The sequence below is a fragment of the Streptomyces sp. DSM 15324 genome, assembly GCF_001514285.1.
Taxonomy (GTDB): domain Bacteria; phylum Actinomycetota; class Actinomycetes; order Streptomycetales; family Streptomycetaceae; genus Streptomyces.
In genome coordinates, this window is the sequence record NZ_KQ949023.1 from 1,226,454 (window position 1) to 1,284,124 (window position 57,671).

The following is a 57,671-nucleotide window of genomic DNA, read 5'->3' on the forward strand; positions in this document are numbered from 1 at the left end:
CGCGGCGGGCGCAGGTGGGAAAACCGGACTCGGGGGAGGGCGAGTGAGCAGGAAACCCGAACTCAAGGGGCGGGCGGCCCGGCTGGCCCGGCTGTTCCCCGCGGGACCGCGCCAGGCGGCCCGCACCCCCTTCGTCCTCCTCGTCGTTCTCCTGCTCGGCGGCGGCCTGATCGGGCTGCTGGTGCTGAACTCCGCGCTCAGTGAGGGCTCGTTCCGGATGGGCGACCTCCAGCGGGACACGAAGAACCTCACCGACGAGGAGCAGGCGCTCCAGCGCGACATCGACTCCTACTCCGCCCCGGACGCCCTGCGGCGCCGCGCCGGCGAACTCGGCATGGTCCCCGGCGGCGACCCCGCCTTCCTGGAGCCCGACGGCACCGTCAAGGGCGTCCCCTCGGCCGCGGCCGGGCAGTCCGCGCAGGGCGCCGCCGACGTCGTACGGCCGCCCGAGGCGATGACGCCGTCCCAGCCGGTCGCCTCGCCCCCGGCGTCCCCCTCGGCCGCCCCGCCCGGCGGCACCCCCGCGCAGAGCGCCTCGCCGGCTCCGACCGCAGCCCTTCCCACGACCCCCGGCAGGTGACGGAAGTGTCCGACAGGGAACCGCCCCGCCGCCGCGTGCCCGGCCCCGCCCGGCCCTCCCGCCCCGCCTCCGCCCAGCGACGGCCCGGCCCCGGCGCCCGCCCGGCCCGCCGTCCGCCCGCCCCGCGCGCCCCGGCCCCGCGCGCCCTCCGGCTCGGCAGCCCCCGCCCCCGGCTGCGCATGGTCGGCCTCGCCCTCACCCTGGTGATGGCCGCCTTCGTGGTGCGCCTCCTCCAGGTCCAGGCCGTCGACGCCGGCACCTACGCCGCCAAGGCCGACCGGAACCGGTACGTCGGCCAGGTGCTGGCCGCCGAGCGCGGCGAGATCACCGACCGCAGCGGGGTCGCCCTCGCCAGCAGCGAGGACGCCTACGACATCACCGCCGACCCGACGATGTTCAACCGCGAGAACCTGCGCATCGACGACGGCCCCGAGCAGGCCGCGGCCCTCCTCGCCCCGATCCTCGGCCAGGAGCAGTCCGCGATCGTCGCCAAGCTCCGGCCCCGGAACACCAGGTCGCAGTACGCGCTGCTGGCCGTCCGGCAGACCCCGGAGGTCTGGAAGCAGATCAAGGACCTGCGCTCCGCGCTCGCCGCCAAGTCCCGGTCCGACGGCACCACGGTCAACGTCCTCGCGGGTCTCTTCGCGGTCCCCAGCAGCAAGCGCGTGTACCCCAACGGCGACCTCGCCGCCTCCGTGCTCGGCTGGGTCAACGCCGAGGGCAGGGGCGGCGGCGGTATCGAGCAGCAGCTGAACTCCGTCCTGGCCGGCAAGAACGGCAAGATCCGCTACGCCCAGTCCGGCGGCCTCCAGGTCCCCACCGCCGGCTCCACCGAGACCCCCGCCGTGCCCGGCTCCGACGTCGAGCTCACGATCGACCGGGACATCCAGTGGGCCGCCCAGAACGCCATCACCGAGCAGGTCAAGGCGTCCAAGGCGGACCGCGGCTACGTCGTCGTCCAGGACACCCGCACCGGCGAGATCCTCGCCATGGCCAACTCGCCCGGCTTCGACCCCAACGACCTCACCCGGGCCGACCCGAACGCCCTCGGCAACGCGGCCCTCCAGGACGCCTACGAGCCCGGCTCCACCGCCAAGATCATGTCGATGGCGGCCGTCCTGGAGGAGAACGTCGCCACCCCGCTCACCCATGTCGTCGTACCGAACCGGCTGCACCGCGGCGACCGGCTCTTCAAGGACGACATCGACCACCCGACCTGGAACCTGACGCTCAACGGCGTGCTCGCCAAGTCCAGCAACATCGGCACGATCCTCGCCACCGGGGAACTCGGCAGGACCCAGGCCGAGGCCAACCGGGTCCTCTACTCCTACCTGCGCAAGTTCGGCCTCGGCAGCTACAGCGGACTCGGCTTCCCCGGCGAGACGAAGGGCATCCTCGCCGCGCCCGGCACCTGGTCCACCTCGCAGCAGTACACGATCCCTTTCGGACAGGGCGTCTCGCTCAACGCGCTCCAGGCCGCCTCCGTCTACTCGACCATCGCCAACGGCGGCGTACGGATCGAGCCGACCCTGGTGCGCGGCACCCAGGGCCCCGACGGCCGCTTCACCCCCGCCGCCGCACCCGAGAAGACCCGGGTGGTCAGCGCGAAGACGGCGAAGGCCCTCGCGCAGATGCTGGAGTCGGTCGTGGACGACCAGGAGGGCACCGGCACCAGGGCGCGCATCCCCGGCTACCGCGTCGCGGGCAAGACGGGCACGGCGAACCGCGTGGATCCGGCCACCGGCAAGTACAAGGGATACACCTCCTCCTTCGCCGGCTTCGCCCCCGCCGACCAGCCCCGGGTCACCGTCTACTGCGCCATCCAGAACGCCACCCAGGGCAGCTACTTCGGCGGCCAGATCTGCGGCCCCATCTTCAAGCAGGTCATGGAGTTCGCCCTGAAGACCCTCCAGATCCCGCCGACCGGGGCGAAGGCGGCCAACCTGCCCGTGACCTTCTCCCCCTGACGTCCCGTCCATCGCTGTTCAGCGCCGAACCAGCCAGGAACCAGCCCGTGACCATGATCACTCCCGACCCCGGTAACCACGCGTCCCCCTCCGCCTCGCTTCGCCCGCAGGCGGGTGCGCCCGGTACGCTCACCGCCGTGCCACACGCTGATCAGTCCCAAACCACCCAGAAGGGCGCTTCCGTGACATATCCGGGACCGCCCAGGCCTGTTCAGGTCTCCGCCACACCCCTCGCGGAGCTCGCCGACCAGCTGGGGGCCACCGCCGTGCGGAGCGAGGCGACCGTCACGGGCATCACCCACGACTCGCGCGCCGTCCGCCCCGGCGACCTGTACGCCGCGCTCCCGGGCGCCCGGCTGCACGGTGCCGACTTCGTCACCCAGGCCGCCGGCCTCGGCGCGGTCGCCGTGCTCACCGACCCGACCGGCGCCGAGCGCGCCGCCGCGACCGGACTGCCGGTCCTGGTCGCCGACGACCCGCGCGCGCGGATGGGCGAGCTGGCGGCCACGATCTACGGCCGCCCGGGCCGCGACCTGCTCCAGATCGGCATCACCGGCACCTCCGGCAAGACCACCACCGCCTACCTGGTGGAGGGCGGGCTGAAGTCGCTGAAGTCCACCGGGCTGATCGGCACGGTCGAGATGCGCATCGGCGAGGAGCGCATCAAGTCCGAGCGCACCACCCCCGAGGCCACCGATCTTCAGGCCCTGTTCGCCGTGATGCGCGAGCGCGGGGTCGAGGCGGTGGCCATGGAGGTGTCCAGCCACGCCCTCGTCCTCGGCCGGGTCGACGGCTGCGTCTTCGACATCGCCGTCTTCAACAACCTCAGCCCGGAACACATGGAGTTCCACTCCGACATGGAGGACTACTTCCGGGCCAAGGCGCAGCTGTTCACTCTTGAACGCAGCAAACTCGGCGTGGTCAACCTCGACGACGCCTACGGCCGCCGGCTGGCCGGCGAGGCCGAGGTCCCGGTCGTCACCTTCTCCGCCGAGGGGCACCCCGACGCCGACTGGCGCGCGACCGAGGTCCACATCGGCCCGATGGACTCGACGTTCACCGTCCTCGGCCCGGACGGGGTGCGGGTCGCCGCCAGGGCGCCGCTGCCCGGCGCGTTCAACGTGGCCAACACCCTCGCCGCGATCGTCGCCCTCGCCGCCGCCGGACTCGACCCGCAGACCGCCGCCGACGGCGTCGCCGCCGTACCGGGCGTGCCGGGCCGCCTGGAGCGCGTCGACGCCGGCCAGCCCTACCTCGCGGTCGTCGACTACGCCCACAAGACGGACGCCGTCGAATCGGTGCTCAAGGCGCTGCGCAAGGTCACCAAGGGCCGGCTGCACGTCGTCATCGGCTGCGGCGGCGACCGGGACCGCACCAAGCGCGCGCCGATGGGCGCCGCCGCGGCACGGCTCGCCGACACCGCCGTACTGACCTCCGACAACCCCCGCTCCGAGGACCCCCTCGCGATCCTCGCGACCATGCTCGAAGGGGCCGCGTCGGTGCCCGCGCACGAGCGCGGCGAGGTGCTCCTGTTCGAGGACCGGGCCGCCGCGATCGCCGCCGCCGTCGCCCGCGCGCACACCGGGGACACCGTGCTGGTCGCGGGCAAGGGCCATGAGCAGGGCCAGGACATCGCCGGAGTGGTCCGTCCGTTCGACGACCGCCAGGTGCTTCGCGAAGCTATCCAGCAGACCCAGGGATGAACTTGTGATCGCCCTCTCCCTCGCCGAGATCGCAGCAGTCGTCGGCGGGCAGACGTACGACATACCGGATCCGTCCGCGGAGGTCACCGGACCGGTCGTCCGGGACTCCCGCGAGGTGGAGCCCGGCAGCCTCTTCGTCGCCTTCGTCGGTGAACGCGTCGACGGCCACGACTACGCGGCCGCGGTCGTCGAGGCGGGCGCGGTGGCCGTACTGGCCTCGCGCCCGGTCGGCGTGCCCGCGATCGTCGTGGACGACGTCCAGGCCGCCCTCGGCGCCCTCGCCCGGCACGTCGTGCACACGCTCGGCACGACCCTCGTCGCACTCACCGGCTCCGCCGGCAAGACCAGCACCAAGGACCTCATCGCCCAGGTGCTCCGGCGCAAGGCGCCGACCGTCTTCACCCCCGGCTCCCTCAACAACGAGATCGGGCTGCCGCTGACCGCGCTGTCCGCGACCGAGGAAACCCGGTTCCTGGTCCTGGAGATGGGCGCCCGCGGCATCGGGCACATCCGCTACCTCACCGACCTGACGCCGCCGAAGGTCGGTCTCGTCCTGAACGTCGGCACCGCCCACATCGGCGAGTTCGGCGGCCGCGAACAGATCGCACAGGCAAAGGGCGAGCTGGTCGAGAGCCTTCCCCCGGCGAGCGACGGCGGGGTCGCGATCCTCAACGCCGACGACCCGTTGGTCCGGGCCATGGCCTCCCGTACGAAGGCGAAGGTGGTCCTTTTCGGAGAGTCCGGCGAAGCGGACGTACGGGCTGAGAACGTACGACTCACGGACAGCGGACAGCCCTCCTTCAGCCTTCACACACCCTCCGGGTGCAGCGATGTGACCATGCGCCTGTACGGTGAGCACCACGTGTCGAACGCGCTCGCCGCGGCCGCCGTCGCCCATGAGCTGGGCATGTCCGTAACAGAGATCGCCACCGCGCTCTCCGAGGCGGGCTCCCTCTCCCGCTGGCGGATGGAGGTCACCGAGCGCCCGGACGGCGTGACGATCGTCAACGACGCCTACAACGCGAACCCCGAGTCCATGCGAGCCGCTCTGCGCGCGCTGGCGGCCATGGGCAAGGGGAGGCGGACCTGGGCGGTGCTCGGCAAGATGGCCGAGCTCGGGGACGAGGCGCTCGCCGAGCACGACGCTGTCGGGCGGCTCGCCGTCCGGCTCAACGTCAGCAAGCTCGTCGCGGTCGGGGGCAGGGAAGCCGCCTGGCTGCAACTGGGCGCATATAACGAGGGTTCGTGGGGTGAGGAGTCGGTGCACGTGTCCGACGCACAGGCGGCGGTCGACCTGTTGCGCAGCGAGCTGCGCCCGGGGGACGTCGTACTCGTGAAGGCGTCCCGATCGGTGGGCCTCGAGAGCGTCGCGCAGGCGCTGCTCGCGACCGGTGCCGAGGGTGAGGTTTCCGCCCGATGATGAAGCAGATCCTGTTCGCGGGTGTCATTGGCCTCTTCCTGACGCTGATCGGCACGCCGCTGCTGATCAAGCTGCTGGCGCGCAAGGGCTACGGCCAGTACATCCGCGACGACGGCCCGCGCGAGCACGCCAGCAAGCGCGGTACGCCGACCATGGGCGGTATCGCGTTCATACTGGCGACGGTCGCGGCGTACTTCCTGTCCAAGCTGATCACGGGCAAGCCGCCGACCTACTCCGGTCTGCTGGTGCTGGGCCTGATGTGCGGCATGGGCCTCGTCGGCTTCCTCGACGACTACATCAAGATCGTCAAGCGGCGCTCGCTCGGTCTGCGGGCCAAGGCGAAGATGGCCGGCCAGCTGATCGTCGGTATCGCCTTCGCGGTGCTCTCGCTGCAGTTCGCGGACTCCCGCGGCAACACGCCGGCCTCCACGAAGCTGTCGTTCATCACGGACTTCGGCTGGACGATCGGCCCCGTGCTGTTCGTCGTCTGGGCGCTGTTCATGATCCTCGCCATGTCCAACGGCGTGAACCTCACCGACGGTCTGGACGGCCTGGCCACCGGCGCCTCGGTCCTCGTCTTCGGCGCGTACACGTTCATCGGGGTCTGGCAGTACCAGGAGTCCTGCGCCAACGGCGAGACGCTGACGAACCCCAACGCCTGCTACGAGGTGCGCGATCCGCTGGACCTCGCGGTGGTCTCCGCCGCGCTGATGGGTGCCTGCCTGGGCTTCCTGTGGTGGAACACGTCACCGGCCAAGATCTTCATGGGCGACACCGGTTCGCTGGCGCTCGGCGGCGTCCTCACGGGCCTCGCCATCTGCTCCCGCACGGAGCTGCTGGTGGCCATCATGGGCGGTCTGTTCGTCCTCATCACCATGTCGGTGGTCATCCAGGTCGGCTCGTTCCGGCTGACCGGGAAGCGGGTCTTCCGGATGGCACCGCTCCAGCACCACTTCGAACTCAAGGGCTGGTCCGAAGTCCTGGTGGTGGTCCGCTTCTGGATCATCCAGGGCATCTGTGTGATCGTCGGACTGGGCCTCTTCTACGCGGGATGGGCAGCAGACAAGTGACCGATGGGCAGGGGCTCTCCTGGGAGGGCAAGCACGTCACCGTCGCCGGACTCGGGGTCTCCGGCGTCCCGGCGGCCAAGGTGCTGCACGGGCTCGGCGCCCGGGTCACCGTCGTCAACGACGGCGACGACGCACGCGCGCGTGAGCAGGCCGCCGAACTGGAGGCGCTCGGCGTCACCGTGCGGCTCGGCGACGGAGCGACCCTGCCCGACGGCACCGACCTCATCGTCACCGCCCCCGGCTGGAAGCCGGACAAGCCGCTCTTCGCGGCGGCCGCCGAAGCCGGCGTGGACGTCTGGGGGGACGTCGAGCTGGCCTGGCGCCTCAGGGGCCCGGGCGCAGCCCCTTGGCTGTGCGTCACCGGCACCAACGGCAAGACGACCACGACCCAGATGCTGGCCTCCATCCTGAAGGCGGCCGGACTGCGCACCGCGGCCGTCGGCAACATCGGCGTCTCCCTGCTCGACGCCGTCCTCGGCGACGAGGAGTACGACGTCCTCGCCGTCGAACTGTCCAGCTACCAGCTGCACTGGGCGCCCTCCCTGCGGGCGCACTCGGCCGCCGTGCTGAACCTCGCCCCCGACCACCTCGACTGGCACGGCTCGATGGAGGCGTACGCGCGCGACAAGGGCCGCGTCTACGAGGGCAATCGCGTCGCCTGCGTCTACAACGTCGCCGACAAGGCCACCGAGGACCTGGTGCGCGAGGCGGACGTCGAGGAGGGCTGCCGCGCCATCGGCTTCACCCTCGGCACCCCGGGACCCTCCCAACTCGGCGTGATCGACGGCATCCTGGTCGACCGCGCGTTCGTCGAGAACCGGCAGAAGAACGCCCAGGAACTCGCCGAGGTCACGGACGTCACCCCGCCCGCCCCGCACAACATCGCCAACGCCCTTGCCGCGGCGGCCCTCGCCCGCGCCTTCGGCGTGCCTCCCAGGGCCGTACGGGACGGCCTGCGGGCCTTCACACCGGACGCCCACCGCATCGCCCACGTGGCCGACGTGGACGGCGTCGCGTACGTCGACGACTCCAAGGCCACCAACACGCACGCCGCGGAGGCCTCGTTGGCGGCCTACCCGTCGATCGTGTGGATCGCCGGCGGGCTCGCCAAGGGCGCGACCTTCGACGAGCTCGTCGCCAAGTCCGCCCCACGGCTGCGCGGGGCCGTCCTGATCGGCGCCGACCGCGCGCTGATCGCCGAAGCCCTCGCGCGACACGCCCCGGAGGTACCCGTCGTGGACCTCGACCGGACCGACACTGGGGCGATGCTCGCGGCTGTCCAGGAGGCCCGGCGCCTCGCCCGCGCGGGAGACACGGTCCTGCTCGCCCCGGCCTGCGCCTCCATGGACATGTTCGTCAACTACAACCAGCGCGGGGACGCGTTCGCCGAAGCGGTGCGCGGACTCGCCTGACGGCGGGTCTTTGGGAGGGCGCGTGACGGTGTCGTTCAGGTGCGGGCCGGTGGGGGCTTGTCGCGCCCGCGCCGCGGAGCCGCACATGTCAGGGTCCCACGCCCCTAGGGGGTTGTAGTCACGTGTCCAGTAGTCGTACCGGGAGGCCGCCCGCTCAGCGGGCCGTCAGGAGACCGCCGGCCGCGCGGTCTCCGCGTGACAACCCGGTCCTACGGCTCTACACGCGCGCGCGTAAAGCCTGGGACCGGCCGCTCACCGCCTACTACGTGATCCTCGGCGGCAGTCTGCTGATCACCGTGCTCGGGCTGGTGATGGTGTACTCCGCCTCGCAGATCACCGCGCTGCAGATGTCGCTGCCCGGGTCGTTCTTCTTCCGCAAGCAGTTCCTGGCCGCCTCCATCGGGGCCGTGCTGCTGCTGGTCGCCTCCCGGATGCCGGTCAAGCTGCACCGGGCGCTGGCCTACCCGATCCTCGCCGGAGCCGTCTTCACGATGGCCCTGGTGCAGGTGCCCGGGATAGGGATGGCCGTCAACGGCAACCAGAACTGGATCTCCCTCGGCGGCTCCTTCCAGATCCAGCCCAGCGAGTTCGGCAAGCTCGCCCTGGTGCTCTGGGGCGCCGACCTGCTCGCCCGCAAGCAGGACCGCAAGCTGCTCGCCCAGTGGAAGCACATGCTGGTGCCGCTGGTCCCGGTGGCCTTCATGCTGCTCGGGCTGATCATGCTCGGCGGCGACATGGGGACGGCGATCATCCTGACCGCGATCCTGTTCGGGCTGCTGTGGCTCGCGGGCGCGCCCACCCGCCTGTTCGTCGGTGTGCTGTCGATCGCGGCCGCGATCGGGTTCGTCCTGATCAAGACCAGCCCCAACCGGATGGCCCGGCTCGCCTGCATCGGCGCCACCGAGCCCAAGTCCGGGGCCGCCGACTGCTGGCAGGCCGTGCACGGGATCTACGCCCTCGCCTCCGGCGGGATCTTCGGCTCAGGACTCGGGGCGAGTGTGGAGAAATGGGGACAACTCCCTGAAGCCCACACCGACTTCATCTTCGCCGTCACCGGTGAGGAACTGGGCCTCGCGGGGACGCTGTCGGTGCTCGCCCTGTTCGCGGCTCTAGGCTATGCGGGTATCCGCGTGGCCGGACGCACGGAGGACCCCTTCGTGAGGTACGCCGCGGGAGGTGTGACCACCTGGATCACCGCGCAAGCCGTGATCAACATCGGTGCGGTGCTCGGTCTGCTGCCGATCGCCGGTGTCCCCCTCCCGCTGTTCTCCTACGGGGGCTCCGCCCTGCTGCCGACCATGTTCGCGATCGGGCTGCTGATCGCCTTCGCACGTGACGACCCGGCTGCACGGACGGCGCTTGCGATGCGGCAACCCCGCTTTGGTAGAAAGCGGGGTGCCGGGGGTTCCCCGGTGAAACGGGAACCCCGGAGATGGAACACGATGCGACGGCGTGCCTCGGCGGCGCGTCCGTCCGGAGAGCGGTGAATTTCGGTGCATGTCGTACTCGCTGGTGGGGGGACCGCCGGCCACATCGAGCCCGCGCTCGCCCTCGCGGACGCCCTGCGCAGGCAGGACCCCACCGTGGGGATCACGGCCCTGGGCACCGAGCGCGGCCTGGAGACCACGCTCGTTCCGCAGCGGGGCTACGACCTCGCGCTGATCCCGGCCGTACCGCTGCCGCGCAAGCCCACCCCCGAGCTGATCACCGTCCCGGGCCGGCTGCGCGGCACGATCAAGGCAGCCGAGCAGATCCTGGAGCGCACCAAGGCCGACGCCGTCGTCGGCTTCGGCGGTTACGTGGCCCTGCCCGGCTACCTCGCCGCCAAGCGCCTCGGCGTGCCGATCGTGGTCCACGAGGCCAACGCGCGCCCCGGCCTGGCCAACAAGATCGGCTCCCGGTACGCCGCCCGCGTCGCCGTCTCCACGCCCGACAGCAAGCTGCGTGACGCCCGCTACATCGGCATCCCGCTGCGCCGCTCCATCGCCACCCTGGACCGCGCCGCGGCCCGTCCCGAGGCGCGGCACATGTTCGGCCTCGACCCCAACCTGCCGACGCTGCTCGTCTCGGGCGGCTCGCAGGGCGCCCGCCGGCTCAACGAGGTCGTCCAGCAGGTCGCGCCCTGGCTCCAGCAGGCCGGTATCCAGATCCTGCACGCGGTCGGCCCGAAGAACGAACTGCCGCACGTCCAGCAGATGCCGGGAATGCCCCCCTACATCCCGGTACCGTACCTGGACCGGATGGACCTCGCGTACGCCGCGGCCGACATGATGCTCTGCCGCGCGGGCGCGATGACCGTCGCCGAACTCTCCGCCGTCGGACTCCCGGCCGCCTACGTCCCGCTGCCCATCGGCAACGGCGAACAGCGGCTGAACGCCCAGCCGGTGGTCAAGGCCGGCGGCGGGCTCCTCGTCGACGACGCGGAACTCACCCCCGAGTGGGTCAGGGAGTCCGTCCTGCCGGTGCTCGCCGACCCGCACCGGCTGTACGAGATGTCCCGCGCCGCCAGCGAGTTCGGCCGCAGGGACGCCGACGACCTGCTCGTCGGCATGGTGTACGAGGCGATCGCGGCGAGTCGCGCCCAGCGATAGGACGCAGCGGCGGGTCCCCCCGGGCCGAACGCCGGGGGGCCGAGCCGGGAAAGGGAGTGCGCGTGGCCGGATCCGCCACCGTCGAGCGCGGTGCACGCCAGGAGGAGCCGTCCGGCCCGCCCCTCGTCCGAAGGCTGGGCGGCCCCCGCCGATTCCGTATGATGATCATCATCGGGCTCGCCGTCCTGCTCCTCGGCGGTGGCACGGTCTGGGTGTTGTACGGCTCCCCGTGGACGAGGGTCGAGCGCGTCGCGGTGTCCGGCACGGACGTCCTGACGCCCGACCAGGTCCGCGAGGCGGCCGCCGTACCGGTCGGATCGGCGCTCGTCTCGGTCGACACCGGGGCGATCGCCGCGCGGCTGCGCGCACGGCTGCCCAGAATCGGCACGGTCGACGTGGTGCGTTCCTGGCCCCATGGAATCGGCCTGAAAGTGACGGAACGGCAGCCCGTCCTGCTCATCGGAAAAGGGTCGAACTTCGTGGAAGTGGACGACAAGGGCGTCCGTTTCGCCACGATTTCCCGGACACCGAAGAACGTACCCCTGCTCGAAATGGCCGTCTCCGCGTCGGGTTCGGGCGGGTCCGGTGCCGCGAGCCTGCGCCGCTTCGGCGAGGACCGGCTGGTGCGTGAGGCGGTGGAGGTCGCCGGCGACATTCCGGACGCCGTCGCTCAGAAGGCCCGTGCCCTCAAAGTCCGTTCCTACGACGACATCTCGCTGGAGCTGACCGACGGCCGTACGGTCGCCTGGGGAAGTGCCGACCAGGGAGCCCTGAAGGCGCGTACGCTCGGTGCTCTCATGAAAGCCTCCCCGGCCGCGCGGCACTTCGACGTCAGCGCTCCCACGGCCCCCGCGTCATCAGGGAGTTGACGCACATCAGCGCAGGCCAGCACCCTGGTTGGGCAGCGACACGGCTGATCACATAGGGTGAAAAGAAAAACGGGAGGTTCGGCGTGTTCGTTGAACGGGCGCCACTTGTCGACTTAGTGTCCTGTTCAGAAGACTCCAAGGAACAGGCACACTGGTAACCCTAAACTTCAGCGTTAGGGTTCGGGTCGGCGAAACGGACCGTCCCATTCGGCATCAGTCGTCGGATCGCACCATCTGCGAGGCGGCGACACGTAACTCGAGGCGAGAGGCCTTCGACGTGGCAGCACCGCAGAACTACCTCGCAGTCATCAAAGTCATCGGTGTCGGCGGCGGTGGTGTCAATGCCATCAACCGGATGATCGAGGTCGGTCTCAAGGGCGTCGAGTTCATCGCCATCAACACCGACGCGCAGGCGCTGTTGATGAGCGACGCCGACGTCAAGCTCGACGTCGGCCGCGAACTGACCCGCGGACTCGGCGCCGGCGCCAACCCGGCCGTCGGCCGCAAGGCCGCCGAGGACCACCGCGAGGAGATCGAGGAGGTCCTCAAGGGGGCCGACATGGTCTTCGTGACGGCCGGTGAAGGCGGCGGCACCGGCACCGGCGGCGCGCCCGTCGTGGCCAACATCGCCCGCTCCCTGGGCGCCCTGACCATCGGCGTGGTCACCCGCCCGTTCACCTTCGAGGGACGGCGCCGGGCCAACCAGGCCGAGGACGGCATCGCGGAACTCCGCGAAGAGGTGGACACCCTCATCGTCATCCCCAACGACCGGCTGCTGTCCATCTCGGACCGCCAGGTCTCGGTCCTGGACGCCTTCAAGTCGGCCGACCAGGTCCTGCTCTCGGGTGTCCAGGGCATCACCGACCTCATCACCACCCCCGGCCTGATCAACCTCGACTTCGCCGACGTCAAGTCGGTCATGTCCGAGGCCGGGTCCGCGCTCATGGGCATCGGCTCGGCCCGCGGCGACGACCGCGCGGTGGCCGCCGCGGAGATGGCGATCTCCTCGCCGCTCCTCGAGGCCTCCATCGACGGCGCCCGCGGCGTGCTGCTCTCCATCTCCGGCGGCTCCGACCTCGGCCTGTTCGAGATCAACGAGGCCGCCCAGCTGGTGAGCGAGGCCGCCCACCCGGAGGCCAACATCATCTTCGGCGCGGTCATCGACGACGCGCTCGGCGACGAGGTCCGGGTCACCGTCATCGCGGCCGGCTTCGACGGCGGCCAGCCCCCGGCCCGCCGGGACAACGTCCTCGGCTCGGCCACGCCCGCCGCCCGCCGCGAGGAGCCCGCTCCGGTGCGGCAGCCGGAGAGCCGCCCCTCCTTCGGCTCGCTCGGCAGCGTCACGCCGAAGGAGGAGCCGGAGCCGGCCCCCGAGCCGGTGGCCGAGATCCCGGTCGCCCCGCCGGTCCCGCCGTCGCGGACCTACTCGGACAGCGCGGCCGAGGAACTGGACGTGCCGGACTTCCTGAAGTGATAGGACAGCGCGAGAGCGTGAGCGGCGCGCACTTCGCCTTCACCGACCGGTGGGGCGGGGTGAGCGCCGCTCCGTATGAGGAGCTCAACCTCGGCGGGGCGGTCGGCGACGACGCCGCGGCCGTGCATGCCAACCGGGAACTGGCCGCCGGGTCGCTGGGGCTGGACCCGTCGGACGTGGTCTGGATGAACCAGGTGCACGGCGCCGACGCCGCGGTCGTCGAGGGCCCCTGGGGTGACCGGCCGGTGCCGCGGGTCGACGCGATCGTCACCGGGCGGCGCGGACTCGCCCTCGCCGTCCTCACCGCCGACTGCACTCCCGTCCTGCTGGCCGACCCGGTCGCCGGAGTCGCCGCCGCGGCCCACGCGGGCCGGCCCGGCATGGTCGCCGGGATCGTCCCCGCCGCCGTACGCGCCATGGTCGAGCTCGGCGCCGAGCCGTCCCGGATCGTCGCCCGCACCGGACCCGCCGTCTGCGGCCGGTGCTACGAGGTGCCGGAGCAGATGCGCGCCGAGGTCGCCGCCGTCGAGCCGGCGGCGCACGCCGAGACCAGCTGGGGCACGCCGGCGGTCGACGTGACCGCGGGGGTGCACGCGCAGCTCGACCGGCTCGGGGTGTGCGACCGGGAGCAGTCGCCGGTGTGCACCCGTGAGTCCGGGGACCACTTCTCCTACCGCCGCGACCGCGCCACAGGGCGACTCGCGGGATATGTCTGGCTGGACTGAGGGGCATGACGGACCGTAAGGACGAACTCGCCGTGAACCTGGCGAAGGTGGAGGAGCGCATCGCCCGTGCGTGCGCCGCCGCCGGCCGGGCGCGGGAGGAGGTGACCCTGATCGTGGTCACCAAGACCTATCCGGCCGACGACGTGCGGATCCTCGCCGACCTCGGGGTGCGGCACGTCGCCGAGAACAAGGACCAGGACGCCGCGCCCAAGGCCGCGACTTGCTCGGACCTGTCGCTTTCCTGGCACTTCGTCGGTCAGTTGCAGACCAACAAGGTGCGATCGGTCGTCGGTTACGCCGACTTCGTGCAGTCCGTGGACCGCTCCCGGCTGGTGGGCGCGTTGTCGAAGGAAGCGGTGCGCGCCGGGCGGGAGGTCGGGTGCCTGATCCAGGTCGCCCTCGACGCCGGCGAGAGCGGACGCGGGGACCGGGGCGGCGTGGCGCCCGGCGGGATCGAGGAGTTGGCCGCGCTGGTGGCCGGCGCACCGGGACTGAGACTCGCCGGACTGATGACCGTCGCACCTCTGACCGGTGAGTACGCCGGTCGTCAACGGGCCGCGTTCGAGCGGTTGATGGATTTGTCGACTGACCTGCGCCGAACCCATCCCGGTGCCACCATGGTGTCCGCGGGGATGAGTGCGGACCTCGAGGAGGCCGTGGCCGCCGGAGCGACACATGTACGCGTCGGCACTGCGGTACTCGGAGTCCGCCCCAGGCTCGGGTAACGTCGCCAAGAAGTCGGACCACAGCAGAAAATATGGTCATTACCGCCGGTAGGCGGGCACAAGGGCCACGTGGATCGCGGGACTTGGCAGTCGAAAGCCGATCCACCACAGAGCGGAGGACTCAGAGCATGGCCGGCGCGATGCGCAAGATGGCGGTCTACCTCGGCCTCGTGGAGGACGATGGGTACGACGGCCGGGGCTTCGACCCCGATGACGACTTCGAACCCGAGCTCGACCCGGAACCCGAGCGGGACCACCGGCGACACGAGCCGTCCCACCAGTCGCACGGAGCACATCAGTCCCAAAGGGACGAAGAGGTGCGCATCGCGCAGCCGCCCGCGCCGCGTGAGCCGGTGGCCCGGTCCGCCTCCCTCGCCGCGGAATCCGGGCGTCCGGCGCGCATCGCGCCCGTGGCATCCATCACACAAGAACGTCAGTCCCTGGAGAAGAACGCACCGGTGATCATGCCCAAGGTCGTGTCGGAACGAGAGCCGTACCGGATCACCACGCTTCACCCCCGGACCTACAACGAGGCCCGTACCATCGGGGAACACTTCCGTGAGGGCACCCCGGTGATCATGAATCTGACTGAGATGGATGACACAGACGCGAAGCGACTTGTCGACTTTGCGGCCGGTTTGGTGTTTGGTCTTCACGGCAGCATCGAGCGGGTGACCCAGAAGGTGTTCCTGTTGTCTCCTGCTAACGTCGATGTCACGGCGGAGGACAAGGCCCGCATCGCAGAGGGCGGGTTCTTCAACCAGAGCTGAGACACAAGACCGGACACAGGGGAGAGGGAAGCACCGAACATGAGCGTGGTTCTGCAGGTGATCTACGTCGTGCTGATGGTCTTCCTGATCGTGCTCATCTTCCGATTGGTCATGGATTACGTCTTTCAGTTCGCCCGCTCATGGCAACCCGGCAAGGCGATGGTGGTCGTTCTCGAGGCCACCTACACTGTCACCGATCCACCGCTCAAGCTTCTGCGGCGAGTCATCCCGCCGTTGCGTCTCGGGGGCGTGGCACTCGACCTGTCCTTCTTCGTATTGATGATCATCGTCTACATCCTGATCACACTCACCCAGGCCGGGATGTGAGCGATGTGAGAGATACGGTCCTGCCGAATGCCGACGACTACGTTGAGGTGAAGAGATGCCGTTGACCCCCGAGGACGTGCGGAACAAGCAGTTCACGACCGTCCGCCTCCGAGAAGGCTATGACGAGGACGAGGTCGATGCCTTCCTCGACGAGGTCGAAGCCGAACTGACCCGCCTGCTCCGCGAGAACGAGGACCTGCGCGCCAAACTGGCCGCGGCCACGCGTGCCGCTGCCCAGAACCAGCAGAACATGCGCAAGCCCCCGGAGCCGCAGGACCAGCAGGGCGGCATGCCTCAGCAGGGTGGGATGCAGCAGGGCGGCATGCCTCCGCAGGGGATGCCGCAGCAGGGCATGCCTCCGCAGGGGATGCCCCAGCAGGGAATGCCCCAGCAGGGGATGCCCCAGCAGGGCATGCGAGGTCCCGGCGCTCCGGTGCCCGCCGGCATATCGGGCCCGCCGCAGCAGCAGATGGGTGGCCCCATGGGTGGCCCGCCCCAGCTGCCGAGCGGTGCCCCGCAGCTGCCCGCCGGTCCCGGCGGTCAGGGTGGTCCGCAGGGTCCCGGCCCGATGGGTCCGGGGCCGATGGGCCAGGGCCCCATGGGTGGTCCCATGGGCGGTCAGCCCCCGATGCAGCAGCAGATGGGCGGTCCGATGGGCGGCCCCATGGGCGGTCCGATGGGCGGCCCCGGTCAGGGCCCCGGTGGCGACAGCGCCGCCCGAGTCCTCTCGCTGGCCCAGCAGACCGCCGACCAGGCGATCGCCGAGGCCCGCTCCGAAGCCAACAAGATCGTCGGCGAGGCGCGTTCGCGTGCCGAGGGTCTGGAGCGTGACGCCCGTGCCAAGGCCGACGCCCTGGAGCGGGACGCGCAGGAGAAGCACCGCGTCGCGATGGGCTCCCTGGAGTCCGCCCGCGCCACGCTGGAGCGCAAGGTCGAGGACCTGCGCGGCTTCGAGCGCGAGTACCGCACGCGTCTGAAGTCGTACCTCGAGTCCCAGCTGCGTCAGCTGGAGACCCAGGCCGACGACTCCCTCGCTCCGCCGCGCACCCCGGCTGCCGCTTCCCTGCCGCCGTCCCCCGCGCCCTCCATGGCTCCGGCCGGCGCCGGCGCGCCGTCCTACGGCTCCGGTGCTCCCGGCATGGGCTCGGGTATGGGGTCCGGCATGGGCTCGGGCATGGGTTCGGGCATGGGCGCGCCCAGCCCCGCCGCGCCGTCGTACGGCGGGCAGCAGCAGATGTCGCCGGCCATGACTCAGCCGATGGCACCGGTTCGTCCGCAGGGTCCCTCCCCGATGGGCCAGGCTCCCTCGCCGATGCGTGGCTTCCTCATCGACGAGGACGACAACTGACGGCCAGTAGTACGCCTTAGGCGTCGGCAGCGTTCAAAGGGCGGGCCCCGGATTCCGATCCGGGGTCCCGCCCTTTTTACGCGTGTTGACGATGGTGCAGGTGGTGACGGGTGTGGCGGGCGGTGAACACGAGGGGCCCGGTCTCCTGGAGACCGGGCCCCTCTCGTACGCCCTTACGCCTTGCGCAGGCGGAACGTCAGCGTCAGGCCCTCGTCGGTGAACGACGTGCCGTACGTCTCATCCGCCTCGCCCCGGGCGAAGTCCGTCGCCAGGACCTCGTCGGCGATCAGCCCGGCGTGACCGGTGAGCGCGTCGACGGTCGCCGGGTCGGTCGCGGTCCAGCGCAGCGCGATGCGGTCGGCGACGTCGAGGCCGCTGTTCTTGCGGGCCTCCTGGATCAGCCGGATCGCGTCCCGGGCGAGGCCGGCGCGGCGCAGCTCCTCGGTGATCTCCAGGTCCAGGGCGACGGTGGCGCCCGAGTCGGAGGCGACGGACCAGCCCTCGCGCGGGGTCTCGGTGATGATGACCTCGTCGGGGGCGAGGGTGATCGTCTCGCCGTCCACGTCCACCGAGGCGGTGCCCTCACGCAGGGCGAGGGACAGCGCGGCCGCGTCCGCGTTCGCGACGGCCTTGGCCACCTCCTGGACGCGCTTGCCGAACCGCTTGCCGAGGGCCCGGAAGTTGGCCTTGGCGGTGGTGTCCACCAGCGACCCGCCCACCTCGGAGAGGGAGGCGAGGGACTCGACGTTCAGCTCCTCGGTGATCTGCGTGTGCAGTTCGGGGGAGAGCGCGTCGAAGCCGGCCGCGCCGACGAGGGCACGGCTGAGCGGCTGGCGGGTCTTGACGCCCGACTCCGCGCGCGTGGCGCGACCCAGCTCCACCAGGCGGCGGACCAGGACCATCTGCTTCGACAGCTCCGGGTCGATCGCGCTCAGGTCGGCCTCGGGCCAGTCGGCGAGGTGCACGGACTCCGGGGCGCCCGGGGTGACGGGCACGACCAGGTCCTGCCAGACCCGCTCGGTGATGAACGGGGTCAGCGGGGCCATCAGCTTGGTGACCGTCTCCACGACCTCGTGCAGGGTGCGCAGCGCCGCCTTGTCGCCCTGCCAGAAGCGGCGGCGCGAGCGGCGGACGTACCAGTTGGACAGGTCGTCGACGAACGCCGAGAGCAGCTTGCCGGCGCGCTGGGTGTCGTACGCCTCCAGCGCCTGGGTCACCTGGTCGGTCAGCGCGTGCAGCTCGGAGAGCAGCCAGCGGTCGAGCAGCGGGCGCTCGGCGGGCGCCGGGTCGGCCGCGCTGGGCGCCCACGCGGACGTGCGGGCGTACAGGGCCTGGAAGGCGACCGTGTTCCAGTACGTGAGGAGCGTCTTGCGGACGACCTCCTGGATGGTGCCGTGGCCGACGCGGCGGGCCGCCCAGGGGGAGCCGCCGGCGGCCATGAACCAGCGGACGGCGTCGGCGCCGTGCTGGTCCATGAGCGGGATCGGCTGCAGGATGTTGCCGAGGTGCTTGGACATCTTGCGGCCGTCCTCGGCGAGGATGTGACCGAGGCACACGACGTTCTCGTACGAGGACTTGTCGAAGACCAGGGTGCCGACCGCCATCAGCGTGTAGAACCAGCCGCGGGTCTGGTCGATGGCCTCGGAGATGAACTGCGCCGGGTAGCGGGACTCGAACAGGTCCTTGTTCTTGTACGGGTAGCCCCACTGCGCGAACGGCATCGAACCCGAGTCGTACCAGGCGTCGATGACCTCCGGCACGCGCGTGGCGGTCCGTGCGCAGCCCTCCTGCGGGCAGGCGAAGGTGACCGCGTCGATGAACGGGCGGTGCGGGTCCAGCTCGGACTGGTCGCTGCCGGTGAGCTCGCTCAGCTCGGCGCGCGAGCCGACGACGGTGAGGTGGTCGTCCTCGCAGCGCCAGATCGGCAGCGGGGTGCCCCAGTAGCGGCTGCGGGAGAGCGCCCAGTCGATGTTGTTGTTCAGCCAGTCGCCGAAGCGGCCGTGCTTGACCGTGTCCGGGAACCAGTTGGTCTTCTCGTTCTCCTGGAGGAGACGGTCCTTGACCGCGGTGGTGCGGATGTACCAGGACGGCTGCGCGTAGTAGAGGAGCGCGGTGTGGCAGCGCCAGCAGTGCGGGTAGCTGTGCTCGTACGGGATGTGCTTGAAGAGGAGGCCGCGCTGGTTGAGGTCCTCGGTGAGCCGTTCGTCCGCCTTCTTGAAGAAGACACCGCCGACCATCGGGACGGACTCCTCGAAGGTGCCGTCCGGGCGGACCGGGTTGACCACGGGCAGCCCGTAGGAGCGGCAGACCTTGAGGTCGTCCTCACCGAACGCGGGGGACTGGTGCACCAGGCCCGTACCGTCCTCGGTCGTGACGTACTCGGCGTTGACGACGAAATGCGCCTCGGCCGGGAACTCCACGAGCTCGAACGGACGTCGATAGGTCCAGCGCTCCATCTCGGCGCCGGTGAAGCGCTGACCGGTGGTCTCCCAGCCCTCGCCGAGCGCCTTGGCCACCAGCGGCTCGGCGACGACGAGGTTCTCCTCGCCGTTCGTCGCGACGACATAGGTGACCTCGGGGTGCGCGGCCACGGCCGTGTTGGACACCAGGGTCCACGGGGTCGTCGTCCACACCAGGAGCGCGGCCCGGCCGGCCAGCGGACCGGAGGTGAGCGGGAAACGGACGTACACGGACGGGTCGACGACCGTCTCGTAGCCCTGGGCCAGCTCGTGGTCGGACAGGCCCGTGCCGCAGCGCGGGCACCAGGGGGCGACGCGGTGGTCCTGGACCAGCAGCCCCTTGTTGAAGATCTCCTTCAGCGACCACCAGACCGACTCGATGTACTCGGGGTCCATCGTGACGTACGCGTCGTCGAGGTCGACCCAGTAGCCCATGCGGGTCGTCAGCTCGGAGAAGGCGTCGGTGTGGCGCAGCACGGACTCCCGGCACCGGGCGTTGAACTCGGCGATGCCGTACGCCTCGATGTCCTTCTTGCCGGCGAAGCCCAGCTCCTTCTCGACCGCCAGCTCCACCGGCAGGCCGTGGCAGTCCCAGCCGGCCTTGCGGGCCACGTGGTAGCCGCGCATGGTGCGGAAGCGGGGGAAGACGTCCTTGAAGACGCGCGCCTCGATGTGGTGGGCGCCCGGCATGCCGTTGGCGGTGGGCGGGCCCTCGTAGAACACCCACTCGGGGCGGCCCTCGGACTGCTCCAGGCTCTTGGCAAAGATCTTCTGCTCGCGCCAGAAATCGAGCACGGCGTGCTCGAGGGCGGGCAGGTCGACCTGGGCGGGCACCTGTCGGTACTGCGTCATCGATCTTCCTCCGGCGGACGTACTGCCTTCCGTCGGAGGGACGAGAGCCTTCGTTTCCTGCTACGCCGTGTGCGGCGCGCTCCCGCGGTACCACCCTCCTTGGCCCTCCGGCGCGCCCTGCGCTCCGGTGAGCCCCCTCATTGGGGTCGCGATGCCGGTTCTACTCGCCGCTCTGTCGGGACTGCGGCTTTCTTCCGGCGGCTCCGGGGTGATCTTCACGTCGCGCTCGCCCCCGGGCTTCCACCGTCCCCGGGTCGCTCTGGGCTGCGTACGTCGCTACTCGTCCCCATCCACGCTTCTCGCTCCGCCCAGTGTACGGCGCCGCACGGACAGCGGCCGACCGGTTTTCGCCGTCTCCGGGCGCGGTGGCCGGAGCGCCGCGGGGTGACCCGATTGGTGGGCCCGCGGCGGGGTACGCGGGTTCGCGTTCCGGGGCGGCCCGCCGGGCGGATTACCCGTCGGGGAGCTGGGCACAACGCAGGCAGGCCGACCGCGTGGCGTGCGCGAGGCGGGCGATTCGGGCGGTGTGCCCCGTTGCCGCGGCTCTCAAGTCGATTTATCGTCCCAGCACGATTCGCGCACAAGATCACCATATGTGAAGGGGCCGCGGCCATGGCGGCGAAGAAGACCACTGCCGAGCAGCCGAAGGTGACTGCCGACAAGCCGGCGGCGCAGGCGAGGGCCGCGCGGTCGGCGGGCGCCGTGCAGGGCGCTGCCGAGAAGCCGGCAGGGCGCGAGAGCCCCGCCAGGAAAACCACCGGGGAGAAGTCCCCCCGCGGCAAGCCCGCCGCCGTGCGCACGGCCGGTGCCGCGGGCACGCCGAAGAAGGCGAACACCGACACGAGGGCGGCTTCGGGGGGCGCCGGTGGGAAGGCGGCGGCTGCGGCAGGCGCCGGCGGCGCGGCTCGTGGCGATACGTCCGCTGGTGGGAAGGCGGCGCATTCCGAGGTGCCGGGCAAGAAGGCGGTGGCCGCGAAGAGGGCGGGCGTCGCGCGGACGGCCGGGAGGAAGGCGGCGGTCGCCGATGCGGCCGACGGGGAAGCCGGGGCTTCCGGGACCGGGCGCGGGAAAGCCGTGGCTTCCAAGGCGGCAGGCGGGAAAGCTGCGGTTTCCGCGGCGCGGGGTGGGAAGGCTGCGGTTGCCGGGGCGGCGGGTGCTGCCGAGGAAGCGCGCCCGAAGGCGACGCCTTCCGGGACGGCCGGCGGGAAGGCTACGGCGGCCAAGGCGGCGGCTGGTGGGAAGGCGGCGGCTGCTGAGGATGCCGGCGGGAAGGCGGCTGCTTCCGAGGCGGTCGGCGGGAAGGCTACGGCGGCCAAGGCGGCCGGCGGGAAGGAGACGCTTGCCGAGGCGGCCGGCAGGAAAGGCACGGCGGCCGGGACGGCTGTTCTCGGGGAGGCGGCGGCTGCCGAGGAGGTCCGTGGGAAAGCGGTTGCTTCCGAGGCGCACAGCAGGAAGGGTGCGGCCTCCAGGGCGGCCGGTGGGAAGGCGGCGGCTGCCGCCGAGGTGGACGTGGGGAACGCGGGGCGTGGTGGGGGCGCGGGGGCTTCCCGGGTGGCTGCCGATGAGGGGGCCGTTCGGGCGGGGGCCGCCGCGGAAGGGGCGGCGGTCGGCGAGGAGGGGGGTGCTTCCGGGGCGGCCGGGAAGAAGACGGCCGGGAAGAGGGCGGGCGGCAGGAAGGCAGTCGCCCGCGGCAAGGCCGCGGACGCCGAGGGCGTGGCGACGGCGGGCGCGGGAAAGAAGAGCACGGCCAAGAAGGTGGGCGCGGCCACGGCCGCGGAGCAGACGGGAGCCACGACGGTGGTTGCGAAGAAGACTCCTGGCACGGCCACGGCGGCGAAGACCGCCGTTCCCAAGGCGCGGCCCGCCGCGGTGGAACCCGGCGAACTCGCGGTACGCCCCGGAGAGGAGCCCTGGACCCCCGGGGAGGTCGAGGAGGCCCGGGACGAGCTCCAGTCCGAGATGGAGCGGCTGCGGGCGGAGCTGGCCTCCTCCGAGACGGCCCTGGTGGGCCTGATGCGGGACTCCGGGGACGGCGCGGGCGACGACCAGGCGGACACCGGGACGAAGAACATCACGCGCGAGCACGAACTGGCGCTGGCCGCCAACGCGCGCGAGATGCTGATCCAGACCGAGCACGCCCTGGAACGGCTGGACGCCGGTACCTACGGCCTGTGCGAGAACTGCGGCAGGGCCATCGGCAAGGCCCGGATGCAGGCGTTCCCCCGGGCCACGCTCTGCGTCGAGTGCAAGCAGAAACAAGAGCGCCGGTACTGATCGCGTGCCGCTGCGGGGGCGTGTCGTACCCTCGTCCTCAGTCAGGTACCTAGGTTGAGGGACTCACGTGGCAGAGGCGGAGCGCGTCATCGGTACGCCGGACATCCCAGAGGCGGCGGGAGCCGAGCCGGAGCAGTCCTCCGGCCCGGACCTCCCGGACGGGCAGGAGAGCACCGGGGCGCGGTCCAGGGGCAAGCGCCGGATCGCCGTGCTCTTCGCCGTCGCCGCAGTCGCGTACGCCATCGACCTGGTCAGCAAGATGATCGTGGTCGCCAAGCTGGAGCACCACGCGCCGATCGAGATCATCGGGGACTGGCTGAGGTTCGAGGCGATCCGCAACGCGGGCGCGGCCTTCGGCTTCGGCGAGGCCTTCACGATCATCTTCACCGTCATCGCGACGGCGGTGATCGTGGTCATCGCGCGGCTCGCCCGCAAGCTCTACAGCCTGCCCTGGGCGATCGCGCTGGGCCTGCTGCTGGGCGGTGCGCTGGGCAACCTCACCGACCGGATCTTCCGCTCGCCGGGTGTCTTCGAGGGAGCGGTCGTCGACTTCATCGCGCCGAAGCACTTCGCGGTCTTCAACCTCGCCGACTCGGCGATCGTGTGCGGCGGCATCCTGATCGTGCTGCTGTCCTTCAAGGGGCTCGACCCGGACGGGACCGTCCACAAGGACTGACCGACCGTCCCCGAGGTTGTCCACAGGCCCGTACGGGGCGGTGGAAGCCGTCCGGCATACTCGACGGGTGAGCACGATTCCCGAGATCCGTACCCTGCCCGTGCCGGACGGCCTGGAGGGCGAGCGCGTCGACGCCGCCATCTCCCGCATGTTCGGCTTCTCCCGCACCAAGGCCGCGGAGCTCGCCGCGGCGGGGAAGGTCTCGGTCGACGGCTCGGTGGTCGGCAAGTCCGAGCGGGTGCACGGCGGGGCCTGGCTGGAGGTCGAGATGCCCCAGGCGCCGGCCCCCGTGCAGATCGTCGCGGAGCCCGTCGAGGGCATGGAGATCGTGCACGACGACGACGACGTCGTGGTGATCGTCAAGCCGGTGGGTGTGGCCGCGCACCCCTCGCCCGGCTGGAGCGGCCCCACCGTCATCGGCGGGCTGGCCGCCGCCGGCTACCGGATCTCCACCTCCGGCGCCGCCGAGCGCCAGGGCATCGTGCACCGCCTCGACGTGGGCACGTCCGGCCTGATGGCGGTCGCCAAGTCCGAGCGGGCGTACACCTCGCTCAAGCGCCAGTTCAAGGAGCGCACGGTCGACAAGCGCTACCACACGCTGGTCCAGGGGCACCCGGACCCCACCAGCGGCACCATCGACGCGCCCATCGGCCGCCATCCGAACCACGACTACAAGTGGGCGGTCACCGCCGACGGCAAGCCGTCCGTCACGCACTACGACCTGATCGAGGCCTTCCGCGCGGCCTCCCTGCTGGACGTGAAGCTGGAGACCGGCCGGACGCACCAGATCCGCGTCCACATGTCAGCCCACCGCCACCCCTGCGTCGGCGACCTGACCTACGGCGCGGACCCGACGCTCGCCAAGCGGCTGCGGCTGACCCGCCAGTGGCTGCACGCCGTGCGGCTGGGCTTCGAGCACCCCGGCGACGGGCAGTGGGTGGAGTTCGCCAGCGACTACCCGGCCGACCTCCAGAAGGCCCTGGACCAGGTCCGCGAGGAGACCTGGGGGTGAGCGGCACGCCCGCGTACACGGTGCGGGTCGCCGCGGACCCCGCCGACCTGGAGGCGTGTCTCGCCGTGCGCAAGGAGGTCTTCGTCCGCGAGCAGGGCGTCCCGGAGGACCTGGAGTACGACGAGTACGACGCCGGGGCGGTGCATGTGCTGGCGGTCCGCGCGGACGGCACCCCCCTCGGGACGGGGCGCCTGCTCACCGGCGCGGCGGCCGCGCAGCGGACCGGCGGCGACCCCGCGGTCGGGTCGCTCGGGCGGCTGGCCGTGGCGCGGGAGGCGCGCGGGCTCGGCGTCGGGGTCGCGCTGGTGCGGGCCGTCGAGGAGGCGGCACGCGCGCGGGGGCTGACGGCCGTCGACCTGCACGCGCAGACCCAGGCCCTCGGCTTCTACGAACGGCTGGGGTACACGGCGTACGGCCCGCAGGAGCTGGAGGCGGGGATTCCGCACCGGTCCATGCGGCGGTCTCTCTAGCGACCGGTGGCGCGTGCGAGGCTGGACGTCTGGATGCCCTTGATCGTCTAGCCGTCCGGAGCGCCGCCCGTGGACCAGTTGGCCCTGCTGTTCGTGCTGTTGCTCGGGGCCGTGGTGAGCGTCCCGGTCGGGGACCGGTTCGGGCTGCCGTCGCCGGTCCTCATGACCCTGCTCGGGATCGTCCTCGCGGTGCTGGACTTCGTGCCCAACGTCGACGTCCCGCCGGACCTCATCCTGCCGCTGGTGTTGCCCCCGCTGCTCTACGCGGCCGTACGGCGCACGTCCTGGCGGCAGTTCGCCGCCAACAAACGGCCCATCTTCCTGCTCGCCGTGGCGCTGGTGTTCGTCACCACGGTCTGTGTGGCCGCCGTGGCCCACTCGGTGATCCCCGGACTGCCGGTCGCCGCCGCCGTCGCTCTCGGCGCCCTGGTCGCCCCGCCCGACCCGGTGGCCGCGACCGCCGTCGCCGGACAGCTCGGGCTGCCGCGCCGGCTCGTCTCCATCCTGGAGGGCGAGGGTCTGTTCAACGACGTGACGGCCATCGTCCTCTACCACGTGGCGATCGCCGCCGCCGTCAGCGGGGACTTCGTGCCCGGCGAGGCGGCCCTGGAGCTGGTGCTGTCCGCTGTGGTCGCGGTCGCCGTGGGCGTCGGGCTCGGCTGGGGCGCCAACCGGCTGCTCGACCTGCTCGGCGACGCGACCCTCCAGATCGGGCTCACCCTGCTCGTGCCGTACGCCGCCTACGTGCTGGCCGAGGAACTGCACGGCTCCGGGGTGCTCGCCGTGCTGACCTGCGCGCTGTTCCTCGCCGAGTACGCCACCGACCCCGACGACGTGCTCACCCGGCTCGCCGGGCACGCCTTCTGGGACATCGTCGACACACTGGTGACCGGGGTGGCGTTCGGGCTGATCGGGCTCGAACTGCACAACGCGATCCGTACGGCGTCCGGCCGCTGGGGCGAGATGCTCGGCTGGGCCGGGATCGTCGCGGCCGTGGTGATCGTCGTACGGCTGGCGTGGCTGCTGCCGGCGACCTGGCTGACCAAACGGCTGCACGCGCGGCGCGACTACGACGAGGACATCCCGCTCGGCTGGCGGGAGACCGTGATCATGTGGTGGTCCGGGATGCGGGGGGTCGCGTCGGTCGCGCTGGCCCTGGCCATTCCGCTTCAGACGGAGGCGGGGGACGCCTTCCCGGACCGCGACGAGATCATCTTCGTCGCGTTCGGGGTGATCATGGCCACGCTGGTGCTCCAGGGGCTCACCCTGCCGTGGCTGGTGAAGCGGCTCGGGGTGCGGGCCGACACCGAGCGCGAGAAGGCGTTCGAGCGGGAGCTGGCGGTGCGGGCGGCGAAGGCGGCGAAGCGCCGGCTGCGGGAGATCGAGGAGGTGGAGGAGCTGCCGGAGGAGCTGAGCGAGCAGATGCTGCGGAGGGCGTACGAGATCGGGGTGCGGATCAGTCCCGAGATCGGGGAGGAGGAGCGGCGGGAGGCGCACGAGGCGCGGGTGCGGAGGCTGAAGCGGGTGCGGCGGATCCGGGGGGAACTGCTCAGCGCGGCCCGGCACGAGGTGCTGGCGGCGCGCGGTGAGGCGGGGGCGGACCCGGAGGTGGTGGACCGGGTGCTGCGCCAGCTGGACGTACGCAGCCTGCGGTGAGTCCCCGCACGCGGGTGAGGGGGCGTGTGGGGGCCGGGCGGCCTGGCTCCTCACAGCACTAGCCTCGGATCATGGCACGCAATGTGGTGATCAGCGGTGGTGGTACGGGAATCGGGCTCGCTACGGCCCGGGTCTTCGCTGCGGACGGGGAACGGGTGCTGTTGCTCGGGCGGCGGGGCGAGGTGCTGGAGAAGGCGGCCGTCGACGGGGCGCTCGTGTACGCCGCCGACCTGAGCCGGGCCGACGAGGTCAGAGGGGTCGCCCGGCTCGTCGCGGAGGAGTTCGGGACGGTCGACGTGCTGGTGCACGGCGCGGGCGGCGCCGGGCATCTGGAGCCGCCGAGCGCGAGCGAGGACCCGCTCGACCGGGTCGCCCACGACTGGACCGTGAACTTCCGGATCAACACGCTCACCGCCGCCCTCCTCACCGAGGCCCTCAAGGACCGGCTGGCCTCGCCCGGCGGACGGGTGCTGTTCATCAGCTCCATCGCGGCCTACCGAGGGTCCGGCAACGGGGCGTACGCCGGTGCCAAGGCCGCCCTGCACCCCTACGCCCGTGATCTCGCCCGGGAGCTGGGCCCGCGCGGGATCACCGCCAACACCGTCGCTCCCGGATACATCGAGGACACCGGGTTCTTCGGCGAGGCCATCGACCCCGCGCGGCGGGAGCGGCTGATCGGCGAGACCTTCGACGGGCGGGCCGGGACGCCGGGAGATGTCGCCGCCACCCTGCACTGGCTCGCCTCGCCCGGCGCCGCGCACATCACCTCCCAGGTCGTCCAGGTCAACGGCGGCGCCGAACGCGGCAGCTGAGCCCCCGCGTCACGGGTGATGTGCCGCGGCCCCGTCCGGGGAGGAGGAACGGGCACCGGGGATCCGGGCCGGGGGCGGCGTCGCGTCCGCCGTGTTGACGCGTGGCAGGGCGTACGGGTGCTCCTTGGCCAGCCAGCGGACCATCTGCTCGCGGACCGTGACCCGGACCGTCCAGATGTCGTCCGCGTCCTTCGCGGTGACCAGGGCCCGCACCTGCAGGGTGTTCGGGGTGGTGTCCGTCACGTCCAGCCCGCAGGCCCGGCCGTCCCAGGCCGGGCACTCGCGCAGGATGTCCCGCAGCTTCTCGCGCATCGCGTCCACCGGCGCCGTGTGGTCGACGTGGAAGTAGACGATCCCGGTCATCTGCGGCGTCCCGCGCGACCAGTTCTCGAACGGCTTGGAGGTGAAGTACGACACCGGCATGGTGATCCGGCGCTCGTCCCAGGTCCTCACTGTCAGGAAGGTCAGCGTGATCTCCTCGACGGTGCCCCACTCGCCGTCCACCACGACCGTGTCGCCGATGCGCACCATGTCGCCGAAGGCGATCTGGAGCCCCGCGAACATGTTGCTCAGGGTCGACTGGGCGGCCACACCGGCGACGATGCCGAGGATGCCGGCCGAGGCCAGCAGCGAGGCGCCCGCCGCCCGCATCGCCGGGAACGTCAGCAGCATCGCCGCCACCGCCATCACCCCGACGATCGCCGACACCACCCGCATGATCAGCGACACCTGGGTCCGCACCCGCCGCACCCGCGCCGGGTCGCGGTGCACGCGCGCGTAGCGGGAGTACGACGTCTCCACGACCGCCGCAGCGATCCGGATCACCAGCCAGGCCACCGAGCCGATCAGCACCAGCGTGAGCGCCCGGCCGATGCCGGTGCGATGGTCCTCCAGCAGCTTCACCTGGTCGTAGGAGCCTCTGAGCAGGGCCGCGCACAGCACCAGCTGGTACGGGATGCGGCCGCGCCGCAGCAGACCCCACAGCGGTGTCTCACTGTGCCGGGCGTCGGCCTTGCGCAGCAGTAGGTCGGTGGCCCAGCCGATGAGGACGGTCAGCAGGACCGAACCGCCGACCACGATCACGGGGCGGATCAGGTTCTCCATGTCCCCGAAAGTAACCGGGCGGGCGGGACCTTGAACATGTGACTTCCGTGCAGGGACGCACACAGGGCGTTGTCGGTGCCGGCTGGCACCATGGGCGCATGAACATCATGCTCTTTCACTCGGCCCACGGACTGCGCCCCGCCGTGCGCGCGGCGGCCGACCGGCTGCGCGCCGCCGGGCACGAGGTGTGGACCCCGGACCTCTTCGAGGGGCGCACGTTCGAGACGGTGGAGGAGGCCAGGGACTACGAGGAGGAGACCGGCAAGGACGAGCTGCTGAAGAGAGCCGTCCTGGCCGCCGCGCCCTACTCGGAGAGAGGGCTGGTGTACGCCGGGTTCTCGCTGGGCGCGGCGATCGCGCAGACCCTCGCCCTCGGCGACGACAAGGCGCGCGGCCTGCTCCTGCTGCACGGCACCTCGGACCTCGCGCCGAACGCCTCGGTGGACGAGCTGCCGGTACAGCTGCACGTGGCGGAGCCGGACCCGTTCGAGCCCGACGACTGGCTGAGCGCCTGGTACCTCCAGATGGGCCGGGCGGGCGCCGACGTGGAGGTCTACCGGTACACGGGCGCCGGGCACCTGTACACCGACCCCGAGCTCCCGGACTGGGACGCGGAGGCCGCCGAGGCCACCTGGCGGGTGGCACTCGGCTTCCTCGACAGCCTCTGACCGGATCTGGCGGATCATGGCCGGATCGGGCCGGATCGGGCCGGCTCAGACCGGGTCGTACGTCCGCTCGACCTTCTGGGTCCCGCTGCGCGTGCGGTACGAGCGGGACCAGGAGGAGGTCGCGGTGGCGCTGGTGCGGTCGGACAGCACGTAGTAGTCCATCTGCGCGCGGTCGGCGGTGATGTCCAGGATGCCGTAGCCGTGGCGGTCGGTGTCGACGAAGTGGACGTGCCGGTTGGCGGCCCGGATGAGCGGCGAGGCGAGGGCGGTCAGCGTGCCCTCCGGGACCTTGACGATGTCGTCGAGGTTGTCGGAGGTCACCGAGGTGACCACGAACTCCGTGGCGGCGGACGCCGACAGCGGGTACGTCCCGGCGTCCACCGGCACGTCGTTGGCCCACGCCATGTGGATGTCGCCGGTCAGGAAGACGGTGTTGCCGATGGCGTTCGAGCGCAGATGGGCCAGGAGTTCGCGGCGGTCGTCGGTGTAGCCGTCCCACTGGTCGGTGTTGAGGCCGATGCCCTCCTGCGGCAGACCGAGCAGCTTGGCGAGCGGCTTGAACAGGTCGGCGGAGAGGGAGCCGACGGCGAACGGCGAGATCATCACCGAGTTGCCGACCAGCCGCCAGGTGGTGTCGGACGCCTTCAGCCCGGCCTTCAGCCAGTCGAGCTGGGCCCGGCCGGTGATGGTGCGGTCGGGGTCGTCCACCGAGCCGTTGCCGACCTTGACCTGCTGCGAGCGGAAGGATCGCAGGTCGAGCAGGGAGAGGTCGGCCAGCTTGCCGAAGCGCAGTCGGCGGTAGGTGGTGCCGGCGATCGCCGGGCGGACCGGCATCCACTCGAAGTAGGCCTGCTTGGCCGCCGCCTGACGGGCCGTCCAGGCGCCCTCGGCGCCCTCGGTGTGGTTCTCGGCGCCGCCCGACCAGGAGTCGTTGGCGAACTCGTGGTCGTCCCAGATCGCGACGACCGGCGCCTTGGCGTGCAGGGCCTGGAGGTCGGGGTCGGTCTTGTACATGCCGTGCCGGGTGCGGTAGTCGGCCAGCGTGAGGATCTCGTGCGTGGGCGAGATCTGCCGGACGACCCTGCCGCGCGCGGCGTACTCACCGGTGCCGTACTCGTAGATGTAGTCGCCGAGGTGCAACCAGGCGTCCAGGTCGCCGCGGGCCGCGAGATGGCGGTACGAGGAGAAGTAGCCCGCCTCCCAGTTGGCGCAGGAGACCACGCCGAAGCGCAGACCGGCCACCGTGGCGTCCGCCGCCGGCGCGGTGCGGGTGCGCGCCACCGGGGAGTTCGTGCCACCCGCGGTGAAGCGGAACCAGTAGTCGGTGGCCGGGGCGAGGCCGCGGACGTCCGCCTTGACGGTGTGGTCGGAGGCGGCGGTCGCGGTCAGGGAGCCCCGGCTGACGACGTTCGTCAGGGCCTTGTCGGTGGCGACGACCCACCCGACCTCGGTGTCCGGGCCGAGCCCGGAGCCCGGTACCGCCTCGGCGGTGGGCGTCACCCGTGTCCACAGCAGGACGCCGTCGGGCAGTGGGTCGCCGGAGGCGAGACCGTGCAGGAAGGCCGGGGCCTCGGCGGCCGCGCGGGCGGGTATCGCCGCGGCGAGCGGTCCGGCCAGGACGGCCGTCGCCGCCGCGGCCTTGACGACCGTACGGCGGCGGGGGGACAGCGAGTCGGCGCGCTCTGACGGGGTGTCGGCGCTCTCGGCTGATCTGTGTCGACTGGTCACGGGCGATGAGATTACTGACCAGTACGACGAAAGAGCGGGCGAACATGAAAAGTTCGCCCGCTCTTCGGCTGCGCGTTCTGCGTCCGCGCCCCGGGCTAGCCCTTGAGGGCCGCCGTGATCGCCGTGGTGAAGTCGGCGACCGTCATCGGGGCGTTCTTCCCGCCCGGACCGGTCAGCGTCTTGCCGTCCATCTTCAGGGTCGGGGTGCCCGAGACGCCGCTGGCGTCGAAGGTCTTCGACATCTCCAGCGCCCAGCGGTCGTAGGTGCCGTTCTTCACCGCGTCCTGGAACGCGGTGTTGCCCTTCAGCTCCTTGACGGTGTCCGCGACCTTGATGAGGTAGGCGTCGTCCTTGAACTTGTCGGTCGTCTCGTCCGGGTGCCACTTCGCCGAGTACATCGCGGTCTTGTACTCGAGGAACGCCTCGGGGCTGACGTTCAGCGCGGCGCCCAGGGCGCTCAGCGCGTTCTTGGAGCCCTCACCGGTGAGGCTGCGGTCGAGGAAGGTGGCGCCGACGTACTGGATCTTGAACTTGCCGGCGTCGAAGTCCTTCGTCACCGTCGCGCCGACGGTCTGCTCGAACTGGGCGCAGACCGGGCAGCGCGGGTCCTCGTACATCACGAGGGTCTTCTTGGCGCTCGCCTTGCCGAGGACGACCGTCGTGCCGTTCTTGCCGCTGGTGTTGGCCGGCTCGACCAGCTTGGCGGTCTTGGCCTCCTCCCAGTAGCTGGGCTTGTTGGCCTGGACCACGGCGTAACCTATGCCGCCCGCCGCGGCCAGCACGCCGACCGCCGAGGCGGCGACGATGATCTGCCGCTTGGCCTTGGCCCGCTTGGCCTGCTTCTCGCGCTCGATGCGCAGCCGCTCCCGGGCCGCCGTCTTCGCCGCCTGGGTGTTCCGCTTGCTCATGTCGGTGTTCTCCATCGGGGACGCGCACGCTCGTGCGCGGATACGTGTGAGGGACTGCTCGTGCTCGGCGTTCTCGGGTGTCGCCGGGGCGTGCCGCTCAGGCGGCGAGGGCGAGGGCGGACGGGCGCGGTGGTCCGCGCCGGCCCAGGGAGTGCACGAGGGTGAGGTCCCGGGCGATGGCCGTACGGTGCGCGGGCCGCGGCAGGCGGCGGGCCGCCGGGGCGCGTCGTACGGTCACGGCACGGACCGCGAGGAGCAGGGGCCGGAAGGTGGTGGCCCCGGCCGCCCGCAGCAGTTGCCCCAGCGCCCGCTCGCCCCGGCGCAGCCAGGCGGCCGCGATCAGGCCGACGGTGAGGTGCGCGGCGAGCAGCAGCCAGGCGGTGACCGGGTCGGTGTGGGCCATCAGCCCCGCGAGCCGGTCGGGGTCGGCGCCGGTGACCCGGGCCAGCGGGATGCCGACCCGGCTGCCGTCCCCGCACAGCACGTCCCAGCCGACCGCGGCCAGCGGGCCGGCGACCGGGCCGCCGGCCCGGCCGTAGCAGACGTGCTGGCCGGTGGTGAAGATCGTGTCGGCCGCCAGCTCCAGCGGGATCAGCGCGGCGGCGATCCGCCCGAAGCCGCACTCGCGGCCCGCGAGGGCGTGGGCGAGGACGAACACGGCGGCCGCGACGGCGGCCACCGTGTTGAACGGCAGCGGGGCCCGGGACAGCAGGACGTGCGACGCGGTGCTGAGCGTCACGACGACCGCCGTGAACAGCGCCGCGCGTACGGCTCTGAGTCTGGTCCCGGATATGTCCATTGCGCTGGAAGTGTGTCACGCCCTCCCGTAAGGGACCCCTAAAAGGTCCCTGTGAGAACGCCGACTGTTAGAGACCTGTTGCCGACGCCCCCTCTCGGGGCCGCCGTCACAGGCCGGGGATGCGGCCGTTGCGGAACAGGTCGACGAAGATCTGGTGGTCGGCACGGGCGCGGGCGCCGTAGCTGTGCGCGAAGTCCACCAGGAGCGGAGCGAAGCCCTCCTCGTCGGCGGCGATGGCCGCGTCGATGGCCCGCTCGGTGGAGAACGGCACCAGGGACTCGCCCGAGGTGTCGTCCGCCGCGGCGTGCATGGTGGCGGTGGCCCGCCCCAGGTCGGCGACGACGCCCGCGATCTCCTCCGGGTCGTCGATGTCGCCCCAGTCCAGGTCCACGGCGTACGGCGAGACCTCGGCGACGAGCTGGCCCGCGCCGCCCAGCTCGGTCCAGCCCAGCCACGGGTCGGCGTGCTGCTGCAGGGCGCGCTGGGAGATCACCGTGCGGTGGCCCTCGTGCCGGAAGTAGTCGCGGATCGCCGGGTCGGTGATGTGCCGGGAGACCGCCGGGGTCTGGGCCTGCTTGATGTAGATCACGACGTCGTTCTCCAGGGCGTCGCTGTGGCCCTCCAGGAGGATGTTGTACGACGGCAGGCCCGCCGAGCCGATGCCGATGCCGCGGCGGCCCACGACGTCCTTCACCCGGTAGGAGTCGGGGCGGGCCAGGGAGGTCTCCGGCAGCGTCTCCAGGTAGCCGTCGAAGGCCGCGAGGACCTTGTAGCGGGTGGCCGCGTCCAGCTCTATGGAGCCGCCGCCGGGCGCGAAGCGGCGCTCGAAGTCACGGATCTCCGTCATGGAGTCCAGCAGCCCGAAACGGGTCAGGGAGCGGGCGTCGCGCAGGGCGTCCAGCAGCGGGCCCTCGGCGGTGTCCAGGGTGAACGGCGGGACCTCGTCGCTCTTGGCACCGGTGGCCAGGGCGCGCATCCGGTCGCGGTACGCGCCCGCGTACACCCGCACCAGCTCGGTGATCTGGTCGTCGCCGAGCGCCTTGGCGTACCCGATGAGGGCGATCGAGGCGGAGAAGCGCTTGAGGTCCCAGGTGAAGGGGCCGACGTAGGCCTCGTCGAAGTCGTTGACGTTGAAGATCAGCCGTCCGGTGGAGTCCATGTACGTGCCGAAGTTCTCCGCGTGCAGATCGCCGTGGATCCACACGCGCGAGGTGCGGTCGTCCAGGAACGGCCCGCCCCGCTTCTCGGCGTCCAGGTCGTGGTAGAAGAGCGCCGCCGTGCCCCGGTAGAACGCGAACGCCGAGGCCGCCATCTTGCGGAACTTCACCCGGAACGCGGCCGGGTCGGCGGCCAGCAGCTCGCCGAACGCGGTGTCGAAGACGGCGAGGATCTCCTCGCCGCGGTGCTCGTCGTTGAGCTGCGTGACCGACATCGCGGTTGCCTCCTGGTGCATACGTGTACGACAGCGTTTCTGTCGACTCCAACGGGCGGGGCCGTGCGAACGTGCCCGCGACGACCCCCGTGTGAAGGTACGCGGGGATGCCGCTTCCGTGTCAGTGGCGAGGCATAGACTTCGACGCTGACCCCCGGACTGTCCGCCCGCCAGTCGTCGAGTGTTTCCCTTGGAGGCCACGCCGTGTCGAAGCCGCCGTTCACGCACCTGCACGTCCACACCCAGTACTCGCTGCTGGACGGTGCCGCGCGGCTCAAGGACATGTTCAACGCGTGCAACGAGATGGGCATGACCCACATCGCCATGTCCGACCACGGCAACCTGCACGGCGCCTACGACTTCTTCCACACCGCGAAGAAGTCCGGGATCACCCCGATCATCGGGATCGAGGCGTACGTCGCGCCCGAGTCGCGGCGCAACAAGCGCAAGATCCAGTGGGGCCAGCCGCACCAGAAGCGCGACGACGTCTCCGGTTCCGGCGGTTACACCCACAAGACGATCTGGGCGGCGAACGCGACGGGCCTGCACAACCTCTTCCGCCTCTCCTCCGACGCCTACGCCGAGGGCTGGCTCCAGAAGTGGCCGCGCATGGACAAGGAGACCATCGCCAAGTGGTCCGAGGGGCTCATCGCCTCCACCGGCTGCCCCTCCGGCGAGCTCCAGACCCGGCTGCGCCTCGGCCAGTACGACGAGGCCCTGAAGGCGGCCGCCGACTACCAGGACATCTTCGGCAAGGACCGCTACTTCCTGGAGCTGATGGACCACGGCATCGACATCGAGCACCGGGTCCGCGACGGCCTGCTGGAGATCGGCAGGAAGCTCGGCATCCCGCCCCTGGTGACGAACGACTCGCACTACACCTACGCGCACGAGGCGACCGCGCACGACGCGCTGCTGTGCATCCAGACGGGCAAGAACCTCTCCGACCCCGACCGCTTCAAGTTCGACGGCACCGGCTACTACCTCAAGTCCACGGAGGAGATGTACGCCATCGACTCCTCGGACGCCTGGCAGGAGGGCTGCGCCAACACGCTCCTGGTGGCGGAGCAGATCGACACCGCGGGCATGTTCGAGGCCCGCAACCTCATGCCGAAGTTCGACATCCCCGAGGGCTACACCGAGGTCACCTGGTTCCGCGAGGAGACCATGCGCGGCATGCACCGCCGCTTCCCCGAGGGCATCCCGGACGACCGCATGAAGCAGGTCGAGTACGAGATGGACACCATCATCTCGATGGGCTTCCCGGGCTACTTCCTCGTCGTCGCCGACTTCATCATGTGGGCCAAGAAGCAGGGCATCGCGGTCGGCCCCGGCCGCGGCTCCGCGGCCGGCTCGATCGTCGCCTACGCCATGGGCATCACCGACCTCGACCCGATCCCGCACGGTCTGATCTTCGAGCGGTTCCTCAACCCCGAGCGCATCTCGATGCCCGACGTCGACATCGACTTCGACGAGCGTCGGCGCGTCGAGGTGATCCGGTACGTGACCGAGAAGTACGGCGCCGACAAGGTCGCCATGATCGGCACCTACGGCAAGATCAAGGCCAAGAACGCGATCAAGGACTCCGCGCGCGTGCTGGGCTACCCGTACGCGATGGGCGACCGCATCACCAAGGCCATGCCCGCCGACGTCCTCGGCAAGGGCATCGACCTCAACGGCATCACCGACCCCTCGCACCCCCGCTACAGCGAGGCGGGCGAGGTCCGCGCGATGTACGAGAACGAGCCCGACGTGAAGAAGGTCATCGACACCGCCAAGGGCGTCGAGGGCCTGGTCCGCCAGATGGGTGTGCACGCCGCCGGCGTGATCATGTCCAGCGAGACCATCACCGAGCACGTTCCCGTCTGGGTGCGGCACTCCGACGGCGTGACCATCACCCAGTGGGACTACCCGAGCTGCGAGTCGCTCGGCCTGCTGAAGATGGACTTCCTCGGCCTGCGCAACCTGACGATCATGGACGACGCCGTCAAGATGGTGAAGTCCAACAAGGGCGTCGACATCGACCTGCTCGCCCTGCCGCTCGACGACCCGACGACCTTCGAACTGCTCCAGCGCGGTGACACCCTCGGCGTCTTCCAGTTCGACGGCGGCCCCATGCGCTCCCTGCTGCGCCTGATGAAGCCCGACAACTTCGAGGACATCTCCGCCGTGTCGGCGCTCTACCGTCCCGGCCCGATGGGCATGGACTCGCACACCAACTACGCGCTGCGCAAGAACAAGCTCCAGGAGATCACCCCGATCCACAAGGAGCTGGAGGAGCCCCTGGAGGAGGTCCTCGCGGTCACCTACGGCCTGATCGTCTATCAGGAGCAGGTGCAGAAGGCCGCCCAGATCATCGCCGGCTACTCGCTGGGCGAGGCCGACATCCTCCGTCGCGTGATGGGCAAGAAGAAGCCCGAGGAACTGGCGAAGAACTTCACCATCTTCCAGGCCGGCGCCCAGAGGAACGGCTACAGCGACGAGGCGATCCAGGCCCTGTGGGACGTCCTGGTCCCGTTCGCCGGCTACGCCTTCAACAAGGCCCACTCCGCCGCGTACGGACTGGTCTCGTACTGGACCGCCTACCTGAAGGCGAACTACCCGGCCGAGTACATGGCCGCGCTGCTGACCTCCGTCAAGGACGACAAGGACAAGTCGGCGATCTACCTCAACGAGTGCCGCCGCATGGGCATCAAGGTGCTGCCGCCGAACGTCAACGAATCGGTGCACAACTTCGCCGCCCAGGGCGACGACGTGATCCTCTTCGGCCTGGAGGCCGTCCGCAACGTCGGCACCAACGTCGTCGAGTCGATCATCAAGAGCCGCAAGGCCAAGGGGAAGTACGCCTCCTTCCCCGACTACCTGGACAAGGTCGAGGCGGTCGCCTGCAACAAGCGCACCACGGAATCGCTGATCAAGGCGGGCGCGTTCGACACACTCGGGCACACCCGCAAGGGCCTCACCGCCCAGTTCGAACCGATGATCGACAACGTGGTCGCGGTCAAGCGCAAGGAGGCCGAAGGCCAGTTCGACCTCTTCGGCGGCATGGGCGAGGAGGAGAGCAACGAGCCCGGCTTCGGCCTCGACGTGCAGTTCACCGAGGACGAGTGGGACAAGACCTACCTGCTCGCCCAGGAGCGGGAGATGCTCGGCCTCTACGTCTCCGACCACCCGCTGTTCGGCCTGGAGCACGTGCTGTCCGACAAGGCGGACGCGGGCATCGCCCAGCTCACCGGCGGCGAGCACGCGGACGGCGCGGTCGTCACCATCGGCGGCATCATCTCGGGCCTCCAGCGCAAGATGACCAAGCAGGGCAACGCCTGGGCCATCGCCACCGTGGAGGACCTCGCGGGCTCCATCGAGTGCATGTTCTTCCCGGCGACCTACCAGCTCGTGTCGACCCAACTCGTCGAGGACGCCGTCGTCTTCGTCAAGGGCCGCCTCGACAAGCGCGAGGACGTGCCCCGGCTCGTCGCGATGGAGCTCCAGGTCCCCGACCTGTCCAACGCGGGCACCAACGCGCCGGTGATCCTCACCATCCCGGCCACCCGGGTCACCCCGCCGATGGTCAGCCGGCTCGACGAGATCCTCACCCACCACCGGGGCGACAGCGAGGTCCGCATCAAGCTCCAGGGCCCGACGAAGACGACCGTCCTGCGTCTGGACCGGCACCGGGTCAAGCCCGATCCGGCGCTGTTCGGCGATCTGAAGGTGCTGCTCGGCCCGTCCTGCCTGGCGGGCTGAGACCCGGGCCTGACCACGAGCGCGAGGGGCGCGTCCGGAACCGGACGCGCCCCTCGGTGTGCCTGGGCCGCAACAGCCCGCTGGGTGGGCGTCAGTTGTGCCCGAACCGCTTCTGCCGGCCCTTGCGGGCGATGTCGGCCGGGGTCACCTGGGAGATCCGCTGTTCGGCCTGCTCCTGCATCGAGGACTGCTGGGCCTGCTGCTGACCACGCTCGGACTGCGGCTGTTTACGGTCCTGCTTCTTGTTCTTGGCCATGGGGATCTGCCTCCTGCGGGGGATGTAGGGACCAGAACCGCGACCAGATTCACATAGGCTGACTTAAGGCGCATTTCGGATAATTACCGTCCGTGACAGGGGTTCTCGGAGCGCATCGCCCCGAAACGCCACGCCGAAGATCGAGTTCGGGCCGTTAACCCCCGCACGGTCGGGCAGACTCGAAGGAAGCCCGAAGCAAACCTCCCGGGAAGAGGGTGAGTCGTGTGGACCGCTGCATCGTCCTGGTGGACGCCGGGTATCTGCTGGGGGCCGCCGCGAGCCTCCTCGCCGGGGAGCCCTCACGGTCCCGCATCACCGTCGACCACTCCGCCCTCGTCCAGGGGCTGCGGGAACAGGCCGAGTCGGACACCGAACGCCCCCTGCTGCGCATCTACTGGTTCGACGGCGCCCCCGACCGCGTCCCCCAGCCCGAACACCGCAGGCTGCGCGTGATGCCCCGGGTCACCGTCCGGCTCGGCGCCCTGACCCGCAGCGACGGCCGCTGGGCCCAGAAGGGCGTCGACGCCGCGATGCACGCCGAACTGACCGAACTGGCCCGCAACCGCGCCTGCTCCGACGTGGTCCTCGTCACCGGCGACGGCGATCTGCTGCCCGGCATGATGGCCGCCAAGGAACACGGCGTCGCCGTCCACCTGTGGGCCGTCCAGGCCGCCGACGGCGACTACAACCAGTCCGAGGACCTGGTCGCCGAGGCCGACGAACGCCGCGTCCTGGACCGTACGTGGATCACCAAGGCCGTACGCGCCAAGGAGCTGGGCGGGGTGTGTGCGCCGCCGCCCGTCCCCCGGCCCGAGATCGCCGCGATCCTCTCCGCGCCACTGCCCGACACCGGGCTCGCCCCCGCCGCCGAGCGGCCCGCCGAGGAGACCGAGCACGCCGGCGCGGACGCCTCCGACCGCTCCGGCGCCCCGCAGCGCGTGCCCGCCACCAAGGGCGTCCCCACCCCCAAGGACCTGGCCGCGCTGCGCGCCCCCGGCAGCCACCCCGCCCCGCACCCCGCCACCGCCACCCTGCGCTGGTCCTCCGACAAGGGCTGGGTGGACCGGCCCGGTGCCGTCGCCGAGCCCCCCGAGGTCTCCGCCATGCCGACGCTGGCCCAGCTGACCACGGCCGAGCAGCGCTGGGCCGACCGGGAGGAGGACATCACCACCGTGGGCGGCGACCCGTTCGAGGTGGGACAGGTCTTCGCCCGGCGCTGGATGGGGCGCCTCGGCGACCAGGGCCACCTCCAGAAGCTGTCCGGCATGTACCCGCGCATCCCGCACCGCATCGACGGCGAGCTGCTCCGGTACGCGGCCCGCTTCGGACTGCTCGCGCACAAGGACGACCAGATCGACGAGCACGACCGCTACGCCATCCGGGCGGGCTTCTGGCGCGAGGTCGACGTCCGCACCGCCGCCGAGCACGCGCCCGCCGGGGACTGACGGCCCCCGGGACGTGTCCGCGGGATCCCGACGGGCCGGGCGTCGCGGGGCGGGCCGGGCGTCGCGGACACGGCCCGGGGCGGCCCCGAGGACGAGCGAAGCCCGCCGACCCCGTAGGCTCGTCCCTTGTGAGTACGCGCGCGACATCGGCCATCCGGCACCCGGACGAGGTCGTGTGTGCCGTGCGCGGACTGACCAAGACCTATCCGGCGGTACGGGGCCGGCGCGGCACCCCGGCGACCGCCGAGGTACGGGCCACCGACGGGGTGGAGCTGGACATCCACCGCGGCGAGATCTTCGGGCTGCTCGGCCCGAACGGCGCCGGCAAGTCCACCCTCGTACGGCAGCTCACCGGGCTGATGCGGCCCGACTCGGGCACCGTGGAGATCCTCGGGCACGACATCGTGCGCCACCCCGAGCGGGCCGCGCGGATCCTCGCCTACCTCGGCCAGGAGTCCACCGCCCTCGACGAGCTCACCGTCTCCCTGGCCGCCGAGACCACCGCACGGCTGCGCGGCCTCGACGTACGGCAGGCCCGGCGGGAACGGGACGCCGTCCTCGACGAACTGGGGCTCACCCCCCTCGCCGGCCGCACGCTGCGCAAGCTGTCCGGCGGACAGCGGCGGCTGGCCTGCTTCGCGTCCGTGCTAGTGGGGGAGCGGCCCCTGCTGGTGCTCGACGAGCCGACCACCGGGATGGACCCGGTCGCGCGGCGCGCCGTGTGGTCGGCCGTGGACCGGCGGCGCGCCGAGCGCGGCACGACCGTCCTGCTGGTCACCCACAACGTCATCGAGGCCGAGACCGTCCTCGACCGGGTCGCCGTTCTCGACCGGGGCCGGGTCATCGCCTGCGACACGCCGGCCGGGCTCAAGGAACAGGTGGCCGGCGAGGTCCGGGTCGAGCTGGTGTGGCGGGAGCGGGCGCCGCTGGACGTCCCCGAGGTCGCCGCGCTGCGCGAGCGGGCCGTGGAGTCCGGGCGCCGCTGGACGCTGCGGCTGGCCCCCGACGAGGCCCGCGCGATCGTCGCCACCGTCACCGGCGGCGCCGCCTTCGCCGCCCTGGACGACTTCACCCTGGCCACGCCCAGCCTGGAGGACGTGTACCTGGCCCTGGGCGGGGCCGCGCGGCAGGGGCTGGTGCGGGCATGAGCGGTCTGAGCAGCGCGGGCCCGGAGGCCGTATGGTCCCTGGGGCCCGTACGCTCCGCAGGGGGAGTGGGGGACGGTATGAGAGCCGCAGGGAAGAGGAGCAGCGCCACGTGAGTGTCGTACCCGCCGGGGTTCTGCCGGGCGGCGCCGGGGCCGTCACCGGCGCCGTCCGCGCGGCCGCCGAGCTGGGGCCGCGCGCGCGGCTGTGGCCGTCGCTCGTGGCCATGTACCGGGCGCAGCTCTCCCGCGCGCGGGTGGCGCGGATCCCGCTGCTGTTCGTGGCGACCTTCCAGTCGGTCGGCATCCTGATCATGATGCGCGGTGTCGTGGACGGGGGCAGCGAGGCGGAGGCGGTCGTCGCGGGCTCCGCGGTGCTCGTCGTCGCGTTCGTCGCGCTCAATCTGCTCGCGCAGTACTTCGGGCAGCTGCGGGCGAGCGGCGGGCTGGACCACTACGCCACCCTGCCGGTGCCGCCGGCGGCCGTGGTGCTGGGCGCGGCGGGGGCGTACGCCTCCTTCACCGTGCCGGGGACGCTGGTGACCGCGGTGTTCGGGTGCGTGCTGTTCGGGCTGCCGCTGACGCATCTGTGGGTGCTGGCGGCCGTGATCCCGCTGGCCGGGGCCGCGCTGTCCGGGCTGGGCGCCGCGTTCGGGCTGCTCGCGCCGCGGCCGGAGCTGGCGACCGTGCTGGGGCAGCTGGGGATGTCCGCCGCGCTGCTGCTGGGGGTGCTGCCGCCGGACCGGATGCCGGAGGCGGTGCGGTTCGCCCGGGACCTGCTGCCGTCGACGTACGGCGTGGAGGCCTTCGCCCGCACCTTCGGGGCGCACCCGGACTGGGCGCTGGTGCTCGGGGACCTCGCCGTGTGCGCCGGGGTGGGCGTCGTCTCCCTGGCCGTCGCCACCTGGGCCTACCGCCGGGCCGCCGTCCGGTGACGCGCGGCACGGCCGGGCCTGGCACGATGTCAGGGTGACCGCACCGCTGACTCCGCCTCCGCCACCGCACGAACCGTCCCCGCCGGGGGCCGCCTGGCCGCCTCCGCCCGGAGGGCCGCTGGGTGTGGCGGCCGTGCCGCAGGACGCCGCGTACGGACAGGACGGGCCCGGGATGAAGACCGAACTGCGGGAGGCCGCCGTGGTGACGGTGGCGGTCGCGGTGGCCGGGGCGCTGCTCGGGGTGCTGTGGAAGTACCTGGCGCCCTCCGTTCCGCTGGTGGGGGACGTCGTGAACGGCGGGTGGGTCGTCTACCTCAAGGACACCGAGGGGGAGCAGGCGATCGGGGTCGACGGGACGTTCACCCTGCTCGCGCTGGCGTTCGGGGCCGTGAGCGCGGCCGTCGTGTTCGCCTGGCGGCGGCGCGGGGGCGTGCCGCTGGTGGTGGCCCTGGTGCTCGGGGGGCTGCTCGGGTCGGTGCTGGCATGGCGGCTGGGGGTGTGGCTGGGGCCGGGGTCGGACGTGATCGCGCAGGCCAAGGCCGCCGGCAAGAACGTGACGTTCTCGGCGCCGCTGAAGCTGGGCGCTCACGGTGCCCTGCTGGCCTGGCCGTTCGCGGCCCTGGTGGTCCACCTGGGCCTCACGGCGCTGTTCGGCCCCCGTGACCCGGACCCGTACGGCCAGGGGCCCACCCCGCCGGGGGGCTCCGCCGCCTGGACCCCCGACCGGCCCTGACTCAGGGGCTGTGATCGGGGCCCGGAGCGGGCCTCGTCCTTCGAACGCCGTACGGGCTCGATGAAGCCCGTACGGCGGCGGACAGCCCCCGGGGGGCTCTCTCAGCCGCGGCCGATCGGGGCCAGGACGGCCCCGGTCAGGGTGGCCAGGTCGGCCGGGGCGAGTTCCACCTCCAGGCCCCGGCGGCCCGCCGAGACGCAGATCGTGGAGTGGGCGGTGGCGGAGGCGTCGAGGACCGTGGGCAGCCTCTTGCGCTGGCCGAGGGGGGAGATGCCGCCCCGGACGTAGCCCGTGGTGCGTTCGGCCAGGGCGGGGTCGGCCATCGCGGCGCGTTTGCCGCCCACCGCCGAGGCCAGGGCCTTCAGATCGAGGGACCCGGCCACCGGGACCACCGCGACCGTGAGCGCGCCGTCCACGTCGGCCACCAGCGTCTTGAAGACCCGGTCGGGGGAGACGCCCATCGCCTCCGCGGCCTCCTCGCCGTAGGAGGGGTGGCCCGGGTCGTGGTCGTAGGCGTGGACCGTGAAGTCCACGCCCGCCGAGGTGAGGGCCACCGTGGCGGGGGTGCCGCCGGACTGCTGCTGCTTCTTCGGCTTCTTCGCCATGGGTTCGCGCGCCTTCGGGAATGCGGTTCGGCTGTTCAGTTGAGACTCGTCGGGCCGCGCGTCAGGTCCGACGCGGGCAGCGAGGGCAGGCTACGGATGATCGACGTCTCGGTGCGAAGGAGTCTCAGTTCGTCACGGAGCCGGGAGGCGGTGTCGGGGGCCTGGAGCAGGCGCTGCTTCGTGGGCGTGTCGAGCATCATCGCCGCGGCCACCAGGTAGGACACCACCCCGGGGTCGTCGGGCAGGTCGGCGCCGGTGGTCAGGGAGCGTTCCCGGGCGCCCGCCAGGCGTTTCTGGTACTGGCGGAAGGCCCGCAGCACCCCTTCGGCGAGCGCGCCGGCCTCGTCGCCCGGTGCCTCGGGCAGTTCCTCCAGTTCCGCCGTGAGGAACGGGCCCGAGGCGTCCACCGACACCAGGCGCACCCGCCTCGTGCCCGTCGCCAGGACCTCGAAGGTGCCGTCGGCGCGCTCACGGATCGTCGCGGCGTCGGCGACGCAGCCGGTGCCGTGGAAGGCCTTGAGGGGGTCCCCGCCGAAGCCGGCCGACGGGCCGCGCTCGGGCAGCGCGGTCTGGTCGGGCAGTCCCGGCGCGCTGGGCGCGACCTCGTGGCCGTCGCGGATGGCGACGACGGCGAACCGGCGCGGTTCGTCCTCGGAGGTCTTGAGCAGCTCGCGCATCATGGCGCGATAGCGCTCCTCGAAGACGTTCAACGGGAGCACCAGACCCGGGAACAGCACCGAGTTCAGGGGGAAGAGCGGCAGACGGACGGTGGTCACGGCGCAAAAGCCTAATGGTCGTCCGGGTGGGCGCGGTCGCCGTGCCCCTTTCGTGGCTGCCAGGGTTCGGGCACGGCCCGTCCGGTGTACACGGCCTCGCGCACCGCCAGGAAGTGGCCGAGGGGGTCGTCGGAGAGCCGGTTCCAGGGGAAGGAGGTGGCGTACGGGCCGATCAGAAGCAGCTGGACGAGGGCGTCGTCGAGGCGGCCGAGGCGGACCAGGACGTACACCAGCAGGTTGCGTATCTCGGCCGGCCAGGGGTCCAGGGACGGGAAGCGCGCCGACAGGGCCATCGCGCGGTCGGCCGCCGAGTCGAGTCGCTCGCGCGGCACCTCGGGGCCGCAGCCGTCGGTGAGATAGGCGAAGGCCGCCCGGGCCGGGAGCGCCTGGACCAGCGAGCCCGCCGGGGCGTCCTGGGCGGCCCGGTCGGCGAAGTCGAAGCACTCGCGGTGCGAACCGTGCCAGGACTCGGCGAGGTAGCGCTTGGCGGCGACGTGGCAGCCGTAGTGGTGCGGGGCGCGGCGCACCGCCGCCTCCCACAGTTCGCCGAAGTACTTGTGCCCGGCCCGCGCGCCGCGGGCGTGGTCCAGGGCGATCCGCCACGGGACCGGGTCGCCGTGGTCGCTCTGCGCGGCCGCCGTGATCAGCGGGCTCACCTCGCGCAGCAGTTCGGCCCGCGCCGGTGACAGCCACGCCCGGTCCACCGCGAGCTGGGCCGAGACCAGCAGCAGGTCGGGGTCGCGGGGGGCCGCGGCGCGCCACTCCTCGAACCACTCCGTACGGGAGTGCGCGAAGGAGGCCAGGCGGGTCACGTAGCGGTCCCGGTACTCCCACTCGGCCCGTTCCCGGGTGCGGGTGAGCAGGGCGGCGGCCGGTTCGTACGAGCCCCGTCCGGCCGCGACCAGGGCCGGCCCGAGCCGGTCGTCGGGCACATCGAGGAGCACCTCGTCGTCGGCGGGGAGCCCGGCGCCGGGGTGGGGGGCGGCGGTCGTCCGCGCCGCCCGCGAGGTGCGGGGGGCACGGATGAAGGGGGGCAGCAGAGCCATGGTGCCGCCCATTGAAAAGCCGCAGGTCGGCTTGCGCCAGAGGGTGCGGGCAAGCCCGGGAAAGTTGTACGCCGCCAGGTCAAGGAACCGCAAAAAGTGAGCCCTGTTCAGGGATTGTTCGTGCAGGGACGAGGGGGTTGTGTGGAGATTCGGCCATACGGGTTTCGGCCTGCCCGGACCGGCTCGGTCCCGCCCGCCGCAGCGGTCCCACGGCCCCGTCGGGGCTGTCGGAGTCACGCGGGCCTCACCGGTCCCGCAGCCCCGTCTTGGCCTGTCGCGTCACCCTGGCTGAAGCGGTCCCGCGGCCGTCGTCGGGGCTTGTCGTGTCACCCTGGCTGAAGCGGTCCCGCGGCCGTCGTCGGGGCTTGTCGTGTCACCCTGGCTGAAGCGGTCCCGCAGCCCCCGTCGGGGCTTGTCCCGTCACCCCCGCCGCACGGTCCCGCAGCCCCCGGTCGGGGCCGACCGCGGCACCTCCGTCGCACCGGTCCCGCAGTCCCCTCGGGGTCTGTAGTGTCACCCCGGCCGCACCGGACCCACAGCCCCCGTCGGGGCTTGTCCCGTCACCCCCGCCGCACGGTCCCGCAGCCCCCGGTCGGGGCCGACCGCGGCACCTCCGTTGCAACGGTCCCACAGCGCCGTCTCGGCATGTCCCGTCACCCTGGCCGCAGCGGTCCCGCAGCCCCGTCGAGGTCCGTCGTGTCGCTCCCGCCGCAGCGGTCCCGCAGGACCCGGTAGGGGCCGACCGCCGTCACCCCGCCGCGCCGGTCCCCGCAGCCCCGTCTCGGGCCGACCGCGTCACCCCCGTCGCAGCAGCCTCGTCGCCCCCGCCGCCACCGTCGTCGCCAGGACCCAGCCCAGCAGGATCAGCGCCGTCGACAGCCACTGCCAGCCCCCGGTGAGCTGCCACTGGCCGACCTGGCCCAGGTCGATCACCGGCAGCAGCAGGTCCAGGCTGAACAGGGCCGGGTTCCAGGGCGGGTGCCCGCCCGGGTTCACCGGGGGATGCGGGGCGTTCGCGAAGGCCAGGGTGCTCGCCGCCCACAGCACCGCCATCCACACCGCCGCCCGGCCCGGCCGGTACCCGTAGGCGACCGTCCAGTCCTGCGCGTAGCCCACGAGCTTCGCGGCCGGCGGCAGGGTCTCGCGGCGCCGGCGCTGCTTGGCGAGCAGCACCTCACGGGCGTCCTCGTCCTCGCCGCCCTCCCGTAACACCGTCGCCAGCCGTTCGTACGGCTCCGGCGCGTACTCCGCGGTCGCCGCCGCGATCCACTCCAGCCGCGCGGCCAGCGGGAACGGGCCCTGCGGCACCAGGTTCTCGTACGCGAAGCCGCCCATGTGCAGACTGCCCGGGCCCGGCCAGGCGCTCGCCCGGTCCACCAGGTTGATCACCCGGGCACCGGACAGCACCACCTTGCCGCGCCGCGGCCGTTCCCCGAGGAACCGCAGCTCGGGCGTCTGGACCCGGACCAGCGACAGCTCCTGGTCGTCCGTGAAGGTGAACCGCGCCCGCTCCAGGTCGACCGCGTCCCCGAACCGCCCGTCGTCCAGCCGCACCCCGCCCCGGCACTCGAAGCGCTGGATGCGGGTCCCGCGCGCGGGCGTCGTCCCGCTCAGCGCCTGCCGGCCCACGCCCGCCGGGGTCAGGTACAGCGAGCGCTCCACCGTCAGCTGCGGCGCGTTCAGCGCGAGCCGGGTGTACGGGTTGACCAGCCGGGCGCCCCGCAGACTCAGCGACACGCCGATCTTGGCGCTGCGCAGGCTCAGCTCGCCGTGCGACTCCAGCAGCTCCGCCTGGAAGTCCTGGCCGACCGTCATCCCGTCGGCGGCGATCGAGCGGCCCGTGCGGTCGCGGTACACGATCGCCTGGTTCAGCATCAGGTCCGTGCCGATGTGCGCGTCGGTGAGCCGTACCCCCTGCTGGAACCGGCAGCGGGGCAGATGCAGATCACCCTCGGTGTGCAGCCGGGCCGCCTCCAGCCGCGGCACCGCGCAGTCCACCATCCGCAGGGTCGTGAACCGTGCCTCCGGCAGCAGCACGTCCCGCTCGAACCGGCAGCGCCGCAGCTCGACGTACGGCACCACGGCGCCGCCCGCCAGGTCGAGGCTGCCGCTGATCCGCACCCCCACCAGCTTGAGGCTGGACACCCGGCCCGCCAGCGCGGGCGGGCCGGCCAGCAGCAGCCAGGCCACGATCCTGGCCCGCACGGTCCGCTCGCCGCCCCACGGATGCCCGCCGTGCGGATCGTCCACGACGGTGTCCCCGCTGCTCAGGTCGTACACGCTGCCGTTGCGGAAGGCCTGCCACATACCGGCCTCGGCGGCGGTCAGATCATCCGGGATGTCGCCCGAAGCCGCTCCGTCCCCTTCGGTCACCATCTGTCACCCCCCTTGGTCGTCCACGGCCCTTTGATGCCCTTGCGTGACCCCCCGGAAGCAAGACGTGAAGGTGATCTTCCGGGTTCCGGCCACGCTCCGTATCAGCCACTGATACGCGCGGACGGGGCCGGAAGCCGGTCTGAGAGAATTGCGGTGTGATCTCTCGAATCGATCTGCGCGGCGACGCCCTTCCCGAGGGCCCCGCCCTGCGTGACCTGCTGCCCCGAGCCGAGTTCGACGTTCAGGCCGCCCTGGAGAAGGTGCGTCCGATCTGCGAGGCCGTGCATCATCGGGGCGACGCGGCGCTGATCGACTTCGCCGAGAAGTTCGACGGGGTTCGGCTGGAATCCGTACGGGTCCCCGCGCGCGCGATCGCCGACGCGCTCGGGGCGCTCGACCCGGCCGTGCGCGCCGCCCTGGAGGAGTCCATCCGCCGCGCCCGGCTCGTCCACCGCGCGCAGCGCCGGACCACCCACACGACCCAGGTCGTGCCGGGCGGGTCCGTGACCGAGAAGTGGGTGCCCGTCGAGCGCGTCGGGCTGTACGCGCCCGGCGGCCGGTCGGTCTACCCCTCCTCCGTCGTGATGAACGTCGTGCCCGCGCAGGAGGCCGGCGTCCCCTCCGTCGCGCTCGCCTCGCCCGCCCAGGCCGAGTTCGGGGGCCTGCCGCACCCGACGATCCTCGCCGCCTGCGCCCTCCTCGGCGTCGACGAGGTCTACGCCGTCGGCGGCGCGACGGCCGTCGCGATGTTCGCGTACGGCACCGAGTCCTGCGCGCCCGCCAACATGGTCACCGGGCCCGGCAACATCTGGGTCGCCGCGGCCAAGCGCTACTTCACCGGCAAGATCGGCATCGACGCCGAGGCCGGCCCGACCGAGATCGCGGTCCTGGCCGACGCGAGCGCCGACCCGGTGCACGTCGCCGCCGACCTGATCAGCCAGGCCGAGCACGACCCGCTGGCCGCCGCCGTCCTGGTCACCGACTCCGTCGAGCTCGCGGACGCGGTCGAGAAGGAGCTGGAACCGCAGGTCGCCGCCAGCAAGCACATCGACGACCGGATCGTCCCGGCCCTCAAGGGCCGGCAGTCCGCGATCGTCCTCGTCGACGGCATCGACGAGGGCCTCAGGGTCGTCGACGCGTACGGCGCCGAGCACCTGGAGATCCAGACGGCGGACGCGGCGGCCGTGGCCGACCGGGTGAGGAACGCCGGCGCGATCTTCATCGGGCCCTGGGCGCCGGTCTCCCTCGGCGACTACGCCGCCGGCTCCAACCACGTGCTCCCCACCGGCGGCTGCGCCTGCCACTCCTCGGGCCTGTCGGTCCAGTCCTTCCTGCGCGGCATCCACATCGTCGACTACACGAAGGAGGCGCTGGCCGAGGTCGCGCACCACGTGGTCACACTGGCGGAGGCGGAGGACCTGCCCGCGCACGGCGCGGCGATCAAGGCACGTTTTGCCGGAGACGAACAGATCTCGCGTGGCTGGAAGGTACCGACGAGCAAGTGAACCTCGGAATCGACGATCTCCCCGTACGGGACGAGCTGCGCGGCAAGTCCCCCTACGGCGCGCCCCAGCTGGACGTCCCCGTACGGCTGAACACCAACGAGAACCCCTACCCGCTGCCCGAGCCGCTGGTCGAGCGGATCGCGGAGCGGGTCCGCGAGGCGGCCCGCGACCTCAACCGCTACCCCGACCGGGACGCCGTCGAGCTGCGCACCCGGCTCGCCCGGTACCTGACGGACACCTCCGGATACGCCGTCGGGCTCGCGAACGTGTGGGCCGCCAACGGCTCCAACGAGGTGCTCCAGCAGCTGCTGCAGACCTTCGGCGGACCGGGCCGTACGGCGATCGGCTTCGAGCCGTCGTACTCGATGCACGGACTCATCGCGCGCGGCACCGGCACCGGCTGGATCTCCGGGCCCCGGCGCGAGGACTTCACCATCGACCTCGCGGCCGCCGAGAAGGCGATCGCCGAGCACCGCCCCGACGTCGTCTTCGTCACCACCCCCAACAACCCCACCGGCACCGCGGTCCCGGCCGAGACCGTCCTCGCGCTGTACGACGCCGCACAGGCGGCCAAGCCGTCGATCGTGGTGGTCGACGAGGCGTACATCGAGTTCAGCCACGGCGACTCGCTGCTGCCGCTGATCGAGGGCCGGCCGCACCTGGTCGTCTCGCGGACGATGTCCAAGGCCTTCGGCGCCGCCGGGCTGCGCCTCGGCTACCTCGCCGCGCACCCGGCCGTCGTGGACGCCGTCCAGCTGGTACGGCTGCCGTACCACCTGTCGGCCGTCACCCAGGCGACCGCGCTGGCCGCCCTGGAGCACACCGACACGCTGCTCAAGTACGTCGAGCAGCTGAAGTCGGAGCGGGACCGGCTGGTGAGCGAGCTGCTGGCGATCGGCTACGAGGTCACGGCGTCCGACGCCAACTTCGTGCAGTTCGGCCGGTTCGCCGACGCCCACGAGGTCTGGCAGAAGATCCTCGACCGGGGCGTCCTGGTCCGCGACAACGGCGTACCGGGCTGGCTGCGGGTCACCGCCGGAACCCCCGAAGAGAACGACGCGTTCCTCGACGCGGTCCGTGAAGTCAAGAAGGAGCAGAGCGCATGAGCCGCGTAGGACGTGTGGAGCGCACGACGAAGGAGACCTCGGTCCTCGTCGAGATCAACCTCGACGGCACCGGCAAGGTCGATGTGTCGACCGGCGTCGGTTTCTACGACCACATGCTCGACCAGCTCGGGCGGCACGGTCTGTTCGACCTGACCGTGAAGACCGACGGCGACCTGCACATCGACTCCCACCACACCATCGAGGACACCGCCCTCGCCCTCGGCGCCGCCTTCAAGCAGGCCCTCGGCGACAAGGTCGGCATCTACCGCTTCGGCAACTGCACGGTCCCGCTGGACGAGTCCCTCGCCCAGGTGACGGTGGACCTGTCCGGCCGGCCGTACCTCGTGCACACCGAGCCCGAGAAGATGGCGCCGATGATCGGCGAGTACGACACCACGATGACCCGGCACATCCTGGAGTCCTTCGTCGCCCAGGCCCAGATCGCGCTGCACGTGCACGTGCCCTACGGGCGCAACGCGCACCACATCGTCGAGTGCCAGTTCAAGGCCCTGGCCCGGGCCCTGCGGTACGCCTCCGAGCGCGACCCGCGCGCGGCCGGCATCCTCCCCTCCACGAAGGGTGCGCTGTAACACGATGACCGGTCTGTCGACCCTTCTGATCGTCGTCGGCCTGTTCCTGGTCGGCGGCATCTACTCCTTCGTCAAGCAGGACATGCCGAGGAGCCTGATCGTGCTGCTGTCGATCGGCGCGGGGATGTGCCTGGTCGCCGGTGTGATGCGGCTGGAGGTGTGGAATTGAGCGCGGTGAGCAAGAAGGTCGTCGTTTTCGACTACGGCTTCGGCAACGTCCGCTCCGCCGAGCGCGCCCTCGCGCGCACCGGGGCCGAGGTCGAGATCACCCGTGACTTCGACCGGGCCATGAACGCCGACGGGCTGCTGGTGCCGGGCGTCGGCGCCTTCGCCGCCTGCATGACCGGCCTGCGCGCGGCGCGCGGCGACTGGATCATCGACCGCCGGCTGTCCGGCGGCCGCCCGGTGATGGGCATCTGCGTCGGCATGCAGATCCTGTTCGCCCGGGGCATCGAGCACGGCGTCGAGACCGAGGGCCTCGACGAGTGGCCCGGCTCGGTCGAGCCGCTCCAGGCCGAGATCGTCCCGCACATGGGCTGGAACACCGTGGACGCCCCCGCGGGCTCCGAACTGTTCGCCGGCCTCGACGCGGACGCCCGGTTCTACTTCGTGCACTCCTACGCCGTCCACGACTGGACGCTGGAGACCCACAACGCGGCCATGCACGCGCCCAGGGTGACCTGGTCGACGCACGGCAAGCCGTTCGTGGCCGCCGTGGAGAACGGCGCCCTGTGGGCCACGCAGTTCCACCCCGAGAAGTCCGGCGACGCCGGAGCCCAGCTCCTCACCAACTGGATCGGAACCCTGTGAGCAAGCTCGAACTCCTCCCCGCCGTCGACGTCCGCGACGGCCAGGCCGTCCGTCTCGTCCACGGCGAGTCCGGCACGGAGACCTCCTACGGCTCCCCGCTGGAGGCCGCCCTCGCCTGGCAGCGGGCGGGCGCCGAGTGGCTGCACCTGGTCGACCTGGACGCCGCGTTCGGCACCGGCGACAACCGGGACCTGGTCCGTGAGGTCACCGGGGCCATGGACATCAAGGTGGAGCTGTCCGGCGGCATCCGCGACGACGCCTCCCTCGCCGCCGCGCTGGCCACCGGCTGCACCCGCGTCAACCTCGGCACGGCCGCCCTGGAGACCCCCGAGTGGGTCGCCGAGGTCATCGCCGAGCACGGCGACAGGATCGCGGTGGGCCTGGACGTCCGCGGCACGACCCTCAAGGGCCGCGGCTGGACCCGCGACGGCGGCGACCTCTACGAGACGCTGGAGCGGCTCGACAAGGAGGGCTGCGCCCGGTACGTCGTCACCGACATCGCCAAGGACGGCACCCTCCAGGGCCCCAACCTGGAGCTGCTGAGGAACGTCTGCGCGGTCACCGACCGGCCGGTCGTGGCATCGGGCGGCGTGTCGTCCCTGGACGACCTGCGTGCCATCGCCGAGCTGGTACCCCTCGGTGTCGAGGGCTCCATCGTCGGGAAGGCGCTCTACGCGAAGGCGTTCACCCTGGAAGAGGCCTTGGAGGCTGTGTCGCGATGACGTCCGAAGCCGTACGGCGGGTGCAGAGCGGAAGTCCCTGGGAGGAGAGTTTCGGGTTCGCACGCGCCGTCGCGGCGGGGGACCGCGTGCTGGTGGCGGGCACCACGTCCTTCAAGGGCAGCGTGCTCTACGGGGAGGGCGACCCCTACGAGCAGGCCAAGGTGGCGCTCACCGGCGCGGTCGAGGCGCTCGGCGCGTTCGGGCTCGGTGTGGAGTCCGTGATCCGTACCAGGTTGTATCTGACACACCAGCGGGACGTCGACGAGGTGGGCCGGGCCCACAAGGAGATCTTCGACGCCGTGCGCCCGGTCTCGACCCTGCTGGTCGTGGAGGGCTTCGTCGACCCGCGCATCCTGGTCGAAGTGGAACTAGAGGCATTCAGAGGAGCCGTGAACTCATGACCCTGGCGGTCCGAGTCATCCCCTGCCTGGACGTGGACAACGGCCGGGTCGTCAAGGGCGTCAACTTCCAGAACCTGCGCGACGCGGGCGACCCTGTCGAGATGGCCAAGGTCTACGACGCCGAGGGCGCCGACGAGCTGACCTTCCTGGACATCACCGCCTCGTCCGGCAACCGCGAGACCACCTACGACGTGGTGCGCCGCACCGCGGAACAGGTGTTCATCCCGCTGACCGTGGGCGGCGGCGTACGCACCGCCGAGGATGTCGACAAGCTGCTGCGGGCGGGCGCCGACAAGGTGGGCGTCAACACGGCGGCCATCGCCCGTCCCGAGCTCATCCAGGAGATCGCCGAGCGGTTCGGCAGCCAGGTGCTGGTGCTGTCCGTGGACGCGCGGCGCACCCCCTCGGGCACCTTCGAGGTGACCACCCACGGCGGCCGCAAGGGCACCGGCATCGACGCGATCGAGTGGGCCCACCGGGCGGCCGAGCTGGGCGCCGGCGAGATCCTGCTGAACTCGATGGACGCGGACGGCACCAAGGACGGCTACGACCTGGAGATGATCGCCGCCGTCCGGGGGCACGTCACGGTCCCGGTCATCGCCTCCGGCGGCGCCGGCCGACTCGGCGACTTCGCACCGGCCGTCGAGTCGGGCGCGGACGCGGTGCTGGCCGCGTCGGTGTTCCACTTCGGCGACCTGCGGATCGGAGAGGTGAAACAGGCCCTGAAGAAGGCGGGCCACCCGGTGCGGTGACCGCCCTGCCCGCACGGACGCCTTGACCACGCGGACGCCCCACCCCTGGCTCGCGCGCCGGGCCCCGGTCGCGGTCAGGGTTGGGGCTCGGCCAGTTGGATGAGGTTGCCCACCGTGTCGTCCAGGACGGCCGTGATCACCGGGCCCTGTTCGGTCGGGGCCTGGGTGAACTCGACGCCCAGGGCGCGCAGGCGGTCGTACTCCTGCTGGACGTCGTCCACGGAGAAGACGATGCACGGCAGCCCCGCCGCCTTCACGGCCGTGCGGTAGGGCTCCGCGATGGGGCCCTGCCCGGGCTCCAGCAGCAGCTGGAGGTCCTGCTGGGCGCCCTCGGCCGCGCCGACCGTGACGAACAGCGTGCCGCCGCCCAGGTCCATGTGCATCCGGGTCTCGAACCCCAGCACCTCCGTGTAGAACGCGTGGGCCTTCGCGACGTCGTCGACGTACACGCTGGTCATGGCTACTTTGATCACAGGGTGCCCTTCCGCCCGCTCAGATGCCCAGCTGCTTGCCGCTGTGCAGCTTCTCGACGGCGTCCTCGTCGCCCTCCAGCTCCACCTTCGCGGCGTTCTGCCGGCCGTACAGGAACAGCAGCAGCTCCGAGGGCTCCCCGGTGACCGTCACCACCGGCGCGCCGCGCTGAGCGACCACCGTACGGCCGTCCGCGCGGCGCAGGACCAGACCCGTCGGGGAACCTCGGCCCATCAGCCGCGCCGTGCGCTCCAGCCGGGACCACAGGGCGTCCTGGAAGACCGGGTCGAGCTCCCGGGCCGTCCAGTCGCGCTGGGCACGCCGCACGTCCTCGGTGTGGACGTAGAACTCGAGCGTGTTCGACGCCTCGTCGATCTGCTTCAGCTGGAAGGGTGAGAAGCGCGGTGGGCCGGTGCGGATGAGCTGGATCAGCTCCTCGTACGGCTTGGCGGCGAACTCCGCCATCACCTTGTCCAGCCGTGGTGCAAGCTGCTTGATCAGAATGCCCCCGGCGGCGTCCGGACGACGCTCGCGCACCACCACGTGCGCGGCCAGGTCCTGCGTCTCCCAGCCCTCGCAGAGGGTCGGGGCGCCCGGACCGGCCGTCTCCAAGAGGTCGGCGAGAAGGAGCCGTTCACGCTTGGCGAAAGTCGACATGCGGTCAGCCTACGACCGCGTACCGGGTCCGCGCAGTGGACACCGGCCCGTCACTGTCCGTCGCGCGCGGCACAATGGCACCCATGACCGTCACGCCCCCTCCCAGCAGTCTCGACCCCGAGATCGCCGCGCGCCTCAAGCGCAGCGCCGACGGGCTCGTCCCCGCCATCGCCCAGCAGTACGACACCGGTGAGGTGCTCATGCTCGGCTGGATGGACGACGAGGCGCTGCACCGCACCCTCACCACCGGCCGCTGCACCTACTGGTCGCGCAGCCGCCGGGAGTACTGGGTCAAGGGCGACACCTCCGGCCACGTCCAGTGGGTGAGGTCCGTGGCGCTGGACTGCGACGCCGACACCCTGCTGGTCAAGGTCGACCAGGTCGGCGCCGCCTGCCACACCGGCGCGCGCACCTGCTTCGACGCCGACGTACTCCTCAAGGGCGCCGATTCCGGCGCAACCGCCTCGGATCAGTAAGGTCAGCCGCCATGGACCTCGAGACGTTCCGCAAGCTGGCCACCGACCGACGGGTCATCCCGGTCACCCGCAAGCTCCTCGCCGACGGCGACACCCCGGTCGCGCTCTACCGAAAGCTCGCCGCCGAGCGCCCCGGCACCTTCCTGCTGGAGTCCGCGGAGAACGGCCGCTCCTGGTCCCGGTACTCCTTCGTGGGCGTCCGGTCCGCGGCGACCCTGACGGCCCGCGACGGACAGGCCCACTGGCTCGGCGCCCCGCCCGTCGGCGTCCCCGTCGACGGCGACCCGCTCGCCGCGCTGCGCGCCACCATCGAGACCCTGCACACCCCGCACCAGGAGGGTCTGCCGCCCTTCACCGGCGGCATGGTCGGCTACCTCGGCTACGACATCGTGCGCCGCCTGGAGAAGATCGGCCCCGGCGAGCGCGACGACCTGCGGCTGCCCGAACTGACCATGCTCCTCACCAGCGACCTCGCCGTCATGGACCACTGGGAGGGCTCGGTCCTGCTGATCGCCAACGCGATCAACCACAATGACCTCGACACCGGCGTCGACGAGGCCTACGCGGACGCGGTGGCACGCCTCGACGCCATGGAGGCCGACCTCACGCGCGCGGTGGCCCAGCCCCCGGCCGTGCTGCCGCCCTCCGAGCTGCCCGAGTACACCGCGCTGTGGGGCGGCCCCGACTTCCGCGCGGCCGTCGACGACATCAAGGAGCGCATCCGCGCAGGCGAGGCCTTCCAGGTCGTCCCCTCACAGCGCTTCGAGACGCCGTGCACGGCGAGCGCGCTGGACGTCTACCGCGTCCTGCGGGCCACCAACCCCTCGCCGTACATGTACCTGTTCCGTTTCCCCGACGGCGAAGGCGGTGCCTTCGACGTCGTCGGCTCGTCCCCCGAGGCCCTGGTCAAGGTCGAGGACGGGCGGGCGATGGTCCACCCCATCGCCGGCACCCGGCACCGCGGCGCCACCCCGCAGGAGGATCAGGCCCTCGCCGACGAGCTCCTCGCCGACCCCAAGGAGCGCGCCGAGCACCTCATGCTCGTCGACCTCGGCCGCAACGACCTGGGGCGGGTCTGCGAGCCCGGCTCCGTCGAGGTCGTCGACTTCATGTCCATCGAGCGGTACTCCCACGTCATGCACATCGTCTCGACCGTCACCGGCAAGGTCGCCCCGGGCCGCACCGCCTTCGACGTCCTCACCGCCTGCTTCCCCGCCGGCACCCTCTCCGGCGCCCCCAAGCCCCGCGCCATGCAGATCATCGACGAGCTGGAGCCGTCCCGGCGCGGCCTGTACGGCGGCTGCGTGGGCTACCTGGACTTCGCGGGCGACTCCGACACCGCCATCGCCATCCGTACCGCCCTGCTGCGCGACGGCACCGCCTACGTCCAGGCCGGTGCCGGCATCGTCGCCGACTCCGACCCCGTCGCCGAGGACCAGGAGTGCCGCAACAAGGCGGCGGCGGTCCTGCGCGCGGTCCACACCGCGAACCGGCTCGTGAAGTAGCCCTCCCGCGCGGTGGGGCGCGAATCACTGAGCCCCGGGTGACGCTTCGCCCGGGGTTCAGGCGATAGTGGACTCCGTGACTGCTGTACCTCACCCCCGTTCCGTATCCGCCGCCTCCGCCCGGGCCGGCCGGCTGAGCCTCGGTCTCGCCCTGCTGTCCGGGGCGCTGGGCGCGGCCGTGGCCCTGCTCTCCACCCGGCAGCGCTGGTCCGAGGGCACGGCGACGGTGGCCGGCGGCCCCTTCGCCCTCACCGCCAGGGGCAGCGACGTCACGGGCGTGCCCGCGGCGCTCGCCATAGTGGGCCTCGCCGCGCTCGTCGCCGTCTTCGCCGTCCGCAAGGCCGGCCGGCTCGCTGTCTCCGCACTCCTCGCGCTCTCCGGCGTCGGCATCGTCGTCGCCGCCCTGACCGGCGCCTCCGACGACTCGGCCCTCGACGAACAGGCCGCGCGGGCCTCCGGCGACACCTCCGCCTCCGTCGCCTCCTTCACCCACACCGCCTGGCCCTACGTCGCGGTCGTCGGTGGGGTCCTCATCCTGCTGGCGGGCCTGCTCGCCCTGCGTTACGGCCGTCAGTGGCCCGCCATGTCCGGCCGCTACGAACGCTCCGGTGCCCCCCGTCAGCGGCGGGCGGCCCGGCCCGTCGACCCCGAGCGGCCCGAGGAGATCTGGAAGGCCCTGGACCGCGGCGAGGACCCCACGGGCGCCGACCCCGCCTGACCGCGCGCCGCCCACCCGCCGCGGGCCTCCCGGTGTGGTGCATCAGACGCGAACGGAAGCCACCCCCGCGTCCGCCACGCGTGCGCGTACGGGACAATGGACCCGAGCCCCCGGCTCGGACGGACACACAGACAGCGACACTTAGACAGCAATGAGGAGCAAGTCATGGCGGGCAGCAGCCACGGACACACCCCGGCCGCCTGGACCGGTGTCACCATCGCCTTCATCGGTTTCTGCGTCGCGGGCGCGTTCATGGTGATGGCGCAGCCCGTGGGCTTCTGGGCCGGCATGGTGATCGTGGCCCTCGGCGGGGTCGTCGGCGCCGCCATGCGCGCCGCCGGTCTGGGCCAGCCGAAGGACGTCCACCCGGTACACAGGACCGCGGCGACGGTGAAGGCCGAGCCCGCCGCCGCCGAGGGCTGAGCGTCCGCACGACGTCCCGTGAGGGGCGGCCGGTGAGCACACCGGCCGCCCCTCACGCGCGTGTGCGTCCCGCCCGGGGCACAATGCGAGACGTGAACGCCGACAGCCAGCGGGTGACGACCACCGCCGCCGGACGCCTGGCCGTGCCCGCCGGGATCCTCGCCGCCGTCGCCGTGGCCTTCGCCTACGTCGGCGCAGTCGACCCCAACGAACCCGGCCACTACCCCGTCTGCCCCCTGCTGCGCGTCACCGGGCTGTACTGCCCGGGCTGCGGCGGACTGCGCAGCGCGCACGCCTTCGTGCACGGGGACCCGCTCACCGCCCTGCACGACAACGCGCTCGCGGTGACCGGCTATCTGCTCTTCGCCGTCCTGTGGACCGTCTGGGTGGTCCGCGCGGCCCGCGGCCGGCCGCTGCGGATCGACCTCCGCCCGGTCGCCCTGTGGTCGCTGGGCGCGTCGGTCCTGGTCTTCACGGTCGTCCGGAACCTGCCCTTCGGCGGCTGGCTGCACCCTTGATCGACGGCCGGACGTCCAGGTGGTGACACCGCGCTCCACCGGATGTGAGGCCTCACCCCTCCTGCGGATACCATCGCAGTGACCATCGTTTTCCACTGGTTGCCCGAAAGGGGGCCGCTCGCGTGA

Annotated in this window: 54 protein-coding genes (1 of these 54 only partly in view); 41 read left to right on the plus strand and 13 right to left on the minus strand. The window is 71.8% G+C overall.

Annotation, left to right across the window (positions count from 1 at the left end):
* Positions 1-43 precede the first annotated feature (43 nt).
* The 15 genes from AQJ58_RS05395 to AQJ58_RS05465 all read left to right on the plus strand — a co-directional run bounded on the left by AQJ58_RS05395 (position 44) and on the right by AQJ58_RS05465 (position 16,981).
* Entirely contained in the window at positions 44-580 is a 537-nt protein-coding gene (locus AQJ58_RS05395) for a cell division protein FtsL (protein WP_067245215.1), read from the plus strand.
* Positions 581-585: 5 nt separating this feature from the next.
* Positions 586-2,547, plus strand: coding sequence for a peptidoglycan D,D-transpeptidase FtsI family protein (locus tag AQJ58_RS05400; protein ID WP_324613734.1), 1,962 nt, complete (start codon positions 586-588; stop codon positions 2,545-2,547).
* Positions 2,548-2,594: 47 nt separating this feature from the next.
* Positions 2,595-4,250, plus strand: a complete 1,656-nt coding sequence (locus AQJ58_RS05405; RefSeq protein ID WP_420712129.1) for a UDP-N-acetylmuramoyl-L-alanyl-D-glutamate--2,6-diaminopimelate ligase — start codon at positions 2,595-2,597, stop codon at positions 4,248-4,250.
* 4 nt (positions 4,251-4,254) lie between these two features.
* Positions 4,255-5,670: a UDP-N-acetylmuramoyl-tripeptide--D-alanyl-D-alanine ligase gene (locus AQJ58_RS05410; protein WP_067245221.1), complete on the plus strand. Its 1,416-nt coding sequence runs from the start codon at positions 4,255-4,257 to the stop codon at positions 5,668-5,670.
* Complete coding sequence (gene mraY, locus AQJ58_RS05415; protein WP_067245222.1) at positions 5,667-6,740, plus strand: phospho-N-acetylmuramoyl-pentapeptide-transferase; 1,074 nt, start codon at positions 5,667-5,669, stop codon at positions 6,738-6,740. Before AQJ58_RS05410 ends, mraY begins: the two co-directional genes overlap by 4 nt.
* A complete protein-coding gene (gene murD, locus AQJ58_RS05420) occupies positions 6,722-8,152 on the plus strand; it encodes a UDP-N-acetylmuramoyl-L-alanine--D-glutamate ligase (RefSeq protein ID WP_067245224.1) in 1,431 nt (476 codons plus the stop codon). The genes mraY and murD overlap by 19 nt, the downstream gene beginning before the upstream one ends.
* A gap of 122 nt (positions 8,153-8,274) precedes the next feature.
* Complete coding sequence (gene ftsW / locus AQJ58_RS05425) at positions 8,275-9,639, plus strand: putative lipid II flippase FtsW (protein WP_067245225.1); 1,365 nt, start codon at positions 8,275-8,277, stop codon at positions 9,637-9,639.
* Between the two features lie 6 nt (positions 9,640-9,645).
* Positions 9,646-10,743, plus strand: coding sequence for an undecaprenyldiphospho-muramoylpentapeptide beta-N-acetylglucosaminyltransferase (gene murG / locus AQJ58_RS05430; protein WP_055633830.1), 1,098 nt, complete (start codon positions 9,646-9,648; stop codon positions 10,741-10,743).
* 62 nt (positions 10,744-10,805) lie between these two features.
* Positions 10,806-11,612: a cell division protein FtsQ/DivIB gene (locus tag AQJ58_RS05435; RefSeq protein WP_067245826.1), complete on the plus strand. Its 807-nt coding sequence runs from the start codon at positions 10,806-10,808 to the stop codon at positions 11,610-11,612.
* Between the two features lie 277 nt (positions 11,613-11,889).
* On the plus strand, positions 11,890-13,086 hold the full coding sequence (ftsZ, locus tag AQJ58_RS05440; protein WP_067245227.1) for a cell division protein FtsZ: 1,197 nt from the start codon (positions 11,890-11,892) through the stop codon (positions 13,084-13,086).
* Positions 13,083-13,811: a peptidoglycan editing factor PgeF gene (gene pgeF / locus AQJ58_RS05445; protein ID WP_067245229.1), complete on the plus strand. Its 729-nt coding sequence runs from the start codon at positions 13,083-13,085 to the stop codon at positions 13,809-13,811. The genes ftsZ and pgeF overlap by 4 nt, the downstream gene beginning before the upstream one ends.
* A gap of 5 nt (positions 13,812-13,816) precedes the next feature.
* The gene (locus AQJ58_RS05450; protein ID WP_067245231.1) at positions 13,817-14,536 is read left to right on the plus strand and encodes a YggS family pyridoxal phosphate-dependent enzyme; all 720 of its coding nucleotides are present in this window, start codon (positions 13,817-13,819) and stop codon (positions 14,534-14,536) included.
* Between the two features lie 128 nt (positions 14,537-14,664).
* Positions 14,665-15,306 (plus strand): cell division protein SepF, encoded by a 642-nt coding sequence (locus tag AQJ58_RS05455; protein ID WP_067245233.1) that lies wholly within the window; start codon positions 14,665-14,667, stop codon positions 15,304-15,306.
* A 39-nt stretch (positions 15,307-15,345) separates the two neighbouring features.
* Positions 15,346-15,633, plus strand: a complete 288-nt coding sequence (locus AQJ58_RS05460) for a YggT family protein (protein ID WP_067245235.1) — start codon at positions 15,346-15,348, stop codon at positions 15,631-15,633.
* 55 nt (positions 15,634-15,688) lie between these two features.
* Complete coding sequence (locus AQJ58_RS05465; protein WP_067245237.1) at positions 15,689-16,981, plus strand: DivIVA domain-containing protein; 1,293 nt, start codon at positions 15,689-15,691, stop codon at positions 16,979-16,981.
* 173 nt (positions 16,982-17,154) lie between these two features.
* On the opposite strand, the gene ileS is transcribed toward AQJ58_RS05465, so the two are convergent.
* A complete protein-coding gene (ileS, locus tag AQJ58_RS05470; protein ID WP_067245239.1) occupies positions 17,155-20,292 on the minus strand; it encodes an isoleucine--tRNA ligase in 3,138 nt (1,045 codons plus the stop codon).
* Between the two features lie 966 nt (positions 20,293-21,258).
* Between ileS and AQJ58_RS05475 the strand changes: the two genes are divergently transcribed.
* From AQJ58_RS05475 to AQJ58_RS05500, 6 genes are all read left to right on the plus strand, one after another.
* Positions 21,259-22,566: a TraR/DksA family transcriptional regulator gene (locus AQJ58_RS05475; RefSeq protein ID WP_420712136.1), complete on the plus strand. Its 1,308-nt coding sequence runs from the start codon at positions 21,259-21,261 to the stop codon at positions 22,564-22,566.
* A gap of 67 nt (positions 22,567-22,633) precedes the next feature.
* Complete coding sequence (gene lspA, locus AQJ58_RS05480) at positions 22,634-23,242, plus strand: signal peptidase II (protein ID WP_067245241.1); 609 nt, start codon at positions 22,634-22,636, stop codon at positions 23,240-23,242.
* A 67-nt stretch (positions 23,243-23,309) separates the two neighbouring features.
* Positions 23,310-24,254, plus strand: coding sequence for an RluA family pseudouridine synthase (locus tag AQJ58_RS05485; protein WP_067245243.1), 945 nt, complete (start codon positions 23,310-23,312; stop codon positions 24,252-24,254).
* Positions 24,251-24,724: a GNAT family N-acetyltransferase gene (locus AQJ58_RS05490; protein WP_067245244.1), complete on the plus strand. Its 474-nt coding sequence runs from the start codon at positions 24,251-24,253 to the stop codon at positions 24,722-24,724. Before AQJ58_RS05485 ends, AQJ58_RS05490 begins: the two co-directional genes overlap by 4 nt.
* A 69-nt stretch (positions 24,725-24,793) precedes the next feature.
* Positions 24,794-26,380 (plus strand): Na+/H+ antiporter, encoded by a 1,587-nt coding sequence (locus tag AQJ58_RS05495; RefSeq protein WP_067245246.1) that lies wholly within the window; start codon positions 24,794-24,796, stop codon positions 26,378-26,380.
* A gap of 71 nt (positions 26,381-26,451) precedes the next feature.
* Positions 26,452-27,192 (plus strand): SDR family NAD(P)-dependent oxidoreductase, encoded by a 741-nt coding sequence (locus AQJ58_RS05500; protein ID WP_067245248.1) that lies wholly within the window; start codon positions 26,452-26,454, stop codon positions 27,190-27,192.
* A 9-nt stretch (positions 27,193-27,201) separates the two neighbouring features.
* Here AQJ58_RS05500 and AQJ58_RS05505 read toward each other — a convergent pair whose 3' ends face one another.
* Complete coding sequence (locus tag AQJ58_RS05505; protein ID WP_067245250.1) at positions 27,202-28,296, minus strand: mechanosensitive ion channel family protein; 1,095 nt, start codon at positions 28,294-28,296, stop codon at positions 27,202-27,204.
* 98 nt (positions 28,297-28,394) lie between these two features.
* Between AQJ58_RS05505 and AQJ58_RS05510 the strand changes: the two genes are divergently transcribed.
* Positions 28,395-28,964, plus strand: coding sequence for a dienelactone hydrolase family protein (locus AQJ58_RS05510; RefSeq protein WP_067245252.1), 570 nt, complete (start codon positions 28,395-28,397; stop codon positions 28,962-28,964).
* A gap of 45 nt (positions 28,965-29,009) precedes the next feature.
* Here AQJ58_RS05510 and AQJ58_RS05515 read toward each other — a convergent pair whose 3' ends face one another.
* The 4 genes from AQJ58_RS05515 to AQJ58_RS05530 all read right to left on the minus strand — a co-directional run bounded on the left by AQJ58_RS05515 (position 29,010) and on the right by AQJ58_RS05530 (position 33,831).
* Positions 29,010-30,692 carry an alkaline phosphatase D family protein gene (locus AQJ58_RS05515; protein ID WP_067245254.1) on the minus strand — a complete coding sequence of 561 codons (1,683 nt, stop codon included), beginning with the start codon at positions 30,690-30,692 and terminating at the stop codon, positions 29,010-29,012.
* Positions 30,693-30,787: 95 nt separating this feature from the next.
* On the minus strand, positions 30,788-31,600 hold the full coding sequence (locus AQJ58_RS05520; RefSeq protein ID WP_067245831.1) for a thioredoxin domain-containing protein: 813 nt from the start codon (positions 31,598-31,600) through the stop codon (positions 30,788-30,790).
* A gap of 97 nt (positions 31,601-31,697) precedes the next feature.
* On the minus strand, positions 31,698-32,399 hold the full coding sequence (locus tag AQJ58_RS05525; protein ID WP_067245255.1) for a hypothetical protein: 702 nt from the start codon (positions 32,397-32,399) through the stop codon (positions 31,698-31,700).
* A 106-nt stretch (positions 32,400-32,505) separates the two neighbouring features.
* A complete protein-coding gene (locus AQJ58_RS05530) occupies positions 32,506-33,831 on the minus strand; it encodes a DUF2252 domain-containing protein (RefSeq protein ID WP_067245257.1) in 1,326 nt (441 codons plus the stop codon).
* A 204-nt stretch (positions 33,832-34,035) separates the two neighbouring features.
* Between AQJ58_RS05530 and dnaE the strand changes: the two genes are divergently transcribed.
* Positions 34,036-37,575: a DNA polymerase III subunit alpha gene (gene dnaE, locus AQJ58_RS05535; protein WP_067245260.1), complete on the plus strand. Its 3,540-nt coding sequence runs from the start codon at positions 34,036-34,038 to the stop codon at positions 37,573-37,575.
* 91 nt (positions 37,576-37,666) lie between these two features.
* Here the strand turns inward: dnaE and AQJ58_RS43735 are convergent, their stop codons facing one another.
* Positions 37,667-37,831, minus strand: coding sequence for a hypothetical protein (locus tag AQJ58_RS43735; protein WP_199844526.1), 165 nt, complete (start codon positions 37,829-37,831; stop codon positions 37,667-37,669).
* Positions 37,832-38,055: 224 nt separating this feature from the next.
* Between AQJ58_RS43735 and AQJ58_RS05540 the strand changes: the two genes are divergently transcribed.
* From AQJ58_RS05540 to AQJ58_RS05555, 4 genes are all read left to right on the plus strand, one after another.
* On the plus strand, positions 38,056-39,276 hold the full coding sequence (locus AQJ58_RS05540) for an NYN domain-containing protein (RefSeq protein WP_067245261.1): 1,221 nt from the start codon (positions 38,056-38,058) through the stop codon (positions 39,274-39,276).
* A 173-nt stretch (positions 39,277-39,449) separates the two neighbouring features.
* Complete coding sequence (locus AQJ58_RS05545; RefSeq protein ID WP_067245832.1) at positions 39,450-40,424, plus strand: ABC transporter ATP-binding protein; 975 nt, start codon at positions 39,450-39,452, stop codon at positions 40,422-40,424.
* A 109-nt stretch (positions 40,425-40,533) separates the two neighbouring features.
* Positions 40,534-41,355 (plus strand): ABC transporter permease, encoded by an 822-nt coding sequence (locus AQJ58_RS05550; RefSeq protein ID WP_067245263.1) that lies wholly within the window; start codon positions 40,534-40,536, stop codon positions 41,353-41,355.
* 34 nt (positions 41,356-41,389) lie between these two features.
* Positions 41,390-42,088 carry a DUF2567 domain-containing protein gene (locus AQJ58_RS05555; protein ID WP_067245265.1) on the plus strand — a complete coding sequence of 233 codons (699 nt, stop codon included), beginning with the start codon at positions 41,390-41,392 and terminating at the stop codon, positions 42,086-42,088.
* Positions 42,089-42,189: 101 nt separating this feature from the next.
* Here AQJ58_RS05555 and ybaK read toward each other — a convergent pair whose 3' ends face one another.
* The 4 genes from ybaK to AQJ58_RS05575 all read right to left on the minus strand — a co-directional run bounded on the left by ybaK (position 42,190) and on the right by AQJ58_RS05575 (position 46,888).
* The gene (gene ybaK / locus AQJ58_RS05560) at positions 42,190-42,693 is read right to left on the minus strand and encodes a Cys-tRNA(Pro) deacylase (RefSeq protein ID WP_067245266.1); all 504 of its coding nucleotides are present in this window, start codon (positions 42,691-42,693) and stop codon (positions 42,190-42,192) included.
* Between the two features lie 35 nt (positions 42,694-42,728).
* On the minus strand, positions 42,729-43,469 hold the full coding sequence (locus AQJ58_RS05565) for an LON peptidase substrate-binding domain-containing protein (RefSeq protein WP_067245268.1): 741 nt from the start codon (positions 43,467-43,469) through the stop codon (positions 42,729-42,731).
* Between the two features lie 11 nt (positions 43,470-43,480).
* Complete coding sequence (locus AQJ58_RS05570; RefSeq protein WP_067245270.1) at positions 43,481-44,527, minus strand: hypothetical protein; 1,047 nt, start codon at positions 44,525-44,527, stop codon at positions 43,481-43,483.
* A gap of 783 nt (positions 44,528-45,310) precedes the next feature.
* On the minus strand, positions 45,311-46,888 hold the full coding sequence (locus AQJ58_RS05575; RefSeq protein ID WP_067245835.1) for an oxidoreductase: 1,578 nt from the start codon (positions 46,886-46,888) through the stop codon (positions 45,311-45,313).
* Between the two features lie 158 nt (positions 46,889-47,046).
* Here AQJ58_RS05575 and hisD point away from each other — a divergent pair, with 158 nt between their 5' ends.
* The 8 genes from hisD to hisF are packed head-to-tail and all read left to right on the plus strand — an operon-like array spanning position 47,047 to position 52,777.
* Positions 47,047-48,396 (plus strand): histidinol dehydrogenase, encoded by a 1,350-nt coding sequence (gene hisD / locus AQJ58_RS05580; protein ID WP_067245271.1) that lies wholly within the window; start codon positions 47,047-47,049, stop codon positions 48,394-48,396.
* Positions 48,393-49,502 (plus strand): histidinol-phosphate transaminase, encoded by a 1,110-nt coding sequence (locus AQJ58_RS05585; RefSeq protein WP_067245273.1) that lies wholly within the window; start codon positions 48,393-48,395, stop codon positions 49,500-49,502. The genes hisD and AQJ58_RS05585 overlap by 4 nt, the downstream gene beginning before the upstream one ends.
* A complete protein-coding gene (hisB, locus tag AQJ58_RS05590; protein WP_055632936.1) occupies positions 49,499-50,092 on the plus strand; it encodes an imidazoleglycerol-phosphate dehydratase HisB in 594 nt (197 codons plus the stop codon). Before AQJ58_RS05585 ends, hisB begins: the two co-directional genes overlap by 4 nt.
* A 4-nt stretch (positions 50,093-50,096) precedes the next feature.
* Positions 50,097-50,261: a hypothetical protein gene (locus AQJ58_RS43740; protein WP_199844527.1), complete on the plus strand. Its 165-nt coding sequence runs from the start codon at positions 50,097-50,099 to the stop codon at positions 50,259-50,261.
* Positions 50,258-50,902 (plus strand): imidazole glycerol phosphate synthase subunit HisH, encoded by a 645-nt coding sequence (gene hisH / locus AQJ58_RS05595; RefSeq protein ID WP_420712130.1) that lies wholly within the window; start codon positions 50,258-50,260, stop codon positions 50,900-50,902. The genes AQJ58_RS43740 and hisH overlap by 4 nt, the downstream gene beginning before the upstream one ends.
* Positions 50,899-51,624, plus strand: coding sequence for a bifunctional 1-(5-phosphoribosyl)-5-((5-phosphoribosylamino)methylideneamino)imidazole-4-carboxamide isomerase/phosphoribosylanthranilate isomerase PriA (gene priA, locus AQJ58_RS05600; protein WP_067245276.1), 726 nt, complete (start codon positions 50,899-50,901; stop codon positions 51,622-51,624). The genes hisH and priA overlap by 4 nt, the downstream gene beginning before the upstream one ends.
* Positions 51,621-52,025: a RidA family protein gene (locus tag AQJ58_RS05605; RefSeq protein ID WP_067245278.1), complete on the plus strand. Its 405-nt coding sequence runs from the start codon at positions 51,621-51,623 to the stop codon at positions 52,023-52,025. Before priA ends, AQJ58_RS05605 begins: the two co-directional genes overlap by 4 nt.
* Complete coding sequence (gene hisF / locus AQJ58_RS05610; RefSeq protein ID WP_067245280.1) at positions 52,022-52,777, plus strand: imidazole glycerol phosphate synthase subunit HisF; 756 nt, start codon at positions 52,022-52,024, stop codon at positions 52,775-52,777. Before AQJ58_RS05605 ends, hisF begins: the two co-directional genes overlap by 4 nt.
* Positions 52,778-52,851: 74 nt before the next feature.
* On the opposite strand, the gene AQJ58_RS05615 is transcribed toward hisF, so the two are convergent.
* Both AQJ58_RS05615 and AQJ58_RS05620 read right to left on the minus strand, forming a co-directional pair.
* Positions 52,852-53,250, minus strand: a complete 399-nt coding sequence (locus AQJ58_RS05615; RefSeq protein WP_067245281.1) for a glyoxalase/bleomycin resistance/extradiol dioxygenase family protein — start codon at positions 53,248-53,250, stop codon at positions 52,852-52,854.
* A gap of 19 nt (positions 53,251-53,269) precedes the next feature.
* Positions 53,270-53,905 (minus strand): TIGR03085 family metal-binding protein, encoded by a 636-nt coding sequence (locus tag AQJ58_RS05620; RefSeq protein WP_067245284.1) that lies wholly within the window; start codon positions 53,903-53,905, stop codon positions 53,270-53,272.
* 83 nt (positions 53,906-53,988) lie between these two features.
* On the opposite strand from AQJ58_RS05620, the gene hisI reads away from it, so the two are divergent.
* The 6 genes from hisI to trpC all read left to right on the plus strand — a co-directional run.
* Positions 53,989-54,381: a phosphoribosyl-AMP cyclohydrolase gene (gene hisI, locus AQJ58_RS05625; RefSeq protein ID WP_107121978.1), complete on the plus strand. Its 393-nt coding sequence runs from the start codon at positions 53,989-53,991 to the stop codon at positions 54,379-54,381.
* 11 nt (positions 54,382-54,392) lie between these two features.
* A complete protein-coding gene (locus tag AQJ58_RS05630; RefSeq protein ID WP_067245292.1) occupies positions 54,393-55,886 on the plus strand; it encodes an anthranilate synthase component I in 1,494 nt (497 codons plus the stop codon).
* Between the two features lie 67 nt (positions 55,887-55,953).
* Positions 55,954-56,604, plus strand: coding sequence for a TIGR02234 family membrane protein (locus AQJ58_RS05635; protein ID WP_067245293.1), 651 nt, complete (start codon positions 55,954-55,956; stop codon positions 56,602-56,604).
* 165 nt (positions 56,605-56,769) lie between these two features.
* Entirely contained in the window at positions 56,770-57,027 is a 258-nt protein-coding gene (locus AQJ58_RS05640; protein WP_067245295.1) for an HGxxPAAW family protein, read from the plus strand.
* Between the two features lie 83 nt (positions 57,028-57,110).
* Positions 57,111-57,545: a DUF2752 domain-containing protein gene (locus AQJ58_RS05645; RefSeq protein WP_067245296.1), complete on the plus strand. Its 435-nt coding sequence runs from the start codon at positions 57,111-57,113 to the stop codon at positions 57,543-57,545.
* A gap of 122 nt (positions 57,546-57,667) precedes the next feature.
* On the plus strand, positions 57,668-57,671 hold the 5' end (the start) of the coding sequence (gene trpC / locus AQJ58_RS05650) for an indole-3-glycerol phosphate synthase TrpC (RefSeq protein WP_067245299.1). Its footprint extends 806 nt past the window's final position; the window shows 4 of its 810 coding nt (coding positions 1-4); its start codon is at positions 57,668-57,670; the stop codon falls past the right edge of the window.

Bases quoted from the DNA above. Each gene is read 5' to 3' on its own strand.
- AQJ58_RS05620 (WP_067245284.1), bottom strand. From the start codon at position 53,905: ATGTCGACTTTCGCCAAGCGTGAACGGCTCCTTCTCGCCGACCTCTTG.
- AQJ58_RS43740 (WP_199844527.1), top strand. From the start codon at position 50,097: ATGACCGGTCTGTCGACCCTTCTGATCGTCGTCGGCCTGTTCCTGGTC.
- ybaK (WP_067245266.1), bottom strand. From the start codon at position 42,693: ATGGCGAAGAAGCCGAAGAAGCAGCAGCAGTCCGGCGGCACCCCCGCC.
- AQJ58_RS05500 (WP_067245248.1), top strand. From the start codon at position 26,452: ATGGCACGCAATGTGGTGATCAGCGGTGGTGGTACGGGAATCGGGCTC.
- AQJ58_RS05460 (WP_067245235.1), top strand. From the start codon at position 15,346: ATGAGCGTGGTTCTGCAGGTGATCTACGTCGTGCTGATGGTCTTCCTG.
- AQJ58_RS05530 (WP_067245257.1), bottom strand. From the start codon at position 33,831: ATGTCGGTCACGCAGCTCAACGACGAGCACCGCGGCGAGGAGATCCTC.
- AQJ58_RS05465 (WP_067245237.1), top strand. From the start codon at position 15,689: ATGCCGTTGACCCCCGAGGACGTGCGGAACAAGCAGTTCACGACCGTC.
- AQJ58_RS05630 (WP_067245292.1), top strand. From the start codon at position 54,393: ATGGACCTCGAGACGTTCCGCAAGCTGGCCACCGACCGACGGGTCATC.
- AQJ58_RS05640 (WP_067245295.1), top strand. From the start codon at position 56,770: ATGGCGGGCAGCAGCCACGGACACACCCCGGCCGCCTGGACCGGTGTC.
- AQJ58_RS43735 (WP_199844526.1), bottom strand. From the start codon at position 37,831: ATGGCCAAGAACAAGAAGCAGGACCGTAAACAGCCGCAGTCCGAGCGT.
- AQJ58_RS05450 (WP_067245231.1), top strand. From the start codon at position 13,817: ATGACGGACCGTAAGGACGAACTCGCCGTGAACCTGGCGAAGGTGGAG.
- AQJ58_RS05645 (WP_067245296.1), top strand. From the start codon at position 57,111: ATGCGAGACGTGAACGCCGACAGCCAGCGGGTGACGACCACCGCCGCC.
- hisB (WP_055632936.1), top strand. From the start codon at position 49,499: ATGAGCCGCGTAGGACGTGTGGAGCGCACGACGAAGGAGACCTCGGTC.
- AQJ58_RS05455 (WP_067245233.1), top strand. From the start codon at position 14,665: ATGGCCGGCGCGATGCGCAAGATGGCGGTCTACCTCGGCCTCGTGGAG.
- AQJ58_RS05605 (WP_067245278.1), top strand. From the start codon at position 51,621: ATGACGTCCGAAGCCGTACGGCGGGTGCAGAGCGGAAGTCCCTGGGAG.
- mraY (WP_067245222.1), top strand. From the start codon at position 5,667: ATGATGAAGCAGATCCTGTTCGCGGGTGTCATTGGCCTCTTCCTGACG.
- AQJ58_RS05570 (WP_067245270.1), bottom strand. From the start codon at position 44,527: ATGGGCGGCACCATGGCTCTGCTGCCCCCCTTCATCCGTGCCCCCCGC.
- murD (WP_067245224.1), top strand. From the start codon at position 6,722: ATGGGCAGCAGACAAGTGACCGATGGGCAGGGGCTCTCCTGGGAGGGC.
- hisF (WP_067245280.1), top strand. From the start codon at position 52,022: ATGACCCTGGCGGTCCGAGTCATCCCCTGCCTGGACGTGGACAACGGC.
- hisI (WP_107121978.1), top strand. From the start codon at position 53,989: ATGACCGTCACGCCCCCTCCCAGCAGTCTCGACCCCGAGATCGCCGCG.
- AQJ58_RS05510 (WP_067245252.1), top strand. From the start codon at position 28,395: ATGAACATCATGCTCTTTCACTCGGCCCACGGACTGCGCCCCGCCGTG.
- AQJ58_RS05505 (WP_067245250.1), bottom strand. From the start codon at position 28,296: ATGGAGAACCTGATCCGCCCCGTGATCGTGGTCGGCGGTTCGGTCCTG.
- ileS (WP_067245239.1), bottom strand. From the start codon at position 20,292: ATGACGCAGTACCGACAGGTGCCCGCCCAGGTCGACCTGCCCGCCCTC.
- AQJ58_RS05525 (WP_067245255.1), bottom strand. From the start codon at position 32,399: ATGGACATATCCGGGACCAGACTCAGAGCCGTACGCGCGGCGCTGTTC.
- AQJ58_RS05520 (WP_067245831.1), bottom strand. From the start codon at position 31,600: ATGAGCAAGCGGAACACCCAGGCGGCGAAGACGGCGGCCCGGGAGCGG.